Raw genomic sequence first — 57515 nt, forward strand, 5'->3', positions numbered from 1 at the left:
TTATAAACGAAAAAATAGCAGCCGGAATGAACCAACTGCTATTTAAATCGTAATTTTATTTAATTATTAATCCTGTATCAAATTTTCAGGACTAGTCAAAACTTTGTAATCTATTAATGCCTATCAAATATAGTATTTGGTTTTTCGCGCCTGAATAGATCAATACCTTTATTAATACTATTTATTTACTATACTTATTTATATTAAAGCGATTCAAAGCTGATTCTTAGCCAATCCTCATTCCCCTGAAGAATAATCTGTTAACAATTTTTAGAAAAAAATATTTACATATTCTAAACAAAACTATTTCGTGTGTGTTAATACATCAACATTCAATTAAAAAAATTAACACTATGGGAAATTTATTGTATTTAGTAGCAGTCGTATTGGTTATATTATGGGTAATCGGATTTTTATTCCACGGCTTTGGAGATGTTGGTAACATTATCCATGTTTTATTAGTAATCGCAGTAATTGCTATCTTGCTGAAAGTTATTGGCAGAGCAACCTAAGATATAATTAGGAATATTTACTCTTTTAAATAAGTTTATTGATCAGAGTGAATTAGAAAAGGCGTTTCATTATTATGAAACGCCTTTTCTTTGTTTATTTTTTTAATAAAAGTTCTGCTAATTCCAGGTCTATAGGGTAGGTAATCTTAATATTATTTCGCTCACCTTCAATAATATTAATTTCTTCATTTAGTGATTCTACAACGCTGGCATCATCAGTAAAATGGCTGGCGAAATCTTGTTGATAAGCAGCTTTCAATATTTTCAGACTAAATGTTTGCGGGGTTTGTACCAAATAGATTTCATCGCGTCTCAGCGCTGATGATTTTTCATTTCTAAGCATCCGAACACTATCGCTAGACTGGACGGCAGCAATTACATTTCCAATGGCTTCAGCACGTTTAAAGCAGCTATCAATGAGTTGTGTAGAAACCAAAGGTCGAACAGCATCGTGTATGGCTACAAAGCTATCATCATTTATACTGTCGATCGCATTTTTCACCGAATAGAAGCGTTCCGTACCACCATCAATCACTTCATGATGAATGCGGAAGTTAAACTCTTCACAAAGTCTTCGCCAGTTTCCCTGCTGATCTATATTTAAAACCAATAAAATTTTCGGTTGTGTCTCGCTTTGCGCAAAAGCTTTGATGGTGTGCATCAGCACTGGTAGGTTCTTCAGCAGCAGGAATTGTTTCGGGGTTTCTGTCAACATCCGATTGCCAGAACCGCCTGCTACAATTATAGCGTAGTATTTCATTTAAAAGTAGCGGGTAGTGGTAAAGGGGATTAGGTAGCTAAGTATTGAGTATTAAGTATCAGGTATCGAGTATAAAGCATCAGGTATCGAGTGAAAAATCATTCTTGATACCTGATACTTAAATCTAAACAGAAAAGTACTGAGTTAAACCCCAGTCTTAATACCCGATACTATTTTAGATAATCAGCATGGCATCACCATAGCTATAAAACTTATATTTTTCTTTAACTGCTACTTCATAAGCATTCATTACGTTTTCGTAGCCACCAAATGCACTAACCATCATCAGTAAAGTAGATTCTGGTGTATGGAAATTGGTAATCATCGAATTAGCAATGCTGAACTCATATGGAGGGAAGATAAATTTACTGGTCCAGTCGTTAGCTGCTTTTAAAGTTCTGTTGGCAGAAACTGCAGACTCTATAGCACGCATCGAAGTTGTACCTACCGCACAGATTTTTCTTTTTTCTTCTAACGCTTTGTTCACAATAGCTGAATCTTTTGGCTCAATAATGAATTGTTCAGAATCCATTTTGTGTTTGGTTAAGTCTTCTACCTCCACTGTTCTGAAAGTACCAAGACCAACGTGTAACGTAACCTCTGCAAACTCAATACCCTTAAGTTCCAAACGTTTCATTAACTCACGGCTAAAGTGTAAACCAGCAGTTGGAGCAGCTACAGCACCTTCATGTTTTGCAAAAATGGTTTGATAACGCTCTTTATCTTCAGCAGTCGCTTTACGCTTAATGTATTTAGGAAGCGGTGTTTCACCTAAAATCTCAACATTTCTTCTAAACTCTTCGTCTGTACCTTCAAATAAGAAACGAATGGTACGTCCGCGAGAAGTTGTATTATCTACAACTTCAGCAACTAATAAATCGTCATCGCCAAAATAAAGTTTATTACCAACACGAATTTTACGGGCGGGGTCTACTAAAACATCCCATAAACGCAATTCTTTATTTAATTCACGAAGTAAGAAAACCTCGATAGTAGCGCCGGTTTTTTCTTTATTTCCGTATAAACGAGCAGGAAAAACCTTGGTGTTATTTAATATCATAACGTCCTTGTCATCGAAATAACCTAAAACGTCTTTGAAAATTTTATGTTCAATTTTACCACTGTCTTTATGTAAGACCATTAAGCGAGCTTCGTCGCGTTGTTCTGCCGGATTGTTGGCAATTAATGATTCTGGTAAGTTGAATTTGAATTGTGATAATTTCATTCTTGATGAATTTTTTGAGGTGCAAAAATACGAATTTAATTTTTCTTTTCCTTATTTTATCAAACGCAATTAATGTATATAATGTTTTGCAAGCAATTATATAACTTAAAAATGGTTTCGAACCTCTTTTAAACAAAAATTAATTAGTTTTGATAGTTGTTCTGTAACCTTTTTAATCGCATTGCATCTAACAGGTAATTATGATCGTTTTTAGGCTAATAGGCGAGAGCTTCCGTTTTGCGTTTGATGCATTGCGTCAGAATAAGTTACGTACAATGTTATCACTTCTGGCGATAACAATTGGTATTTTTACCATTATAACGGTTTTTTCAGCGGTAGATACTTTTCGCGGAAAACTTCAATCCAGCGTAGACAAGCTTGGTTCAAATACCATCTTCATTCAAAAATGGCCATGGAGCTTTGGCGATAATTATCCCTGGTGGAAATACATGAACCGTCCGCAGCCTTCACTCCGTGATTTCGCGATGTTAAGAGAACGAATGGGAAATGCTCAGGGCATCACATTTGAAATTTCTACGAGCGATAGAACCATAAAATATAGAAGCAGTTCAGTTGAAGGAATAACGGTAACGGCAGCTTCTCAGGATTTTGATAAAACCTGGAACTTTGAATTACAATCTGGTCGCTATTTCACAGAATCTGAGAGTAGCAACGGCGCTCCTGTTTTATTAATGGGTGCAGATATTGCTGAAGGTTTATTTGGATCAGAAGATCCCGTTGGTAAGCAAGTGCAAATTTTAGGCAGAAGGTTAACGGTTATCGGGGTGTTTAAAAAAGAAGGTGAAGATATGTTCGGGAGTACGTTAGATAAAAACGTAAATGTGCCTGTAAATTTTGCTAAAGGAATTTTAGACATTCAAAATGAACGATACGATCCCCAAATTACGGTTCGGGGTAATGATAACGTTTCATTAGAAGAGATTGAAAGTGAGCTTCAGGGATTGATGCGGTCGATCCACAGGATCAGGCCTGGCCAGGAGGATGATTTTGCGCTAAACAAAACCACTATCATTTCAAACCAACTGGATTCTATGTTTACGATGGTTAACCTTGCCGGATGGATTATTGGAGGGTTTTCTATTTTAGTTGGTGGTTTTAGTATCGCCAATATTATGTTTGTATCAGTTAAAGAAAGAACCAATATTATTGGTATTCAGAAATCCTTAGGCGCCAAAAATTATTTTATTCTACTACAATTCATTTTCGAATCCATTTCTCTCTGCATTCTAGGTGGGCTGCTTGGGCTAATACTCGTTTATCTAATGGCCTTGGCCATTGGGGCTATTACAGGTTTCAGTATCATTCTAGGCTTAAACAATATCATTCTTGGAATTGGCATCTCCATTATTATAGGTACCATATCTGGCTTTTGGCCAGCTTATTCAGCTTCAAGATTAGATCCGGTTGAGGCGATTAGGAGTTAACAGTTTCTAATTAACATTTCGTAGTACCTAAATCAAAAATGCACTAAAACACAAAAGCCAGTTAAAATAATTTAACCGGCTTTTGTGTTTATATATGTACCTATTGATATTACTGAAATAATCTTATTAATTAAGCTAATTTGCCGAGCGCTTCCTTAATTCTCCTTAAAGCCTCTACCAAACTTTCATCTGATGCAGCATAAGATAGTCTGATGTAGTTATTGTTACCAAATGAATCGCCACCAACAGTAGCCACATGACCCACGTTTAACAGGTAAAGCGCTAAATCTGAAGAGTCTTTGATTACGTTTCCATCGGTATCTTTTTTTCCGAAAAATGAACTGATTTCCGGGAAGAAATAAAATGCACCATCAGGCAAATTTGTTTTTACACCAGGAATTTCATTCAATAAATTATAAACTAATTCTCTTCTGCGTAAAAAGGCTTCCTTCATTTTTAACACACTTTCCAAACCTTGCTCATAAGCTACAATACCCGCTCTTTGCGCAATGGAACATGTACCTGAAGTAGTTTGGCCTTGCAGTTTATCATTTGCTGCCGCGATTTCTTTGTTAGCTGCAATGTAACCCAATCTCCAGCCAGTCATTGCAAAAGCTTTAGAGAAACCGTTAACTACAATTACACGATCTTTGATGCTATCGAATTGTGCAATTGATTCATGACTATCAACAAAGTTGATATGTTCATAAATCTCATCAGACAAAATATAGATATTTGGATATTTCTCAAACACTTCTACCAATGCTGCCAACTCAGATTTACTGTAAACTGATCCAGTTGGGTTGCATGGTGAAGAAAACATAAACAGCTTAGATTTCGGCGTAATTGCCGCCTCCAATTGTGCTGGAGTAATCTTGAAGTTGCTTTCCAGATCGGTATCAATAAAAACCGACTTACCTTCAGCAAGTGTAACCATTTCCGAATAAGAAACCCAGTATGGTGTAGGAATAATTACCTCATCATCTGGATCGATAAGGGTTAATATTACATTCGATAGAGATTGTTTGGCACCTGTGGAAACGACAATCTGAGAGATATCATAATCAAGATTGTTTTCTTCCTTTAACTTTTTAACAATGGCCTGGCGTAAATCAGGATAGCCCGGAACGGGCGAGTAACGGGTGTAGTTCGCATCTAATGCATCTTTTGCAGCATTTTTGACGTGGTCAGGCGTATTAAAATCGGGTTCACCAACACTTAAACTAATGATATTAATTCCCTTAGAAGCTAATTCGCGACCAAGTTTCGTCATTTTAAGTGTTGCAGATTCTGATAGACTGTTGATTCTTTTAGATAAGGTGCTCATGGTTAATTACTTTGAACGCAAATATATAAACCAAATATTATTCTGCACTAAAAATCACATCTTTTTATCATTTAATTTATTTGATAAGCGTATTTTTGTAAAAAAAAGTGGTGTCTATAAAGAAGAAGGCAATTATATTATCATTAGTAGTCAGCATCGTACTAATGCTAGCCAAATTTACGGCCTATTTCATAACTGGCTCCAACGCAATTTTAACTGATGCAGCCGAGAGTATTGTAAATGTAATTGCGGGTAGTTTTGCCTTTTATAGTATTTATTTAAGTACACAACCACGTGATGAAAACCACCCATACGGACATGGAAAGGTAGAATTCTTTTCGGTTTTTGTGGAAGGGATTTTGATATTTATTGCGGGCGTAATTATTATTTTCAAGTCTTCATATAACCTGGTTTATCCACATGCGGTTGGTCAACTATTGGAGGGGACACTCATTATTGGCGTAACAGGGCTAATTAATATGGTAGTCGGATTATACCTGATCAAGGTTGGGAAAGCCGAACATTCAGTTACGTTACAAGCTGATGGGCGACATTTATTGACAGATACCTATACGAGCGCAGGGATAGTATTGGGATTGATCCTGATTCAGTTAACAAATATTATTTGGCTTGATAGTTTGCTTTCTGTTCTGGTAGGCTTCTACATTATCTATTCAGGTTATAAATTAATACGTGGTTCGGTAGGTGGCCTGATGGATGAAAGCGATTTTACCCTCTTGGAAGAAGTGGTAGAAGTTTTGCAAAATAACAGACATAATCCCTGGATCGATGTTCATAATCTTCGTACACAACAGTATGGTCCCGAATTTCATATCGACTGCCATGTAACCTTACCTTATTATTTTGATTTAAATCAGGTTCACCGGGAGATCTCTCAAATTGATGAACTTATAAATAAAAATGGATTTCGGAAGGCTGAATTATTTATTCATGCCGATCCTTGTTTACCAGCATGTTGCCACTATTGCCACATGAGCGAATGTAAGGTTAGGGCAGAGGCTTTTAAACAGGAAATTATATGGACACCAGAGATCGTGATTAAAAATAAAAAACATTTCGAAAATGAGCTACTTTAACGTAAGGGTATACGGTTTAATCATCAACCACAACAATGAAGTTTTGGTAAGCGATGAAGAAGAGTATGGTGTTCGTTTTAGTAAATTTCCAGGTGGTGGGCTCGAATTTGGTGAAGGTTTGCTAGATGGCCTCAAACGCGAATTTATAGAAGAATGTAATGCTGAAATAGAGATAATCAGCCATTTCTATACGACAGATTTTTTTGAGAAATCGTCATTTAATGATAGTCAGGTGATTAGTGTTTATTATCTTGTCAAAGAAAAAGCACCCTTAGTGTTGGCGTTTAAAAATAAAATATACGATTTTGATACAGAAGGGGAGCTTTTACAGGCATTTCGCTGGGTTAAAATCCAAGATTTGGATTTAAATGAGATCACCTTCAAAACAGATAAGGTAGTTGCACAGCTATTAAAGGATAATTTTTCGCAGAAGTAATAATTATAAAAAACTTGGCGGGTTGGTGATGTTATTCAAACAAACCCGCCAAGCAGGCTAACATATAGGCATTTTGCTCGTATCCATATAAAGTACGCTCCAACGCTGTCCATCTAAATCGATAAAACCGCAGCCGTACATCCAACCATCTTTATAACCAGGTTCACCATAAATGGTACCACCGGCTTCAACTACGTTTTTAGCAATTTCATCAACTTCTTCAGGACTTGCAGCATCTAATGAAAACAGAACCTCTGATCCGGAAAGCTTATCTGCAAGATCTACTCCGGCGAAACCTTCATAAAAAGATTTTTCAAAAAGCATGATTACTAATTTATCATCTCCAACTAAAAAAGATGCAGATTCATTCCGAATACCATAATTGGTATTCAGAGTGAAGCCAATTTTTGTAAAGAATGCTGTTGATCTGCTGATATCTTTAACAGGCAAATTGATCCAGATTGATCTTGTCATGATGAATATTTTTAAATGCTGAAACTTTTGGGGAATTTACCATCCCCTGAAATATTTAGTTTACTGATAAAGGCCAATTACTTTTTGGTGGTTTTTTTCGAATATTTTTTAACGAGATCTTCGGGCGCAACAGTGCAATAGGATTTAGTTAATGCATCCTGAAGAATTTCTGGTTCGATAAAACTTAACTCAAAAATTGTCCAGCCTTGTTTTCCCCAACCCGCCTGGGCCGGATAGATCGCCGAGGGATCTAAATCTGAAAATTTATTTTGATCTTTAGGGGTTAACCTGAAAACGGCTTTCAGATTAGAATTATCAATGGTGATAAAAATTTTATCGTCTACTTTAAATGAATTTTTGTTTGCATTAGGTGCCTCAACTACATTTTCAAATGATAGCGCAAGATCTCTGAAAGAATCTGGAGTCATAATATAAGTTTTAATTTTATTCTTGTAATGGAATGAATACTTGGAAATAATTCAACAAACTTACACCAATTTTGATTTTTTTTAGCAATTAAACGTATCAATTTGCGCTAATAAAATCTCCCAGGCGTTTTAAGATAAGTTTGCAGACTAACTAAAAGGCTTAGCAAAAGTTATAAAATACTAGAATTTATATAGTTTCTGCGGAAACTGCTCTGCGTGGTTTAAGATTAAATTTAGAATGTAACTGTTCGATTGATAAACGGCCAGATCATTTTTAATAGGGGCAAGGCCATCAGATAAAAAGTTTTTGTCTGTAAAATAACCCATACCATAAAACTTACCATTTTCGATTAACAAACAGCTCAATTCGTCTTCCTCTCTGCCTTCATCCACCAATGCAAAGCTTGGTTGCAGGTTTTGGATATCATCTAAAGCAGCATTTAGTTTCTTATTATAAACCGCTACCGTTTCTATACTGCTGCATGGACCGAAACACTGTCCCTTTTCATGCGCCTTACAACGCGTAGCTGTTTTTTGTAAATAACACAACCGATCGCAAAGCTGATGTTTATCAATTAGCAAGTTTAGAAAATTGTATCCTTCCAGCAGGTTATTGAAACTTTGAATGGCTTTACTATTGGGTTTATGTTTATCAATACCAAGCCGCAGGTAACCGTTCTGGTCTTCAAAAACACATAAATCATACTTATGCTCGTAACGTTTCATTGCCCTGTTATTTTCAGGCCAAAGCCGTTTAATTTCATTTGCTTCCAATATCAAAGCCATCAATTCTGTGCCGCAAAGCACATAATCAATATGATGAATATTCTTGAGGAAATCCTGACGCTGCTTATTTGGCTTACTCCCCGAAAAGTGACTGGCGACTCTCTTTTTTAAATCTTTCGCTTTACCAACGTATACAATTTTGCCTTTGGCATCTTTAAAATAATAAACACCTGGCTGATTTGGCAATCTTAAAAATGATTCCTTATTCAAATTTGGGGGTAAAACCTGTTCTTTAGATGTCTTTTTAAGCATTTCTGCTATGGTTCCTTCCAAATCATTATCTAAAAGCAAATTGAAGAGAATGCTCGTCGCATCAGCATCTCCAGCTGCACGGTGACGATTCTGAATCGGGATATTTAAGCTGCTACACAGTTTGCCTAAACTGTAAGATGGTTTGCCTGGAATTAATTTCCGGCTCAATCTTACTGTACACAACCTCCTGCACTGCAGATCGAAGCCTGATTTTGCGAGGTGATGTTTAAGAAATGAATAGTCGAAGTTCACATTGTGTGCGACAAAAACCTTATCCGCTAACAATTGATAGATCTGCAAGGCCACATCATCAAAGGTTGGCGCATCCGCTAACATGTTATCATCTATACCAGTTAACGCGGTAATATAATCCGGGATAGAAATGCCGGGATTAATCAGCGTGCTGAACGATTCCACCACCTGATTACCATCATGAATGTTGATGGCAACTTCGGTAATCCCATTGGCTGATGCGTGACCGCCAGTGGTTTCAATATCTACAACTGCGTATAACATTAGGTTTAATTGAAATACAAATTTATACTAAAATAGTTAGCAATGCAATGTTTTTGATTTTTTCTTTAGCATAAAAAAAGCGACTGCATCAATAATGCAGTCGCTTCCATATAATAGTTGAACTGTTAAAGTTTATTTAACAGCTTACTTAAATTTGGTTTAATCCCGATAGAAATTGGAACGGTATTAAAAGTTCTATCCTGAATCTTTTTAAAGCCATACATATAACTTGCCTCTACAAATAAATTTGCACCACCCAGGTTATATTCAATTCCGCCACCGCCTTCTGCTATTCCCAAGGCATTCGATCTGTTATCCATATTTACTTGCATCGTTGTGGTATTAACTCCGGCTTGCGGTGTTAAAATAAAACCACCCCCGGCACCTGCAAAGCCATAAAAAGCCCATTTATTAACGATTTTACGGTAGCCTAAAGCCACATTTAGTAAATAAGTAGTCGATCTACCTTTTTGTACGGTATAGGCAAAACCCGGATCCGGCGTAATTTGATTAAAGGTAAAAGCATGTAAGCTGGCCTTTGGATAAAGAAAGAGACCACTATTGCCTAATCCAAGATTAATCCCTAAAGAGGTAGAGAATTTAGGTTTAAAATAATCCGAAGTTTCACCCATTGGGAAAGAGAAGCCGATACCACTCATGCTGTAAAGCTTATCTGGGCGGTTGGTTTGTGCATGGGCATTAAAAGATATTGCAGCGCATAACAATATCACCGGAGTTAAAAATTTTAGTTTCATATGTTTAGTTGTTGGTAAGTGCATTTACTTTCTGCAGCATATCAGTCATGTTAAATGGCTTTTCCAGATAATCATCAGGATGATATTGTTGAGAGACAATGTAGTTTTCATTATAACGCGCCGATGCCATGATTACCGGTATATTCTGGGTATCTGCATTTAATCTTAATTCTTTAAAAACAGCCCTGCCGTCCATGCCATTGAGCATTATATCCAAAATGATTAAATCAGGATGGTAATCTTTAATGGTTTTGAAAATATATCTTGGCGATAGTAAGGGGTAGACATCATATTGTTCAGCCTCTAATGCAAGCTGAAAAACCTCCAAAATATCAGGATCATCATCAACAACTAAAATTCTTTTCAAAACGGATAATCAATTAATAATAAAGTGGACTATCCTAATACAAAGTATTTGTTGGAATGTTTTGTTGATGAAAGAAATAATAAGTAAAGCAGCTAATTCTTTAAGCTATTGCTTGCCACAAATTGTTCGAACCTTTCCTTGTATTTATCAGAAACCTGGTATGTTTTTTCACCAGCTAATAAAATATGATTATCCAATATGCTTACAATGTGGCGCTTGGCAATGGTCACCTCTTCACTCACCTCAATGAAGGCAGGGCTCTTTTTTAGTAAGGTAATCATTTTAGCAATGCTAATTTTTGAGACAGGAAAAGCGTGATTTTGGGTTATTAAAGTAACTTCATTGTCTAACTGCTCAATTGATATCAAATCGTTCATGTCTATTCTTATTAAATCATCGCTGTTTTGTGGCGAAGGCATATAAAAGAATTGATCTTCGAACACCGGGAAAATAGAATGCGCTGTTGAACCTGCCGGATATAGGCTGTTAATGGCTTTCGCAAAATGGAGAATAGAATAAGGTTTAAGTAAATAAGCATCTGCATCTACCTTGAAAGCATCCAACGCGTATGTCGGATGCGCAGTGGTGAATACAAGATGTTCTGCCTTTTGCCTCAATAAGCCAGCAAGTTCAATACCGGAAAGTGATGGCATTTCCACATCAATAAAAATAATGTCAACAGGTTCAGCAACTGATATTTCACTCAATGCAAGGAGTGGCTCAGTGAATGTTTTAACAAGCTTCAATTCTGGAAACTTGTCCATGTAAAAGATTAAATTTTCCAGAGAGTGCGAATCATCATCGATTGCGATGCAACTTATAGGCATTTTTGGAGGTTTAGATTAAATGCAAGTTACGATTAAACCTAGTTAATGAGAAAAATCTTTAAAATATAATAGACATGATATTTTATGATTGAAAGAACCTGATCTTGATTTAGAAACCGACCATCAAGACATGTGAAAATCGTTTAAATTCTGTTTTTACCAGACTGATTTGCCGCACTTTATCTTATCTATTACTTGGGTTAATTAAAGATGTTTTCAAAAATGATTAAAATTCTTAACTTTAATTACTTGTATTACAAGATATTAGATTTAGTTAAATCAATGTACATCCTTTTTTTAAATCATAAACCTATGAAAAATAACATCAGCCGATTAAATGTATCCATCACTAACAAAGTGATTGAGCTCCAGGAGCGAGGATATGACTGCGACTTTCTACTGCTGAATAACGGAAGTTTGCTTTGTATGCAAACGAACCGAAAATACCCTTTAAATAGTGTTTCCATTAACATGATGGAACATGGCTACGACTTCTTTGGTCAGTGTTATAAGAATGTGCACACAATTGAGACAGGAAATGGAGAAAGAGGACTTCTGCTTACGGAAACTGTGCTTTAAATTATGCTATCGAACCGGATCATTACAAAGCATTAATTCAGCTAACTCAATCAATCCTAAATTCATTCAATCTTGATTTAAATCAATACCAATGCCCCGGATTAAAGTCCGATCAGTACAAACTATCAAAACTATTACAATTGATGATTTGCAATTTAAATCAGCTACTTCTGGTTGATAACCAGTAACATCCATAGGTATTGCTTCAACAACTTCATATTAAACATTTTAAAACTTTTAAAATTGTTTTCTGTTTAAATCCTAATAAATATATTTAAACAAAAATGAGTTATACGATTTCAGATCTTGAGCGAATTTCGGGAATACAGTCTCACACCATCAGGATCTGGGAGCATCGGTATAACGCTTTGATTCCACATCGATCGCAAGGTAATACTCGTTTATATAATGATGGGCATCTGAAAAAATTACTGAATATCGTAAGTCTTAATGAATCTGGGTTTAAAATTTCGAAGATATGCAGTTTATCCGACCAAGATGTAGAAAAGCTGTTGGATGAGCAATATCCCTGTTTATCAGATGATAAGTTAGCAGAATTTTATATCTCCAGATTAATCAGATATGGTTTATCTTATAATGAAGAGGAGTTTAACCTTATCATTGAAGAAGGCTTTACTAAATTAGGAATTTCGCAGATTTATCGTCGGGTAATCTATCCATTAATGATCCGTTTGGGTATCATGTGGCGAAAAAATAATATCTGTCCTGCTCACGAGCATTTTATGGCAAATATTATCCGTAAAAAATTATTCTCCGCTATTAATGATCTCGCGCTTCCACCAGATGGCAACCCAACCTGGCTGTTGTTTTTGCCTGAAGATGAAGATCACGAAATTGGTTTGCTATTTGCAGATTATATACTTCGGTTAAATAAACAAAAAGTTATTTTTTTAGGCAGCAAAGTTCCGCTTGATTCGATAAAAAATGTTTTTTCTACAATTAATATCGATCATGTTTTGTTCTTTTTCGTGCGTACCAGGCTACCGGCAATCGCGCAAAAATACATTACTGAATTATCAGAAGTCTGCAAGTCTGCTCAGATGCACCTGGCAGGAAACCAGCAGGTAATTTCCAAACTTAAGCATATCGACCATATTAATTGCCTCCAATCTCTTGAAGATTTTGAATTTACCATCCAACCTCCCAACCCTATATGAAAGAAATATTTGACAAACTATCAGAAGATTTCAGCAAGCTTACCACTAAACGTTACAGCACCAGCTTTTCTTTGGGCATTTATTTCTTAGGAAAGGAAATGCGCCAGCCTATTTATTCTATTTATGGTTTTGTTCGCCTAGCGGATGAAATTGTAGACAGCTTCCATGAATTTGATAAAAAATATCTTTTAAATAAATTTAAGGAGGATACATTTGAAGCTATTTCGCTTGGAATTAGCTTAAATCCGATTTTAAATTCATTTCAAAAAGTGGTTAACCAGTACCAGATAGATCATGAATTGATTTCACTGTTTTTAAACAGCATGGAGATGGATCTTCAAGAAAAAACATACACACCAGAATTATATGGAGAATATATTTTAGGTTCTGCAGAAGTAGTTGGCCTGATGTGTTTGAAGGTTTTTACTAATGGTAACGAGCATGAATATCAACACCTAAAGCCTTATGCAATGAAGTTAGGTTCTGCGTTTCAAAAAATTAATTTCTTAAGAGATATTAAGGCAGATTACCAAAGCCTTAACCGCTGCTATTTTCCTAACGTGAACCTGAGTAAATTTTGTGACCTGGATAAACGTGCCATAGAACAGGAAATCGAAGATGAATTTGCAGAGGCACTAATTGGCATCAAGATGTTACCAATCAGTTCGAGAAACGGGGTTTACCTTTCTTATGTTTATTATAAGAAGTTGTTCTGTAAAATAAAGGGTTTAAGTGCGGAAAAAATCATGACCGGACGGATTAGAATTCCAAATCACCTTAAAATTGGTTTGATGTTCGACTCGATGATCAGGCATAAATTAAATGTGATTTAAACCGAATGGAAGAACTGGTAATTTTAGTAGATACAAATGATTCGCCGATAGGACAGATGGAAAAACTGGAGGCACACCAAAAAGGTGAACTGCATCGTGCATTTTCTATATTTATTTTTAATACTAAGGGAGAATTGCTTTTACAACAAAGAGCTTTAGATAAATATCATTCGGGTGGGCTGTGGACTAATACCTGTTGTAGCCATCCGCGTCCTGGCGAAGATAACCTTGCTGCAGCCAATCGCCGCCTAAAGGAGGAGATGGGAATGAAGGCTAATTTAACTCCCGCATTTAGTTTTACATATAGAGCCGAATTTGAGAGTGGGTTGATTGAGCATGAATACGATCATGTTTTCTTTGGTAAATCAGATCTCCTGCCAGTGATCAATAAGGAAGAAGTTGAGCAGTATAAATACATAAATTTGGATACATTGAAACAAGAACTCTTATTGTATCCAGACCATTATACGCCGTGGTTAAATATTTGCCTGGAGAAGGTAATTGAGCAATTCAAATCGTACTAAACAAAAAACGGGCATACAGCCTAAGCCATATACCCGTATCTAAATTAACGCTCTCGGAAGCAAATATAGGGTTTGTTAACTTAAACCTCCAAATCAGTTAACACTTATTTTACTTTAAGATTATATTAAAACGAAGTCAAAACTAGTGTAAACAAGGGTAAGTTCCTGAAATATAAATAGCTATGTGGTGTTTTTTTTAGGTAGATGGGGCAGCAGGTTTGGTTCAAATAATGAAATAAGCCAAATATTTATCATGCATGGGTTCAGATAGAGCAATTGCATTGACAGGTGTTTAATTTTTAAGGGGATTAGAATATTGAATCCATGTCAATCCTCAAGTTTTAGAAATTTAAATTTTTCTTTAATATGGTAGTTGAAATATCTGCCTTTCGATGTAGCAGCTTTGAATAATTTAAAAGTTCGTTCAGGAACATCTACATATTGGTAGACCAATCCGGTTACAAACGTGATCGTTAATAACTTTAACCCCGGTTGGTAGCTGAAATGTTTGATGACAGACGAAGGCATATCTTAAATTAATATTGCTCCATTAATATTCTGGCTTTTAATCCGCATGTAATTCAGATTCTTCTTTAGCTACTCGTATTTTCTCTTTCTTCAAATCAATCCGAATAATATTATAAAGACTCATGTATACGTTGGCAATCCATACAATTGAAAAAAATGCTATAATAAATCCCCTCCAATCAGGATATATCAAGACGTATTTTGTAATCAGCAGAATCAGGATGGTAACATAATGACTGAAGCAATACTCGCAGGTAAAGACATAAAAAAATTTTCTTTTGACCAGGCGTTTGCCATTTTTGGATCGATCGACACAAAATTCTCTCGCCTCTCTGAATATTTCTTCTTTGGTAACCGTCCAGGCAATGCACGCCACAGGAATGGCCAGTATAAAGAGATAATAAATGTGTGATTCCATATAAAAGGTAAATGTTTCTGTAATAACCTTAAAGCACTGCAAATGTTTAGTATGCAAATAAACATTTTGAGGAATGATCTGTTAATTAGGTATTCAAACTTAAATATTATGGAAAGATCAGAAATATTAGACCTCCTGGAAATTGTTAATCAGCAAGTAAGTTCTGCTATTCTGGGTGGGAGAGATGAAGATTATGAAGAGTTAGAAAGCCTGGGTTTAATCATCATTCACAGAGAAGCCGTACAATGGACGGCGTCTATTACCCCAGCGGGAATAGCCTATCTTGGGCACGATTAATCTAATGGCGTATACAAATCTTTAATTCTATTATTGATTTAATCTGTTAAATTTGCCGAAAGTATGGGGAGTGTAAAATAAAATATATACCATCCCGGATGTGCTTATGGATAATTTACAACTTAGAACTGTTAACGTTAACCGATACGTTACGCCTTTACGCGAAGGTGGCTCTATGCCTGCCATTGCTGAAGCGGATGACGGTTTTTTATATGTATTAAAGTTTCGCGGTGCCGGACAAGGCCCGCGAGCCTTAATTGCCGAGTTAATAGGCGGCGAAATTGCCAGGATTTTAGGTCTGCGGGTACCTGAATTGGTTTTTGCTAATCTAGACGAAGCCTTCGGCCGGACAGAACCTGATGAAGAAATTCAGGATTTGCTGAAAGCCAGTGTTGGTTTAAATCTTGCCCTCCATTACCTTTCCGGAGCCATTACTTTCGATGCCACAGTAACCACCATAGACCCTAAACTTGCTTCACAAATTGTATGGTTAGATTGTTTCCTTACCAATATGGATCGTACCTGCCGAAATACCAATATGTTGGTTTGGCATAAAGAATTATGGTTAATTGATCATGGTGCCGCATTATATTTTCATCATTCCTGGCAGAATTGGGAAGAGCAGGCAAGCCGTCCGTTTTTCCTGGTAAAAGATCATGTTTTACTTCCCTGGGCGTCAGAACTGGAAAGAGTAGATGAGGAGTTTCGTTCGATACTCAATACAGAAAAAATCAACGCAGTGATTGATTTAATACCCGACGTTTGGCTAGTGGGTGAAACCAACTTCGCCACAACAGAAGCGCACCGAAAAGCATACGCATATTTCCTGGAAACCAGGTTAAACCATTCTCATATATTTTTAAAAGAAGCACAGCATGCAAGAGAAATACTTATTTGAGTACGCTGTAATTCGGGTAATGCCGAGGGTAGAACGCGAAGAGTTTCTTAATGCTGGAATTATTTTATTTTGCGCAAAGAAAAAGTTCCTGAATAGCATTTTTTTCCTGAATGAAGCTAAAATTAAAACGTTCTGTTCGGAAATAGATCTGGATGCCTTAACTGCAAATTTAAATGCTTTCCACAAAATTAGTGTAGGTGCAAAAGGTTCAGGATCAATCGGTGAATATGATCAGGCATCAAGATTCAGGTGGTTAACCGCTACCAGAAGTACTGTAGTACAATGTTCTAAGGTTCATCCGGGATTTTGTATCGATCCAGAAGAAACGATGATGAGGCTACATCATGAACTCGTTCTGTAATAAAATATGATGCTACAATTTAACGCTTAATTAAAATCCTATTGTCAAAAGAATATTTTAAAAACCTCCAGGAGTTGCTCGATATCGAGCGTGAAGAAGATTTGCAATCCTATCTTAAACTCACCACAAATACCTCTGCAGCTGATAGAAGAACACTGGGTTTAACCTGGTATCCGATAGCAATCCGAAATACGGAAATAGGTAAAGGTGATTACCTGAGTATAGAATTAGAACGAACTACTCATCAGGATTTTTCTCATCAGTTCAGGTTCGGCTCTGCGGTGGTTCTGTTTTCTAATCACGATCCCAAAGTAGATAAATTGGAGGGAATCATCACTCACCAGAGTTTCAGTAAGATGAAAGTGAGCCTTCGGATCGATGAACTGCCGGATTGGGCGAAGGACGGAAAATTAGGGGTGGATTTATTATTTGATAACAATAGCTATGATGAGATGCAACAAGCACTTAAACAGGCTATAAATCTGTTGGATCAGTCTCCACAAAATAAATTAATCAATATCCTTACAGATAAAGAAAAACCTTCATTTCAGCAGGTAGAACAGTTCGTAATTCCAAATCAACTCAATGAATCGCAGCAGCATGCTGTGAGTAAGATTTTAGCTGCAGACCACCTGGCTATTATTCATGGTCCACCGGGAACGGGCAAAACCACAACAATTGTACAAGCTATAAAGTCATTATTAAAACACCACAACCAGAAAATTCTGGTAGTTGCCCCAAGTAATACCGCTGTTGATTTATTGACTGAAAAATTGGTTATAGAAGGTTTAAATGTGATTCGGGTAGGCAACCCGGCACGTGTTTCTGAGAAACTCTTATCCGCGACACTAGACCACCAGATGGCCGACCATCCGGAAATGAAAACAATCAAGGCCCTGAAGAAACAAGCAAATGAGTATAAAAATATGGCTCATAAATATAAGCGAAGTTTCGGCAAAGCAGAACGCGACCAACGAAAGGCGCTATTTGATGAAGCCCACAAGATTGGGCGGGAAGTGGAAAAAACGGAATCCTATATTATGGATAATTTGTTTAATAAGGCACAAATTATTACAGCAACTTTAGTAGGCACCAACCACCACACGGTTCGAAACTTAAAATACCATACCGTTGTAATTGATGAAGCCGGACAAGCTTTAGAGCCAGCCTGCTGGATTCCGATTTTAAAGGCTCAAAAGGTGATTTTAGCAGGAGATCATTTTCAGTTATCGCCCACTATTAAATCAACAAAAGCATCGCAAAATGGCTTAAGTAATACCCTGTTAGAAAAGCTCGTTGCTCTTCATCCAGAGTCTGTTGTGCTGTTAAATGAGCAATACAGGATGAATAAGGATATTATGGGATATTCATCTAAAGTATTTTATGATAATAAATTAATCGCTCATCACTCCGTAGCAGATCGATTGCTTTTCGATGATGATGAACCGATTAATTTCATTGATACCGCAGGTTGTAGTTATGATGAAAAATTAGAAGGCACCAGCACCACTAATCCAGAGGAAGCCGCATTCTTAATCAGGCATTTGGTTAGTCTAGTTACAAAGCTAGAACCTATCTACGTTTTAGCGGATTTCCCAACTGTTGCCATCATCTCCCCGTATAAACAGCAAATCCAGATTTTAAAGTCGCTGGTTCTGCAGGATGAACTTCTGCTAAAATATCAAAATAAGATTACTGTAAATACGATAGATAGTTTTCAGGGACAGGAAAGAGATGTGGTTTTTATTAGTTTAACAAGAAGCAATATGGATGGAAACATTGGCTTTTTGGCAGATACTAGGAGGATGAACGTAGCCATGACCAGGGCAAAAAAGAAATTAGTGGTTATTGGCGACAGTTCAACGCTATCAAAAGCAAAGTTTTATGCAGATTTTATTAATTATGCAGAAACTTTAAATTATTACCATAGTGCATGGGAATATATTGATACTTAGCACAGTTGTGTAGCAAATTGATTTCATTTTGATATATAAAATTATTAATTTTAGGAATATAATCGTAGATTAATGTTTACGGACAAAATAAATTTGTTACTTTAAGTCAAACATTTTGCTTCGATCTTGGTTGGTGTATGTTTAAGAATTAAGAATAATTTTAGATGAATCAAGGTTTGAAAGTTTTAATCGCAGATGATAGCGATCTTATGCGAATTGTAGTTAAAGGGTTTCTTAAAAAATTTCTAGCCAATCATCAAATTTCCGAAACTAAGAATCTATCAGACACCTTCGATCTCCTGAATAGAGAGAATTTTGATTTTCTATTATTAGATATCAATATGCCTGAAGCCAACAGCAATCCAGAAACTGTAAAAGAAATTTTGACTCTGCAGGGTAAACTCAAAATCTGTATGTTTTCTGGTAACGACAAGACAGCTTTAGAACAGGCTTACAAAGACGCTGGGGCAATAGGATTTATTCAAAAAGATGGGAATATCTCAAACTCCTTACAAGAAGTATTAACCAACAACTTCTAATTTATTATCTTCCAGTTTTCCAGAAATTGTGGCTCCCGCGATCAGTAATTCGTTGGTGATCATTTTGGTATATTCTGTGATTTCAGATTTGAAATCTTTTACAGAGGACCCTGATCTGATTTCTTCCAGCCTTTTTTCCCATTGGCCGGTAAGTTCTGCCTGTGCAATCTGTTTGTCTTTAACCACTTCATAAACAGCAAGTCCTTTATTGGTGGGTACTAAGTTTCGTTTTTCCCGGGTAATATAGGTTCGGGTAATGAGCGTTTCTATAATAGATGCACGTGTTGCTGGTGTACCTAATCCACTGTCTTTCATTGCATAACGCAATTCTTCATCTTCAATTTCTTTACCACAAGTTTCCAGTGCTTTAAGAAGAGAAGCTTCATTATACATAGATTTTGGCTTGGTCTGTTTTTCTAGCAAAGATTTTTCTGTTATTGGTAATTGTTCGCCCACAGCAACCTTAGGTAAAGCCGCATTATCCTCATCTTTTTTATCTTCATCTGTTTCATTAAAAACAGAGCGCCATCCAGCAGAACGAATCACCGTTCCGTTAGCTAAAAATGTCAACCCAGATTGAATCGTGATTTTTGTGATTTCCTTTAAACATTCCTGGTGGAAGGCTTCGATCATCCTACCCACAACCATATCATAGATGGCTTGTCTATCACTGCTTAGGCCGTAAGCTTCTTCTCCGGTAGGTAAAACCGCATGGTGATCGGTCACCTTTTTTGCATTTACACTTCGTTTATTTAGCTTAATGGTTTGCAAAAACTGAGCCTGCTTACCAAAATCAGGATGATTGGTAAATTTAGAAATTAAATCCGGAACGCCTGCAAAAACATCATCTCCAATATAGCGTGAGCCGGTACGTGGATAAGACACCAGTTTACTTTCGTATAAATTTTGTAGAATCCCTAATGTCTGATCTGCAGTATACCCCTTCTTTTTGTTGGCTTCTTGTTGTAAACTACTCAAATCATGCAATAGCGGTGGTGGTTCTTTTCGGGGTTTTGCCTCCACTGCAGTAATATTTCCTCCGGTAGGGAAGCCGGAAGGCACGTCTTCAACAAGGGCAAATAATTTCTCAGCTTCTTCTTTATCTTTATAGTTTGTGGTTGATACCGCCTTAAATATTTGTTCATCCTTTACCAGGAGAATACTGATCTGGTAATAAGTTTGAGGAACAAAATTTTTGATTTCCAGAAACCTGGCGCAAATCATTGCCAGGGTAGGTGTTTGTACCCTTCCCAACGATAAAACTGTTCTGTTCCCGGCAGAAATACTGAGTGCCTGTGTGGCATTCATGCCAACCAGCCAATCTGATTCTGAACGACAATGCGCAGAGTTGAAAAGGGTATCGTAATCTGTTCCGGGCTTTAAATTTCTAAATCCATCTTTAATGGCTTCATCCGTTTGCGACGATATCCAAAGCCTCTTAAATGGTTTTTTACACTTTAAAAAATAATAGATATAGCGGAAAATCAATTCACCTTCCCGCCCGGCATCCGTAGCCACTATAATTTCGGTGGCTTCGTCGAAAAGCTTCTTTATGGTATCCAGTTGTTTTCTAACAGCCGGATCTTCTACAAAACCATCTTTCGTTTTAATTTTACGGATAGCGAGTTTAAACTTAGCAGGTAACATCGGTAAATGTTGCCTTCTCCAGCCAATAAAGCCATAATCCTGAGGTGGAGCCAATTGTAATAAATGCCCGAAAGCCCAGGTAAATGAATAACCTTTACCTTCAATGTATCCATCTTTTCGGGTGGTTGCACCAAAAACTTTGGCAAGTTCACGACCAACTGAGGGCTTTTCTGCGATTACAATTTTCATGAATTAGGCTTATCTTTCAAAGTTCAAAGATCGCGAAAATAAGTCATCAAGAACCTAATTTTTTACTCACACCGTAAAAGCTTGTGCGTTAAACATTTTGCGTGATTTGATGTTAGCGCTTAGTAAATTTAGTAACAATTGCGGTTGGTGTTGATCTAAAAATGAATGGAGAAAACCTATAATTTTGAAAACAATAAAATAAAAGTTGTCCTGGAGCCAAAGCTGGTGCGGGTATATAGCGATAAAGCACTCTGGACTTTTCTAAATAATGGCGCAGCACCTGGTTTTGAATTATTAGCTGAAACCATTAAGAATGACTATTCAACTGCATTTGGGAAGGCGCTCGACATTACTAAAGATTCGTTAATCGTAGAGATTTTAGTTCACGTTTATTGTGATTATCTGGGTTTACGCTTCAATCGGATAGTGAAAATTAAATTTATCCAGCACCTGGTGAACAAACTTTTGGAGCGTGCCGAGGTAGTTGACTGTGGAGAGCGAAGCGTAGATGGAAACCGTTGGGTGTGGGATTTATTAGCCAGATACAAAAAGCCTTTTCTTCGGATGCTTCCAAAGAATTTAAACGTAAGAAAACTTAAAGTTTAGTAGCTGATTTCAGCTTGTACAATTACTAAAGGTATTGTGTTACCAAAAAGAGATTATCTATAATTCTTTTGCCAGGTTAACCAAGAAACCCTTTAGTTTTTCTAAAGAATCAATAATTTTTTGATTTTCCTTCACATCAGATTTATTATGTTTCAGGTGTTCTTTAGCACCTTTCAAGGTAAATCCTTTTTCATCAACCAGGTTGAAGATGATTTTTAGATTTTCAATGTCTTCAGGAGTGAAAAGTCGGTTGCCTTTTTTGTTTTTCTTAGGTTGAAGGATGTCGAATTCCTTTTCGTAAAAACGGATTTGGGATGCGTTTACATTAAACATTTCAGTCACTTCGCCCATTGTATAATACATTTTATTAATGTCTCTTTCTTTATAAGGCATAACTTGTGCTTGATTATTAGGGTTTTACATCGATTAATTAAAGTGTTCAAATGTAGCTTGATTTTTCCTGATTAACGCAATAAAATTTTAATTTTGTTCCTCCAAGATTTATGATAATGACAGCTAAAGAAATAAGACAAGCATTCCTTAATTTTTTCGAACAAAAACAACATCACCTGGTTGCTTCGGCACCAATTGTGGTTAAAAACGACCCAACATTAATGTTTACCAATGCTGGGATGAACCAGTTTAAGGATTTGTTTTTAGGAGAAGCAGCCATTAAGTATCCAAGAGTTGCCGATACCCAACGCTGTTTACGCGTATCTGGCAAACACAATGATTTAGAAGAAGTAGGGATTGATACCTATCACCATACCATGTTCGAAATGCTCGGAAACTGGAGCTTTGGCGATTATTTTAAGAAAGATGCCATTGCCTGGAGCTGGGAATTATTAACCGAAGTTTATAAAATTCCGAAGGAAAAATTGTACGTAACTTATTTCGAAGGGGATGAAAAAGAAGGCCTCGAAAAAGACCAGGAAGCTTACGATCTTTGGAAACAATATATTGATGAAAGCCATATCTTGCCAGGAAATAAAAAAGATAATTTCTGGGAAATGGGTGAAACAGGTCCCTGCGGACCGTGTTCTGAAATTCACGTAGATTGCCGTACAGATGAAGAAAAGGCACTAGTGAATGGTGCTACATTGGTTAATGCCGATCATCCACAGGTAATTGAAATCTGGAACAATGTATTTATGCAGTTTAACCGTTTAAAAGATGGTTCATTGCAATCTTTACCAGCCAAACATGTAGATACCGGAATGGGTTTTGAGCGTTTGGTGCGTGTGTTACAAGAGAAAACCTCCAACTACGATACTGATGTTTTCCAGCCGATGATTCAGTTTATTGCTGAAAAATCTGGTATTAAATATGGTGCTGACGAAAAAACGGATATTGCCATGCGCGTAATGGCTGATCATATCCGCGCAATCTCGTTTGTAATTGCAGATGGTCAGTTGCCATCAAATAACAAAGCAGGTTACGTGATTCGCAGGATTTTACGTCGTGCCGTTCGTTATGCTTACACATTCCTAAACTTTAAAGAACCGTTTTTAAATCAACTGGTACCTTTATTGGCTGAACAATTTAAGGGCGTTTTCGAAGAGCTGGTTGCGCAACAGGATTTTGTACAAAAAGTCGTGCTGGAAGAAGAGGTTTCGTTTTTAAGGACCTTATCAACTGGTATACAGCGCTTTGATAAATACCAGGCAAATAATGGACTGGTAGAGGGAAGTTTCGCTTTTGAATTATCAGATACATTTGGTTTTCCAATTGATTTAACAGAATTAATGGCTCGTGAGAAAGGTTGGTCTATAGATTTAGAAGCCTATGAGCAAGCACTTAAAAAGCAAAAAGATGATAGCCGCGCCGCTACTGCCATTGATACAGGCGATTGGGTAATTGTTAATACTGATGACCAAAGCGAATTTGTAGGTTACGATGATTTAGAAATCGAAACGGAAATTCTAAAATACCGCAAAGTAAAAGCGAAAGGGAAGGAGCAATATCAAATCGTTCTCCGCCAAACACCATTTTATGCGGAGAGTGGTGGCCAGGTAGGAGATACTGGTCGTTTAGAAGACCACAGTCGTCAATTTTGGGTAGATATTACTGATACCAAAAAAGAAAACGGACTTACGGTTCACTTTACCGATCTGCTTCCGGATAATCTGGAAGGAAAATTCTGGGCGGTAGTAGATGAAGATAAACGGATTTTGACGGAAGATAATCACTCGGCTACCCACTTGTTACATGCAGCACTTAAACAGGTTTTAGGTCAGCATGTCAATCAAAAAGGGTCACTGGTAAATGCAGATTACTTACGTTTTGATTTTTCGCATTTCGCCAAAGTAACTGATGAAGAATTGGCTCAGGTAGAGGTAATTGTTAACCAGAAGATCAGGGAAAACATTAAGTTAAAGGAACAACGAAATGTGCCTTATCAAGATGCTATCCAGAGTGGTGTAACCGCGTTGTTTGGTGAAAAATATGGTGATTTTGTGCGCATGATTACTTTCGATGACCATTTTTCAAAAGAGCTCTGCGGTGGTACGCATGTAAAAGCAACCGGACAAATCGGTTCATTCAAAATTGTTTCCGAAAGTGCAGTGGCAGCTGGCGTACGTCGAATTGAAGCGATTACAGCCGATAAAGCAGAGCAACACTTTTTAGATCAACGCAGAGAACTAGGACATTTGAAATCACTGTTAAATGGTTCAAAAGATCTGTCTGCATCTGTTCAGGCATTGCTGGATGAAAATGCAAGGCTTAAAAAAGAAATTGAAAAAACGACTTTAGAGCGCGTAGGCAATCTAAAAAATGAAATCGTTCATCATGTAAGAGGAATAAACGGTGTGAATTTAATTGCCAGACATATTGATTTACAAAGTGCTGATGCGATAAAAAACCTGGCCTTTTCCTTAAAAGATATGGTTGATAATTTGTTCCTGGTATTTACTTCAGAAATTGATGCTAAGCCGGGAATTACGGTGATGTTGTCTGATAATCTGGTAAAAAGAGGAATGAATGCATCCAACATTGTTCGCGAGCTAGGTAAGGAAATTCAGGGTGGAGGTGGCGGTCAGCCGTTTTATGCTACTGCTGGTGGTAAAAACCCTTCAGGTTTAGGAAAAGTGCTTGAAAAGGCTGAGGATTTTATTCCAAAAGGGTAATAAGTATATTTAAATATAGTTAGTCGAGATCTCTAATCTCGTCCAACGGTCGGTTAGTCGGGATCTCTAATCCCGACTTATCTATTTGCGGATTTTAAATCCGCAGTTAACGCTAGACGAGATTACAAATCTCGCCCAACGATGGGTTAGTCGGGATCTCCAATCCAGACTTTTCTATTTGCTGATTTTAAATCCGCAGTTAATTATAGTCAAGATTACAAATCTCGCCTAGCAACGTTTAGTTAGTCGGGATCTCTAATCCCGACTTTTTTATTTGCAGATTTTAAATCCGCAGTTAATTATAGACGAGATTACAAATCTCGCCTAGCAACGTTTAGTTAGTCTGGATCTCTAATCCCGACTTTTCTATTTGCGGATTTTAAATCCGCAGTTAATTATAGACGAGATTAAAAATCTCGCCCAACGCTTTAGTTAGTCGGCATCTTTAATCCCAGTTTTTCTATTTGCGGATTTTAAATCCGCTGTTAGTCATAGACGAGATTATTAATCTCGCCCAGCAACGTTTAGTTAGTTGGGATCTCTAATCCCGACTTTTCTATTTGCGGATTTTAAATCCGCAGTTAATTATAGACGAGATTAAAAATCTCGCCTAGCAACGTTTAGTTAGTTAGTCGGGATCTTTAATCCCGACTTATCTATTTGCGGATTTCAAATCCGCAGTTAATAATAGGCAAGATTACAAATCTTATCCAACGGTCGGTTGGTCGGGATCTCTAATCCCGACTTTTCCATTTACGGATTTAAAATCCGCAGTTAATCATAGACGAGATTAAAAATCTCGCCCAACGGTCGGTTGGTCGGAATCTCTAATCCCGACTTTTTTATTTACGGATTTTAAATCCGCGTTAATTATAGACGAGATTATAAATCTCGCCCAACGGTTGGTTAGTCGGGATCTCTAATCCCGGCTTTTCTATTTACGGATTTAAATCCGCGTTAATTATAGACGAGATTATAAATCTCGCCCAACGGTTGGTTAGTCGGGATCTCTAATCCCGGCTTTTCTATTTTCTGATTTTAAATCCGCAGTTAATCATAGACGAGATTACAAATCTCGGCTAGCAATGTTTAGTTAGTCGGGATCTCTAATCCCAGCTTTTCTATTTACGGATTTTAAATCCGCAGTTAATTATAAACAAGATTAAAAAGCTCGCTCAACCCTTGGAAGGAAATATAAATCTCAGCAAGGCAAAACCATAGACTATCCTAATGATATTTCCTAAGCGCCCGTATCGCAATAAATAAACCGATTAATGTTAGGATAGCACTTAAAATAAAAGGCGCGCCCGGAAAGTAGAGCGGTGTTCCATCCTGAATGAAATAAACGAAAATATGGCTCGCCAACCAGGGTCCGATAATGGCTGCCAGACTTTGCAGACTGGTGGTAATCCCCTGAATTTCTCCTTGTGCATTTTCAGGCACCTGATTAGAAATAATACTCTGCATCGCTGGTCCGCCAATACCAGCCAAACAATATGGAATAATAAATAACATCATCATAGTTCCATTTTTGGCAAATGCAAAACACACGAAACCGACTACATAAAGCATTAAGCCAAAATAAATTGCCTTTCTATTTCCAATTTTCGGAATAACAATCCGGATCAATCCACCTTGAACTAAGGCAACCATAATCCCGACTACCGCCAGCGAATAACCGATCATCTTTGGTGTCCATTGGAACTTTTCAATCACATAATATGACCAGTTGGATTGGACGGAATGACTGGCAATATAGAGCAATAACAAAGTGGCAAGCAAACCTAAAATGGCGGGGTATTTTGATGCATTGATAAATGAACCAACAGGATTAGCACGTTTCCATGAAAAATTTCTACGTTTCTCTTTCGCCAGTGATTCTGGTAAAATAAAATAACCATACAACCAGTTAAGTAATGAAAGGCCCGCTGCAACCATAAAGGGTACCCGTAACCCGAAGCTACTTAGCAAGCCTCCGCCAACTGAACCTAAAATAAAACCCAATCCAAATGCAGCACCCACTAATCCAAAGTTTTGAGCCTTTTTCTCAGGTGTCGAAATATCAGCAATATATGCCATGCCCGTTGTAAAGCTCGCACCTGTAATCCCGGCGATGATTCTGCCTATAAAAAACCAGAAAATTGACGGCGCAAAGGAGAGAAGCAGATAATCCATGCCAAGGCCAAACAAAGAGAAAAGTAGAATAGGACGTCGACCATACTGATCACTTAAACCGCCTAGGATTGGCGAAAAAATGAACTGCGGCAAAGCAAATGCAACCATTAGATAGCCTCCATAATCTGCAGCTACGCTGGTGCTTCCACCGGTAAATTCTTTAATAAGATTTGGTAAAACCGGAATGATGATTCCGAAACCAGTACAATCAATCAACAGCGTAATCATAATAAAGATCATCGCCGACTGTTTCTGCTGAGCCATAGGTTTAGATTATATACAAAAATAGAATTTTGAAAATAATCTTTTCAGGGTTATCGTTTTTAATTTAGGAATAAAGTGCTGACTTAATTTCTAAAGATTGGTTGCATGAGTTATTAAATGTTAATTGCAAGAGCGTATTAAGAAACGATGCCATTAAAAAGCAAATCATCATTATAAAAAAAAACTTATTTAAATACGACTGTAAGAACACCAAAAAAATCTTTCATCTAAAAACCTTTAACTACGGCCAAAACTTTTCCACAATGCCTTATTTCGGCATATTTTTGCTAAATTCGCAAGGTTATAACAATACCTTTTTTTAAATATCGTTTTCGATAACGAGAATAATAACTTATGGCAGAAGATTTAGAAAATCAACAAAACGACAAAATCATCCAAATTAATATAGAGGAGCAGATGAAATCGGCCTACATTGACTATTCAATGTCGGTAATCGTATCCAGGGCTTTGCCTGATGTGCGTGATGGATTGAAACCAGTTCACCGCCGTGTTTTATATGGTATGCTTGATTTAGGTGTAACCAGTAATAAGCCCCATAAAAAGTCTGCCCGTATTGTAGGTGAAGTTTTAGGTAAGTACCACCCACACGGTGATGCATCAGTATATTTTACCATGGTACGTATGGCCCAGGATTGGAGTTTACGTTATCCGATGGTAGATGGACAAGGAAACTTTGGTCACATTGATGGTGACTCGCCAGCTGCAATGCGTTATACAGAGGCACGTTTCTCTAAAATTGCAGAGGAAATGCTTGCCGATATTAATAAAGATACGGTAGATTTTCAATTAAACTTTGATGATACATTGCAGGAACCAACCGTGTTGCCTGCAAAAATTCCAAATCTTTTAGTGAATGGTTCATCAGGTATCGCTGTGGGTATGGCTACCAATATGGCGCCACACAACTTAACTGAAGTAATAGATGGCGTAGTAAGCTATATTGATAACCGGGACATTACTATCGAAGAATTGATGAAGTTTGTAAAAGCTCCGGATTTCCCTACAGGTGGTATTATTTATGGTTATACGGGTGTAAAGGAAGCTTTTGAAACTGGCCGCGGACGGATCGTAATGCGTGCAAAGGCAGAAATTGAAAGCATTAAAGACCGTGAAGTAATCATTGTAACCGAAATTCCTTATCAGGTGAATAAAGCCATGATGATTGAGCGTACTGCTGAACTGGTAGGCGAGAAAAAACTGGAAGGTATTTCAAACATTAAAGATGAATCGAACAAAGATGGTATTCGCATCGTTTATGAAATTAAGCGTGATGCCAATGCTTCTATCGTTTTAAATAACCTCTATAAATACACTGCTTTACAAACGTCTTTCAGTGTAAATAATATTGCTTTGGTAAAAGGTAGGCCGCAAATGCTAAATCTTAAGGATTTAATCGTGCATTTTGTTGACCACAGACATGATGTAATTGTTCGCCGTACCAAATATGAATTAGCCGAAGCAGAAAAACGTGCTCACATTTTAGAAGGTTATCTAATTGCTTTAGATCATTTAGATGAAGTAATTAAATTAATTCGTGCATCAGAAACTCCGGAAGAAGCTCGTTTGGGCTTGATGGAAACATTTGGTTTAAGTGATCTTCAGGCACGTGCCATTCTGGATATGACGCTTCGTCGTTTAACAGGACTAGAGCGTGATAAAATTAAAGAAGAGTATGAAGAACTGATGAAAACCATTGAAAGCTTAAAAGCCATTCTCGCTGATGAGGGTTTGCGGATGCAGATCATTAAAGATGAGTTAGCAGAAATTAAGCAAAAATTCGGCGATGAGCGTAGAACAACTATTGTTCACTCTGCTGAAGACATGAGTATGGAAGATTTCATCGATGATGAAGAAGTTGTAATCACCATTTCTCACGAAGGTTATGTGAAACGTACCCCGGCAACTGAATTCAGAGCACAGGGTAGAGGTGGAAAAGGATCTAAAGGAAGCACCTCAAGAAACGAAGATTTTATTGAACACATGTTGGTAGCTACCAACCACAATTATATGCTGTTCTTTACCGAAGCAGGAAGATGTTTCTGGTTGAGGGTTTACGAAATTCCGGAAGGTTCCCGAACCAGTAAAGGAAGGGCAATTCAGAATATCATCAATATTCCAAAAGACGAGAAAATTAAGGCTTACATCAAAGTCAAAAACCTTAAAGATCAGGAATACCTGGAGAACAATTTTATCATCATGTGTACTAAAAAAGGTACCATCAAGAAAACTTCTCTGGAATCTTATTCACGTCCGCGCGTAAACGGTATTAATGCGATAAACATCAATGATGGCGACGTGTTATTAGAAGCTTGTTTAACTAATGGCCAGAGCGAAATTGTAATGGCACTACGTTCGGGAAGGGCTATTCGCTTTAATGAAAGTACTGTTCGCCCAATGGGAAGAACTGCTACCGGAGTGCGTGGTGTAAGGCTTGCGCATGATAAAGATGAAGTAGTTGGCATGATTGCTGTAAACAATCCGGAAGTTACGGTGTTAGTAGTATCAGAAAAAGGATACGGAAAACGGACAGACATTGAAGATTACCGCGTAACCAACCGTGGTGGTAAAGGTGTAAAAACCATTAATGTTACCGAAAAAACCGGGCAATTAGTATCGATTAAAGACGTTACAGATGGTGAAGATCTGATGATCATTAACCGTTCGGGAATTGTAATTAGAATTCCTGTTTCAGCTTTAAGAGTAATGGGACGTGCCACTCAGGGTGTACGCTTAATCTCTTTAAAAGGTGATGACGAAATTGCCTCGGTGACTAAAATTGATCATGAAGAGGATGAAGAAGAAACAGTTGATTTAGATGATGTTTTAGTAGTAGACGGCGAAGAATTAGAAGCCGATCCAACTGCTGAAGCAGAAGAAACTGAAGACGATGAGGAAGAGGGAGAAGCTGATCAGCCAACGGAAGAATAAAATTAACTAAAATAAAAATTAGAATAAAAATTATGAAAAGAGTATTTCTAGGTATAATTTTAGCAGGAGCAGCAAGCTCTGCTTTTGCTCAGAAAGGTGAAGTTAATGAAGCAAAAAAAGCATGGGGAATTTTCCAGTTAACCACACAAGGTGCAACACCGCTAGATAAAAAGTTAGAATCTGTTAAAACTGGCTTAGCCCATACTGATAAAGCCATTGCTGATGAAAAATCTAAAGTAATGCCTGAAGCATGGACTTACCGTGCATTATTTGCTTCTTCTGCTGCTATTTTAGATACAGTGAACGTGGCAAATGCAGATGCAAACCTAAAAATTGCTCAGGATGCGCTGGTTGAAGCTAAAAAATTAGATACCAAGGGTGCAGAGAAGGAAAACATCACTTTAGCTGAAACCAACATTTCTAACGCTGTGCGTAATGCAGGTGTAATGGCTTACAACAAAAAGGATTATAAAACAGCCTATACCAAATTCGTTCAGGCAACTGTAATTAATCCAACTGATACCGCAATGTATTTAAATGCAGGTATTGCAGCCAGAAATGTGGAAGATTATCCAGGGATGATTCAGCAGTTCAAAAAAGTAATTTCTTTAAATTCGCCACAGTCTAAAGATTTGTATAATGAGTTAGTTGATGTTACTTTAAGGAAACAAAAAGATACTACTGCCGCTTTAGCATTAATTTCAGAAGCAGTAGCTAAATATCCTGAAAATGTAGACTTAATTAAAACTGAAACTCAGATTTATATTGATAGAGGTGATGTTGCAAAATCAGAGCAAATGTTAAATGCTTTAGCTACTAAAGAGCCTACAAATCCAAGTTATCAGGTATTATTAGGTAATATTTATTTCTCACAAGCCTTGAAACTTCAGGCAGATAGAAATAAAATTGACCAGAAGAAGGTAAAGGAATTTAATGAGATCACTACAAGAATGAATGGATTACTAGATAAGTCATTACCATTCTATAAAAAAGCGCTGGAAATCGATCCTAAAAACGCTGGTGCTTTAGAAACATTAAAAACCATTTACGCTTTTAGAAACGATACTAAAAACTATAATGATGTAAAAGCAAAATTAGACGCTTTACCTAAGCAATAATTGAATGCTAAATTTCAAAAAAGAGTCCTGATTTTATCAGGACTCTTTTTTTTTACTTATTTTTACCTGATTAGTATTTTTGCCCATCATTACAGATCGATCTATTATGCAAAATGGTTTTAAGCTATTAATAGCACTTTTGGTTTCCACTTCATTAAATGCTTTCGCTCAAAAAAGTCAGATTTTGATTGCCCGTAACTCAGTTGGAAAACTTCAGGCTTCCATTGCAAATAACGAAGACGAAAAGAAACAACTGGACATTATTATAGAAGGTTTAAAGGCAATTGAATCTGCTGAAAAGGATAACAAAACGAAGAATTGGGCAGAAACCTGGTCAATTAAATCTTACCTGACTTCATATGCATCATTAATAGATACAGATGCTGGTAATTCTGATAAATTTTACGAAGCCGCTAATACAGCTATTAAGCAAGCCAGAGGATTGGATAAGTACGAAGACAACTCTGGATTAATCAAGGCTTCCAATCATAATATTTTGATAAAAAAGCAGGAGAGGGGCAACTTGGCCTATTTTAATAACGATTTCAAAGAAGCACATGACGACTTGAAGGAAGTGAGTGACAGTTTCCCAACAGATACTACATTAGCCTTAAATACAGCAATTTGCGCATTAAATATCCAGGATTACGACGAATCAATTTCTTACTTTAACAGAGCAAAAAATAATGGAATCCGTAATGCATCGATGTTTCAAAAGCTTGCACAGCTTTATAGCGCGAAATATGATTACGAAATGGCCATAAAAACGCTTGAAGATGGTTTATTGAAAAATCCATTCAATAAAAACCTTACCAGTGATTATATCAATTTGCTTTTGGATACCGAAAACTTTGCGAAAGCCACAAGTTTAATTGAAGGAAATTTGAAGGTAGAGAAAGGTAATAAATTATTATATTTTCTTTATGGCTACTTACAGCAAGCAAGTGGAAATAATTCAACCGCAATTCTAGCTTATGATAAAGCACTAGCTACAGATCAGAATTATTTTGATGCATTGTATCAATTAAGTTTAGCGTATATCAACACGGCAAACGAAACTTTGCAAAAAAGCGATGCGGAAAAAGTTTCGAAATATAATTCGCTCATTAACCGTGCACAACTTGCATTGCAACGTGCAAATGAAATCAATCCTAACGATAAGAAAACTGTTCAGTTATTATTGGATATCTATTCCCGTAAAAAGGCAACTGATAAGGTTCAGGAATTAAACCGCAAACTTCAGGAATTATAATATTAATGAAAAGAGGAGACACTCTCACAAAGCTCTCGTAATTATCAACTTAACATAATATTAATTATAGGACAAGTTATGGTATTGTTTTTACTGGATTAGTTTTTGAATATCTTCTGACTTTTACCTGATCCCTTCAGAAGTATTGGATCTTCATTTATTGCAAAATAATATTTAATTTATTAATAAATTTGTGCATTAGTATCATCTGTATACGAATATATTGTTGTTTATTTAGAACTAAACATACTTCAATGTATTATAATAACATTATATTAATCGTAAATTAACGGATAACTAAAAATATTTTATGATCTTTATAATACAAAAACCTATATTATGAAAAAGATCATTTCAATTTGCATGCTTGCATTATGTGTTGTTTCATTAACAACTTACGCTACTCCGGAGGTGCCAAAGCCGACTACCACCGCTAAAAAAACTATTACCACTTACAATGTGCGTTTGGGTTACAAAAATATTGACGGTAGTTTAACTACATCAGTATCCACAGAATCACCAGGCTTTACCATTTATAACCAGGAAAGCGGTGATGATTACTATGTAGAAAATGGACCATCTTCGTTCGGAACATTTTTACCTTATCAATTGCCAGGTACGATTAATGGTTTACCCGCAGGAACCTATGAGTTTAGCGCAGAACGAGGTCAGGGAAACTGGACGGGTTACGGTTCAATTACAGTAACCTTATCTCCAGAGATGATAGGCGCTGACGGTTATGTAACTGTTTACGTTCCTATTGCCTGGGTAGAATAAAATTCAATTAATTTAATCAATAAGCAGTCTTAATATACAAGACTGCTTATTGGTGTTTATATCCTTAAGCATATTTATTACAATGGCTTTTCCATCTGCATTGTTAGCCGATTTGATCAACTAAATACCTGATTTTTTGTTTATGAAAGCATGTATGATCATTTCACCTTTCCTGAAGCCGATGCTTTACAAATAGCCTTATCAAAGCAACTTATTTTTAAACCCCTGAAGGCTATTAATACTATTGCCGGTGCTGATATTTCTTTTGATAAAGGCAGTTCAACCATGTATGCTGGAATAGTAATTTTAAGCTTTCCTGAGATGATTGTGCAATCTTATGCACTCGAAACCTATGAAACAACCTTTCCTTATCAGCCTGGATATTTAGGTTTCAAAGAAGTGCCTGCGCTGTTAAAAGTATGGGGATTGATTCCCGAAAAACCTGATGTTGTGGTATTGGATGGGAATGGTATTCTGCACCCCCGGCGAATGGGTGTGGCCTCTCATTTTGGTGTACTTGCCAATCAGGCGACTATTGGTTGCGCCAAGAGTATCTTATATGGTGATAATCACCTTCCTCAAAACGCTAAGTTCAGTACGGCAGAAATTAAAAGTCGTGGCGAAATTTTGGGCTATGCTTTAAGAACTAAAGATAATAATAAACCAGTTTACATTTCAGCAGGGCATTTAATTACAACAGAACAGGCTTTAGCGGTAATTAAAAAATGTATAGGAAATTATAGAATTCCTGAACCCACCCGTTTGATTCATGATATAGTGAATGATTTTAGAACGGCCAAATTAAAGGCTGGTTTTCATATTAAACCCCAGCCTTTAACTCTATTTTAAATCCAATTGATTCCTTTCGTAAGCAACTGTAAAGTTTTATGCTCTTCGGTTCCTGCTTCAGGATGGATATTATATCCCCAGTTTGCTTGTGGAGGTAAGCTCATTAAAATAGATTCGATTCTTCCATTGGTTTCTAAACCAAATTTAGTTCCTGAATCATACACAAGGTTAAACTCTACGTATCGGCTTCTACGTTGATATTGCCACTCTTTTTGAATATCAGTAAATTCCTTTTCGCGGTTTCGCTCCAACAATTCACTATAAATGGGCAGAAATGTTTCGCCAATGTTAGCAGAAAAATCTAGAATTCCCTGCCAGGATAAATTTGTATTTTCAGGTTTCAGCCGATCATAAAAGATACCGCCAATGCCACGCGTTTCTTCTCGATGCTTGATAAAAAAGTAATCATCTGCCTGTGCTTTAAATTTTGGATAAAAATCAGGGTTAAATTCATCACAGGCATTTTTCAACTTATGATGAAAAAAACGGGCATCATTTTCAAATACGTAATGTGGCGTTAAATCTATTCCACCACCAAACCAACGTGTCTCTTCATTCAACTCAAAATACCTGATATTCATATGAATAATTGGAACAAGAGGATGATTGGGATGAATCACGATGGAAACTCCAGTGGCAAAAAAATCATCTTCTGTTACTTTAAAAGCTTTTTTTATTGGTTCGGGTAATTTGCCATAAACGGCTGAAAAGTTTACACCACCTTTTTCAATAATGGAACCATTTTGCATAATTCGGGTACGGCCACCTCCCCCACCATTTCTTTCCCACAGTTCCTCTTCAAATTTTCCTTTGCCATCCGCAATCTCTAATCCTTTGCAAATTTCATCCTGAATTTGCCTATAACGCTCAGCTACCTCTTCTTTAAATATCATGATTTATTTACCTTTAAATACAAACTTAAGGCTAATCAGGCTCTCCTTTTTATTTATCTTTAGATAGTACATTTTATTGACATTGATTGAGAAATAGATTGCCATTTCCTTTCCCTGGACTCATTTTACTCCTCTAAATAGTTCAAATCCTTATTAAAACTTTCTTTTAAATATGCTACAGAAATCATTGCAATAACAGTAAGAATTGCCATCATGATAAAACCTGCGGTAATAATGTTGTATTGATGCACGAAGAATTCGAAGACTAAAGTAATCGGAATTAAAGCACCCCGTACAAAATTTGGTGCGGTGGTGGTTACCGTAGAACGGATATTTGTTCCAAATTGTTCTGCGGCAATGGTTACGAAAGTAGCCCAGTAACCTACGCCAAAGCCCATCACCAAACAAATGAGCATGAAACTATTTTCTGTTAAGTTGTTAGTGGTGAGGTATAAAATAACGGTAATAACGGATAGACTTTGAAAGATGAGAACTGTCTTCTTTCTTGATTTCAGAATTTGCGCCAGAAAGCCACAAACCACATCACCTACTGCAATGCCAAAGTAGGTATACATAATCCCGGTTCCTGCATTCAGTACTTCCTTTGCACCCAATACTTTTCCTATTTCTGGAGATTGCGTAACCAAAATGCCTACAATAAACCAGAGTGGCAAACCCAGACAGATACAAGCCAGGTATTTTAAGAATCTTTTTCGATTGGAAAATAGCATAAAGAAATTACCCTTCGAAACACCTGTAGATTGCTCCGCATGTTTAAACATGCCCGATTCAAATGTTCCAACACGCAGTAATAAGAGTAATAAACCCATTCCACCACCAACAAAATAAGAAGTTTGCCAGGCGAAGTGTTTGCCAATAACAGCAGCAGCTGCCGCACCTAAAAGACCAATTCCTGCTACAACCATTGTTCCGTAGCCTCGTTTTTCTTTGTCCATGGTTTCAGTAACCAAGGTAATTCCTGCACCTAACTCTCCAGCTAAACCAATTCCGGCAACCAACCTAATGATGGCATAGGTATGAACATCTGTTGCAAAGCCATTTGCAATATTAGCAACGGAATACATCAAAATTGAACCAAATAAAACTTTAATGCGGCCAAATTTATCACCTATTATACCCCACAACAATCCACCAAGCAATAAACCAAACATTTGCATATTGATTACATATTCACCTTCCATGCGCATGTGTTCTGGCGAAATGCCAATATCAGAAAAGCTTTTTAACCGGACTACCGAGAAGAGAACGAGATCATAGATATCTACAAAATAACCTAGAGCGGCTACAATGACAAGGAAAATAACGTTGCGATTGTTTGATTGGGTTTGGGAATCCATTTAACTATTTGGTTTATTTGTTGAAAGTACAAAATCCACCAAATAAAAAAAACAGATATAAAAAATAAAAGCCATCCGGTTGGGATGGCTTTCATAACTCCTACATTGGAGGTGTTTTTGTTGTAGTATCTGGCGGCATCGTTTTAGATGTATCAGCCGGTGTAGTTTTTGTAGTATCCATAGGAGCTGTAGTTGTAGAATCCGTCATGGTACTGTCTGAAGAACCAGCCATATTTTTAGACGAATTGCATGCTGAGGTGGCAATCATGATCGTACCAGCAAAAGCAAGACTTAAGATTATTTTTTTCATAGTTTCTATTGTTATCTGTAATTATAACAAAAATGTTATCGCTTGGTTTTATTTTTTAGGCTTAAATAATTAGTGTAGCCTGTAAGATTCAGATTTAGAGCTTATTATATTTTAAATATTCGGTTTTTTAAGGTGTAAAATATACACTATTCCGCCTGCCTTATTACTTTAAAATGGATTTTGAACAGTATTGTTACGTTTATATACCTGGCAGTATACAATAATTATGATTTAGATATTAGCTGTCCCACATTGCTTTAATCGTTGAAAAATATGAGATAAATGATTAAAAAGCGGCAAATCTTTCTGATATTAGTAATATATGACTATTTCTCAAAATGCCCTGAAATGGGTAATGCGCTTATACCCACCTTTGTTATTTCAGCGCATTTGGGTACAGCGGTTTGAGGGCGAATTTAAAAGCTGCACGGTAAAAATTAATAAGAGTTTTTTAAATAAAAATTATAATGGATCAATTTTCGGAGGAACGATTTATGCTGCTACGGATCCGTTTTATGCCTTATTATTTGATCAGTTGATGCAAAGAAAAGGTTTTAAAGTGCGTGTCTGGCTGAAAAGCGCATCTATTCAATATCTAAAGCCGGGACGTTCAAATTTATATTTTACTATTAGCCTTACTGATGAAATGATAGACGAGGCTGAAATTGCCTTGCGAACGGTAGGCAGATTTGTGAAAGCGTATCCCATGGAACTCACTAACAAAAGCGGAGAGATTTGTGCTACAGTGATGAATGAAGTTTATATCCGAAACCTGCATCAGGGCGAAACTGCCACAGTTGCTTATTAGTTTAATATATGCCGAGTATTAAAAGTTTGATTTTGCAGGGTGAGGGTGTTCAGCTCGATTTTAAAAAGACGATAACCAACACTGAAAAAATTGCCAAAAGCCTGGTTGCCTTTGCAAATAACAAAGGTGGCAAGTTACTAATTGGGGTTGCAGATGATGGTACTATTAAAGGTGTAAAGTCTGAAGAGGAAGAGAAGTATATGATTCTTACTGCAGCACATCAGTTTTGCAAACCCGCAATTGAGCCAACTTTTGATGAAACCTATGTAGATGACAAGCTGGTTCTGGTTGCTAACATTCCCGAGAGTGATACCAAACCGCATTATGCTCTGGATGATCAGAAAAAATGGTGGGCCTATATTCGTATAGATGATAAAAGTGTATTGGCGAGTAAAATCATTGTAGATGTGTTAAGAAATGACCACCAGGATGAAGGTGTGCTTATCTCCTATTCTGACAATGAAAAAAAGCTTTTGGAGTATTTAGATGATAAAGAGCGAATTACCCTTAAAGAGTATAGTAAGTTATTGCGTTGCTCTTATCGCAAAGCGCAAAAAATACTGGTTAATTTGATTATCACTAATGTGATCAGGACACATACCAGCGAAAAAGAAGAATATTTCACGGCAGTGAAACACGTTTAAAGCCTTAGCCTAATTTCTTCACAGAAATATTAAGGCTATTCAGATAATTATCGAAAATAAACTTTTAGATCATTACCTTTTTTGAATGTTGAAAACACGACCTTTGCGGACTATGTTTTCCAGAATTTACAGCAAATATAAAAGCTATTATAAAGAAAATCTGCTACTGGCTTTGCCGATAGTAGGTTCTCAGGTTGGGCATACTTTAGTACATATGGCTGACAGTATCATTGTGGGACACTTTACAGATACTACGCAACTGGCATCTGTTTCACTTGTTAATAGTATTTTCATTTTAATTATGGTGATTGGCCTGGGTATCTCCTATGGGTTAACACCCTTAATTGCGCAAGAGAATGGTCGTCAGAACTACGCAGAATGCGGTAAATTGCTATCAAATAGTTTAATTATTAATATTCTAATCGGAATTTTCTTGTACTGCCTCGTACATTTTGGGGTGCTTTTGATTATTGACCACCTGAATCAAACTCCCGCTGTGGTGAGCTATGCAAAACCATATTTAGGATTACTATCGGCTTCGATCATTCCACTTTTGGTTTTCCAAACCTTTAAACAATTTGCCGAAGGCTTAGGCTTTACCAAGCAGGCCATGTTTGTATCTATCTGGGGTAACGCACTAAATATAACATTAGGAATAATCTTTGTAAAAGGAATGTTTGGCATTAAGCCGATGGGTGTAAGCGGTGTCGGTTTAAGTACCTTAATTGATAGAACTTTAATGGCCATTGTAATGGCTGTTTATGTTCTAAGATCTAAACATTTTAAAAAATACCTTACTGATTTTAAAGATACTTGGATAGATAAGGTAAGGGCATTTAAACTAATCAAAATTGGTGCTCCTGTTGCCATGCAATATTCTTTTGAAATCAGTGCTTTCAGCGGTGCAGCAATATTGATTGGTACTATTGGTGCCGTAGAACAGGCGGCGCATCAGATTGCAATTGGCCTGGCGGCAACAACTTATATGATGGCAAGTGGTGTCGCATCTGCTGCAACGATTAAAACAGGAAATAATTTTGGTAAAAATAATTTCGATGATCTTCGCAAATCTGCTATAGCCAGTTATCATGTTATTCTACTATTCATGTCATGCACGGCAATTATGTTTGTGCTGGCTAACAATCTGCTGCCATTCATCTATACCAGCGATCTAAAAGTTGTAGCAATCGCTTCGCAGTTGGTGATCATTGCAGGTTTTTTTCAGCTGTTTGATGGCACCCAGGTTGTGGGCTTAGGCGTGCTGAGGGGAATCGGAGATGTTAATATGCCAACGTTTATTACGTTTTTAGCCTATTGGGTAGTTGGGATTCCAGTAGGTTATATACTCGGTTTCCATTTTGGTTTAGGCGTGAACGGAATTTGGTATGGCTTAACCCTTGGCTTGCTCACAGCTTCTATCCTATTGTTTCTCAGGTTTCAGAATAAAACCCGAGCGTTGAACATAGAAATTGTTAATGAGAGTAAATTAGCAAAATAGCGATCTGATCTAAAAAGAAGGCTATTTATCAATTTACGAAATTACTAAAGCCTCTGCGCTGAAGAATTTCGTGAGTTGATTAATAATGTTCCGTGAATTTTACGAAGCATGTCTCCAAAAATGGTCAGCAAAATTTTGAAATTTGATCTTGTTAAGGAATTTAAACAGTTTTAAAGAACACTGTTTATTTCCCACCCACATTAACGACTACGCCAATGGTAAAGATTGAATTTCCTGCCGACATGTATTTCCTGTTTTTTAAACCAATATTACTGCTGGTTGTATATTGGAGCTGAAGAACCTTACTCAACGCCATCCTGGTAAAGAAAACGGGCTCGAAAAAGATGTTATCCTCTTTTGGCTGAACCACACCATTTAAAAAGAAACGATCCATTTTAACGTGACTTATTCTCAAAGCAGTACCATAATTTATTGGGAAGTCTGTTCCGAACAAACGAAGGTTATTCTTCTTTTTAGAACTATAGTTAACCTGCAGAAATGATTTCCGGTAATCTACTTCCTGAAATTCACTGCTCAGCAACACATCATTCTTGTAATCCCTAAAGGTGATATCGCTCCAACCCTTTCCAACACCGGCGTAAATCTCAATAATTCTGTTGTTATCTGGACCAAAAGTATCGAAGTATCCGCCCCCAATTTCCACAAGCTTATGTCCAAAATCTTTAGTCTTGCGATCGTTATTCATGGTAGAACCACTAAACAATACGCCAATATGATCTGTTGCGGCGTATGCACCATTTATGCTGGTGTTGCCTTTTAAGGATATATGTCCACCACCACTAAACTCACCTTGTTTACTTAACATTGGTGTGTTAGGCACATTTGGCATGTAAACTGAAGAGCAGCTTGCTGTAAAAAGTGCTAAAACTGGGATTGCAAAACGTAGGTATTTGATCATAGGTGTCTTTATAAACAGATTTTTAAATCAAAAATTGTGTTAAATGTTAATATTCATAAATTCCATTACGCGTTTAAACTCTTCATGGAGATTTGCCTTTAAATGAATTTTTTCGGAAGTAATTGGATGTGTGAAGCTTAATTCTGATGCATGCAGCAACATAGTAGACATATTCCATTGCTCCAAAAAGAATTTATTTTGTTTATTGCAACCATGTGTACGATCGCCAATAATAGGATGAAGAATATGGCTAAAGTGTCTTCTTAACTGATGCATTCTTCCAGTTTTTGGCGTAGCTTCTACCAACGAATATCTGGATGTAGCATGTTTACCAAGAGGAACATTAACTTCTGCTTTTTGTAGCGTTCTGAATGAGGTAAATGCATCTTGCATGGTGCCATTTTCCTTTGCAAGTGGATAATCAATATCCATTACATCTGGCGTAAAACCACGAAGAATAGCTAAATATTTTTTATCTGTTTCCGAATTCATAAACTGCTGATGCATAGCAATTTCAGCTGGCTTATCAAAAGCGAACAATAAGATTCCGCTAGTCTTCCGGTCTAAACGATGAACAGGGCTTACGTGTTTACGTACCTGATCACGAAGCATTTGTAAAGCAAACTCGGTGGCATCTCTGGCTATTGAGGATTGATGAACCAGTAAGCCATGTGGCTTGTTAATGGCAATTAAATAATCGTCTTCGTAAATGATCTCCAACATATTGCCGCGAAGATAAGCATATAGGCCATATAACGCCATTCGATAGTCAATTATATTTCTAAATTTACAGGAAAGCAAATTGGTGATTAACTGAAAATATCAAATGCTACTTTATAGGTATTGCAATGGGCATCAACAATATCTCGAATATGCTCAGAATATCCCCCACCCATACTAATTTGCATAGGCAATCCTGCTGTCTTACAAGTTTGAATTACCATTCGGTCGCGTTCTTTACAAGCGGATTTACTTAAGGCGATCTTTCCGAGTTTATCTGTAGAAAGCACATCAACACCAGATAAATAGAACACAAAATCTGGTTTCGCACTATCAAATGCAATTTCCAGCTGCTGATTCAGTAAACTTAAATATTCTTCATCCTGTACACCATCATCTAATGGAATATCCAGACTGGAACGTTCTTTTCGAAAAGGAAAATTTTTTTCGCCGTGCATAGAAAATGTGAAAACCCTTGCTTCGTTTTCAAAAATTTCTGCCGTTCCGTTTCCCTGATGTACATCCAAATCAATGATCAGAATTTTATTACATAGCCTATTATGCAGTAGATAGTTAGCAGCTATTGCCTGATCATTTAATAAACAAAAACCTTCACCCCAGTTACTTCCAGCATGATGAGTTCCACCAGCTACATTAAAAGAAACCTTTCCACCATTCAGGGCATATTTAGCTCCATCAATGGTGCCTTGCGTAATTCTTAATTCTCTTTCCAATAGCTGCGCGTTCAAGGGGAAACCTACTCTTCTCTGTTCCTTTGCCGGAAGCGTTAAATCCCGGAGTTGAGCCCAATATTGCGCATCGTGCGTAAGTAAAATGGTTTGTTCGTTAATTGGTTCAGGACTGAATAGGTGATGTGGTTCGATAATTCCCTCGTGTAATAGTTGTGCCGGGATCAGTTCATATTTGAGCATAGGGAACCGATGTCCTTCAGGCAAAGGATGAGCGTATAAATGATGATAGGCAATCTTAATCATTACTTAAAATTTCCTCTACATGTTTTTCTATATTATTGCAAATAGTATCAACGGGCAAGTCGTTTGCATCCAATCCAAAAGGATCTTCTATTTCTTCAGCTATCAACTCTAAACTCGCTAATACATAGAGGATAAAGGGAACAATCAGTACTAAATAATAACCCAGGCTGAACACCCAGCCGATCGGAATGGTGAGTACATAAATGAAAATAAATTTTTTAATGAAGGCACTGTAGGAATATGGAATTGGTGTATTTTTAATCCGTTCGCAGCCTCCGCAAATATCTGTAAATTGGTTAATGTCATTGGTTAACACGATTAGTTGTTCCTGAGAAATTAAGCCCCGCCGCAGTAGATCGTAAATCCGGGTAATCATGCTGCTGGCAATTTGATTTGGAATGTGTTGGCCATCTTTAACCTCAATAAGAAAGCTGTTCTTTCCGAAGTATTTTTTTTCACGAAGATGTTCCTTCATTGCAAATGCATATTTCGGAATTCCGTATTCAAAAAAACGCAAATCGTCCTCTGGTAATTTTAACGCCTTTATTTTCATAGCGAAGTTTCGGCTTACATTGGTTAATCCGCCTAAGAGTTTTCGGCCATCCCACCAGCGATCGTAAGAGGTATTGGTACGGAAAACCAATAGCATGGAAATCACAAACCCCAAAAGGCTATGCATCATTCCGATATTACTCACATAATCACTTTTAGAAAGCTTAAATACATTTAATTCCAAAAAGGCAACAAATGCAGAAAATATGGATACGCTGATCATCAGCGGCCATAGCTTTAATATGGTATCCCCCTTATGAAAGTGGAAGATATAGGTAAACCATTCTTTTGGATTATAATTGATCATATCGGGAGCGCTATAAAATGGCTTTGCAAACTTTTAATAAGGTCTGCCCTGTTAAATAAATGTCTTCGAAAGAATTGTATAATGGAATTGGGCTTAAACGAATAACGTTAGGTTCACGCCAGTCGCCCAACACGTGATTGGCTACCAGTCCATCGAAAATTTCTTTTCCTTTTTCTGCAGCAATGATGGATAATTGCGCACCCCGGGCCGATTCGCTTTCGGGCGTAATCACCTTGAACTGATTAATATTTAATTCTTTATTAACCTCATTTATAATAAAATAAAGATATCCTGTTAATTTAATACTTTTATTCCGAAGTGGAGATATAAATCCGGCTTTTTCGAAAATCTGTAAGGATGCCAGATATAAAGCCATTGGCATTACCTGCGTACAACTTACCTGCCAGCCATCTGCTCCGGCTTCTGGTATAAAGCCTTTTTCCATTTTAAAGCGTTTATTCTCCTGATATCCCCACCAGCCTGCAAAGCGATTTAGTTTTTGATTATTAAAATGCTTCTCATGAACAAAGATCCCTGCTATGCCACCAGGACCTGAATTTTGATATTTATAAGAACACCAGCAAGCGAAATCAACATCCCAGTCATGAAGTTTAACTGGCACATTGCCTGCTGCATGGGCTAAATCCCACCCAACAATAGCGCCAGCAGCCTGTCCGGCTTTTGTAATGTGCTTCATATCATACCACTGACCAGTGTAATAATTTATTCCGCCAAATAAAACCAAAGCTAATTCTTCACTATTCTCGTTAATTTTTGAAATGATGTCTTCCGTTCTTAAAGTGTCTTCCCCTGCCCGCGGAAAAACTTCTATGATTGCATCATCAGGTTCAAGCCCATGAAATCTGACCTGACTTTCTATTGCATATTGATCTGATGGAAAAGCACCACCTTCCATTATAATTTTGACACGTTTACCTTTAGGCTGGTAAAAGCTCACCATTAATAAATGTAGATTTACGGTGAGGGTATTCATTGGGCAGACTTCGCTCGGCAAAGCACCAACTAATGGCGCCATCAGTTTTTTCAGTTCTTTGTGATAAAACATCCAAGGTTCTTCTCCGTCAAACCAGCCCTCTACCGCAAGATTTGACCAGTTTGATAATTGCTGATCTAACACCTCCTTCGCAGCTTTAGGTTGAAGACCTAAAGAGTTACCACATAGATAGATAAAATCTTTTCCATTATGATTTGGAAATAAAAACTGTTGTCTGAAATCCTTTAAGATATCGGTTTGATCTTGCGCCTGAGCAAACGCTAAGTTGTTTTCAAAATTCATTGTTCAATATTACAAAAAAAGCAGGAATTGTTTCCAATCCTGCTTTTTAAGATAAGTGCTTTTATTTAAAATTTGATGGTATCATGTTTGCCCATATCCGGCGTATCGCCAGTTACCACGGCTTTTAATATGCTGAACAAAACAACAATTTTTGATGAGGAAGAATCCCAATATTCTGCTTCCTCTGGAGTTACCTTAATCAAGATTAACCTTGGATCTTCCACGCCATCAGGAAACCAGGCTTTAACGAAAGGTGAGAAATAAGCTTCTTTTCTTACCTGATCATCCACTAATTCTGCTTTTCCTTTAACGGTTAAGTATGTGTTTTTAGATGGATCACTGTAGGATAATAAAACATTATTTTCCTTAGAAATTTCTTTGGATTTCAGGGAATATTCGTTTGTAAAAAACCAAATGCTTCCATCATCTTCAATTTTAGCAGTGCTCATTGGTCTGCTTCCGAATTCATCCGTAGCAGATACTGTGGTAAACATACATGTTCTAACACCTTCTGCTAGCTCTTTTAGAATCGCTATATTTTTTTCGTTTTTCATCTTTTGGATATTTGATTGAAAAACAGGTTGAGGACAAAAATGTTTTAGTTATTCTGCAACCTTATTAGGTTTGCTTATATACTTATTGCCTTTTACGAAAAATCTCCAGGGCAAGGCTGCATGCTCTTGCGCGTAGGCTATTCCCACCCGTGGCGCAGCTATGATTTCATGATCCTGATATTTGATTCCATGATCTTCCAGCCAAATTTCATTACCGGTTAAATCTTTCGCATTAAATGTACGATCAATCCCAAGTGCTTTGGCCGCAGATCCGGGCCCGGAAGAGATGGCGGCTTTAGTAGCTGGCATATTTCTTCGCGCTTCCATGATCTCAATGCCAATTAATGGCGTTAAAGCCCGAATTAATACAGCATGAGGATCATCTTTAACTGATGTTACCACGTTAAACAGGTGGTGCATCCCATAACACAGGTACACATAAGAAACACCGCCTTCACTATACATGGTTTCGGTGCGATTTGTTCTCCTGCCACCGTAAGCATGAGAGGCTTTATCTTTAATTCCGAAATAAGCTTCGGTTTCTACAATAATGCCTGCCGTGATCTGTCCATCAATACAGGTGTATAATACTTTTCCAAGCATATCTTTAGCCAATGCTACCACATCCTCGTTAAGAAAATATTCAGAAGATAATTTCAAAATATATTCATTTATTAGTTTAGTAAAATAGTGATAATTTGCTCTAAATAAACCTGGTCTATAGTATCAAAGTGGTTTAAAAATTCACTATCAACATCCAGAACACCGATCACTTCTCCACTTTTAATCAACGGTAAAACGATTTCAGATTTAGATGCTGAAGCACAGGCAATATGACCAGGAAAAGCGTCAACATCCGGAACAATTAAAGTGTTGGCCTGTTGCCAGGAGGCTCCACAAACGCCTTTTCCCTTTTTAATCCGGGTACAGGCTACGGGACCTTGAAACGGCCCTAACACCAGCTCATCATTCTTAACGAGGTAAAAGCCTACCCAAAACCAGTTAAATTGCTCCTTCAGCGCGGCAGCTACATTTGCCATATTGGCTACGAAATCCGTTTCACCGAATAATAATCCTTCAATTTGAGGAATTAAAGATTCATACTGCTCTGTTTTTGATGCTGCTCTGTCTATAGTTAAATCTTCTGCCATGCATCAAAGTTAAAAATCATTTATTTAAATTAGTTACATAGGTTGATAATGACAAAAAATTGAATGATATGATGTGTTAAATTACTTAGTTTTGAAGCTTAAAACCATACTTTACATGATTGTAGCCTTAACCATTACCAAGTTTCGTGGGGTCAATATTCCATTCGCATTTTTAGGAATGGCGATACTTAGGATTCCATTGTGGCTTAACAGGGGTTGCAAATTCTGGAAATTAATGGGCAGTGGCAAAGATGCACAGGTAGATCTTGCGCCGGATTTTAAACATTGGTCAATCATCACTACTTGGGATAACAAAGAAGATTGTGATCATTTTTATGCAAAATCCTTCCCTATAAAATGGTTCAGGTTATTTGGTTTTGAGGAATTTACTATTTTCCTTAAGCCTTTAAGTAGTCATGGTTTATGGTCAGGAATACAGCCCTTTACATTAGATAAAAATTATAAACCAATTACCCAAAAAATTGCTGTAATTACCCGGGCGAGGATTAATTTTGGCAAGTTAAAAGAATTCAAAAGCAACATTAAAAGAGCAGCAGACCAGATGAAAAAATCTGAAGGATTTATTTTATCTGCAGGAGTTGGTGAAAATCCATTTCTTGATCAGGCGACCTTTTCTATCTGGGAAAACACGGAAAGCATGAAAAATTACGCTTACAAGTCTTTCGACCATGCAGATATCATTAAACTAACCAGAGAGCGTAAATGGTATTCCGAAGATTTATTTGCACGCTTTGAGATTTTGCAAATGCAGGGAATTTTCAATGGCAAAGCTGTAGATGACTATATTCCATTTCGCGAAACAAACACAAATAATAATTAACATGAGAGTTATAGCAGAGTTACCACATCCCGAATGTAAGATTACCATTTTCTCAATGAACCAAAAGTATATTGTAAAATTTGAGCAGGGAACCTTCGAGCAAAGTTACAAATTAGCAGAACTGGATCTAAGTGGAGGAGGTGTAAATGATGTATTTGAAATCTTAGATGAAGCATTTATTGCCACCGTAATTGAGCGTTTCAAAGTGATGCGAAGCGATTTTACTGCTGCGTACAAAAGACACCAGTTTTAGTTTATAAATTAGTATAACTAACTGATCTTTAAAAAGATATATGTTGATGCAAAATTTAATTCTGCGAAATCATGCCATTTTTCCTTCAACTTAACCGGGTTTATGATGTTTTACTTTATTAAGATTGGGTTAAGTAGCTGATTTACAAATAATATTAACGTACAAAAAAATATTATTCTGAAGTACTTTTCTGCCAAATAAATGATAGTTTTGGCTATTTAAGTAAAAACCTCGTGGGTTTTGAATACCCAAGAGGTTTTAGTAACCATATTTATTTTAAACAAATTTTGACAACTGTAAAGAGCTGTCTAATTTCTTGAATGAAGATTAAGCTGCAAAATTTTGGTAGCCTTTGTTGTGGAAATCACTTTGGAGGTTTTAGCGTACTGTTACCAGAACTCCCGAAATTCTTCCGCATAGGTGCTTAAGAATTTCGGGAGTTAATGATATATATTTCTGATCATGTACTATTGAATATAGGTTGGCAATGTTAAGAGATTACGGTATCATGAACCACTACTCTATACCAATTATCAGAGAATTTTTCAACAGCATCCAAATGTGTCTTGTCTTCCTGATAAGCATTGTGATCAGTAATATTATCGAAGGTAATGGTAAGTGAATAGGTAAAGGAGTTATCCGTAACCGGCCGCGTAGGGGTATTCGCTGCTAAGCCGTAATTTAAAGTTTTAATATATTTAATTGGCTTCAGGTGTTCGAAAAAATTCTTAAAATTTGCCACTTCAGCTTTCGTTAACTGTGGCTTTAACCAGAACATTACAAAATGTTGTATCTGTCCTTCTGTAGGGAGTTGATTTTCTGACATTCTATTTTTTTATTCCAAGTTAAAAAAAATAGACAAAAAAAAAGCGGCTATTAAAAATAACCGCTTTAGAAACTCTTATGCTATTTAGTTTTTAGGTTGCACACGACCTGATTTTCTATCTTCACCTCTACCGATTAAATAACCGCCACCAGCTCCAACTAAACCACCAATAATGGCACCTCTACCTTTTTTCTTATCAATTAATGCACCACCTACTGCACCGGCTGCACCACCAATAACTGAACCTTTAGCTGCATCGCTCCAGCCTTTTTTCTTAGCTGTTGGTTGTGTTCCACCATATGAGCTAGAACTTCCGCCTGAACTGCTACCAGAACTTGCATAAGATCTGGTTGATCTTGATGACCTTGCTCCTGCGGCTCTCGCAGCTGCTAATTCTTCTTGGTGTTTAGCTTCTTTTTCCGCTTCAACTTTTGCCACTTCAGCTCTTTTGAAACTATCTAAACGTAAACTATCTTTTACTGCTTTTACTGCCAACTGTTTCTCGGCTTCTTTTTGTTTTAGTGCTGCTTCTTCTTTTGCTTTATTGTTACAAGCAAACATCACTGAACTTAATGCGATTACTACAAATATCTTTTTCATAACGTTTTTCTTTTAATGAATCTACTTTGGTATCCTAACCATACGAGCAGGTTTCATTTACTTGTGTGTTTTAGTTAATTATCGGTAGTTAAGAAAAAATGATGCCAAAAATTTCATCCGTGTTATTTATGGAACTAAATCGACATACCAGAAGCCATAAACGCTGGCTGCAACCTGGTCTGGATCAGCTTGGTCGTCTGTTAATATTGGTTTAGGATAAGTTCTAAATACTTTCTCTCCAATGGTGAAAGGGATTTTATTTTGAAAGATTGGACCTTCAAAAGCAAATGTATGAAATTCGCCATTTTCTCCACAGGGATCAATATTTGGTGGAAGCGCATTAATTAAAGTGCTGGAAACTACTTCTCCACAGAAAGTCTCCAGGTCATTTTGTGTACAAACAATGATGGTTTTATAGGTCAGACTTAAAAATTCGTTGATTAAATCTCTTGTATTTTTCTTCCATAGCGGAAAGATTGCACTTAATCCAATTTCGTTTAGTTTGTTTTCACGATAGGTACGAAGGTCTTCGAGAAAGATATCTCCGAAGATAGAATGTGTAATCCCTTCCCTTCTAAACTGATTAAGGTGGAAAGCCATTGATTGATCATAGGTTTCCATATCTGGCATTTCTCCTAAGCGAATTTGATACAAAGGAATCCCAATACTTTCCGCCTGGGCAATTAAGAGTGCCTCTCTCACACCATGCATCGAAACACGGTTATATTTTTCAGTAACGGTAGTAACGAGATAGCGAATTTCTATGGAAGGATCCTGAAGGACGTAATGCAGCGCAAGTGTACTGTCTTTACCACCACTCCAGTTAAAAATACAGATCTTTTTATCCATTTAACAACATGGTCTTTAGCACCTTCATTCCATCCACAGCATTTTTTTCTATCGAAATTACATTTTTATAACGCCTTACATCGGGCGTTCTTGGGTCGATAATATATTTGGTAGTGGCAGATGGAACAAAATCTATTAGTCCCGCTGCCGGGTAAACTGCCAATGAAGTTCCGATTAAAATAAATAAATCTGCCTGACTACAAATCTCCGCTGCAACTTCAATCATTGGCACTGCCTCTCCAAACCATACCACATGTGGACGAAGCTGGCTACCTAATTCGCATAATTCGCCGAGTTTAATTTCTGGGCCTGAAATTGGATAGGTTAAATTAGATTTAATATTTGATTGAGATTTGGTAATGATGCCATGCAAATGCGTGATGTGTTTAGAACCTGCCCTTTCATGGAGATCATCAATATTTTGGGTAATGATTTCAACATGATAATCGCTTTCCAATTCTGCCAAAGCAAAATGAGCAGCATTTGGTTGTGATGCCAGAACCTGTCTTCGGCGCTCATTATAAAATTCCTGAACCAATTCGGGATCTCGTTCCCAGGCCTCTGGCGTAGCTACATCTTCAATATTATACCCTTCCCAAAGTCCGTCTGAATCACGAAAAGTTCTTAGGCCGCTTTCTGCACTAATCCCTGCCCCCGTTAATACAACTAATTTCATAACAATTGACTAAACAGATTGATGAACTGATACCTCGTGATGAAAGTTGATGAATTTTTTACTGATATGTCCACTGGCCTCGAATACATCCGGATGAAACATACAAGCCAGTGCTTCTATTCCCTCTACTAATGTGCCAATACTGGGCTGGGTAAACATATCAAAGTCTGCCAGGTAAACCTGGTTTTGTTTTACTGCTTCCAGGTTATCCCACCCTGTTTTGGAAGTAATTAAGTTCATCTCCTCCCGCGTTCGGTTTACATCAAAACCACAAGGTGCAATTACCAGCACTTCAGGGTTATATCTTATAATTTTTTCCCAGGGTGTTACAATAGAATCTCCGCCAGGATTAGAAAGCATATCTACCCCACCTGCAGCAGCAATTTGAAATGGAATCCAATGTCCACAATTGTACACAGGTTCTATCCACTCCATTAGCATTACCCGCTTTAGTGGTGCTCTATTGGCCCTTAATCTATCTAGAATTGTATCAGTTGTATGTTGAAGGTTTGCTAAATAATGAAGTGCAACTTCTTCCTTTCCCAGCGCTCTCGCTATAGTGATCGCACATTCGTAAACATCCTGCAAGTTATTTGGGGATAATGGAACCAAAGTCGGCTGTTTGCTGAGTTTCATTACCGCTGTTTCCGTACATACCGTATCTATATTACAGACTTCGCAAATGTCTTGCGTAAATACAATATCAGGTGCAATACTTTCTAAAAGCGCATCGTCTACCCAGTATAAGCTTTTCCCCTGGGCTTTAGATGCCGAGAAAATTCGGTCAATCTCAATACTGGAATAATTTTTACCTTCTAAGATGCAACGAACTACCTTTGGTTGATCGACAGCTTCTTTCGGACATTCGAAGGTTACACCATGCAGGTATTCTTGCAAGCCCATATCATAAATCATCTTCGTGGCGGCAGGTAAAAAGGAAACAACTTTCATGGGCTGGAATTTTGATTGTCGTCTTGATTATTTCAAGATTTAGTTTTTTGGTGATGGATTTAATTCGCATCACTAAATGTTAAAGATAAAAAAAAATCCTCTTTTGAACTGAATCAAAAGAGGATTTATCACTAATAAAGTATAAATTATATGGCTTGCGTTTGCAGCTTGTTTAGTTTTAAAACCGGAAACTTCGATTTTAAGATTTCAAAAGCACCAAAAAGAATCACGCCGTATAATAAAGTCCCTTCTAAGAACCTTACCTCGAAAGGAATCGCTCTTTCCAGGCATAACCAGAAACCTGCAAAATCTTGTGTGTATGATGGATTTTTAAACCAAACACCAAAATCAGTTACAATCCAATGGATAAAAACAATAGCCAATGTTGATCCCAATAAGGTTACTGCATTTATCTTATTCAATAAGATTCGACCTACCAACACCATTAATGCAAAAGCAATATAAGTCCAATACCAACCTTCGTAAAGGAATCCATTACTGTATTCTTTAAAAATGGTGCTGGCCAAAATAAAATCACTTAAAAATAAGCTTAATAATGGAAAGGCAAATGCTTTCAGATTATCCTTAAAATAAGCGCCACCAAATAATGCAACAGCTCCTATAGAGGAAAAGTTAGCAAATTGAAGCGCATCAGAGTTAAAGGTGATTAACAGACGCAGTGCCGTAATGATTAGTATCATCAATAACAAGATAGCGTTGCGTGGATTAAATTTTAAATTAGACATGCTTTTTCGACAATTATTATATTACAAAGTTATATTTTCTTATCGGATATTAAAAGTTACCCCGGTATTAAAGTTGAAACCTAAGGTATTGTAGCCTATAATTTCACTATATTTTTCATTTAAGATATTTTTTGCATCGAAGAAGATTTTTACTCTTCTTTTTGCTAAAGCATATTCTGCATAAGCGCTCAGCAATTTATATCCTGGTAAGTTTTCAATAACATAGGTATTGAAGTTACCATCAGTACGGGTTCCGAAATAACGATAATTCGCATTTACATATAAGTTGGAAGTTGCCTGAATGCCAGCAGTAACGCCGAAAGCATGCTTAGGTCTTCTGAAAAGAAAATCTTCTACCTTATTATTTACACTATTGTATTCATTTCCTTCTACGTAAGAGTAATAACCATTGAGGTCTAGTTTCCAGATCTTAATTGCTGGCTCAATTTCAAAACCTTTTACCTTCTGACTTTCCTGATTAATATAACCAGCGGCGAAATCATAAATGATGGCATCGGTTAAATCTCTTTTGAAACCTGCAACACGTAAGGAGAATTTGTTCTCAGCGAAGCTGAAGTTTGCGCCTGCTTCATAATTTTGAGATTTTTCTGGCTTCAACCCTAAATTAGCACCAAATTGACCGAACAACATATTAAGTGTTGGAATTTTGAAAGCTGTAGAAACCGTTCCAAACAATTTAACTTCTTTAATGATGTTAATGCTTGGCGTGATTGTGTAAGTATAATTTTCTCCATATTGTTCATGTTTATTGTAACGGCCACCAACTTCCAGGTTGAAGATGCTCAGATCATGAAGGAATAGTGATCCATAAGCAGCAAAAATATTAGTTTCAGGGCGATTAGCGCCAGAAGTTAAATGCATTTCGCGGTTTTCAATTCCGGCCAACAGATTTAATTTCTCACCTAACTTTTGATTATAAAATAAGTCGATCAAACTGATACTTCCTGAGCCCATGCTATTATAAGGTGAACCACTAAAACTACCCAGTGTATTGTTTGAGGTGTTTTGATAACTATAATTCAGGTTTATTTTACCGGAACCAAAGTCGTATTTGGTATTTAATCCTCCGCTAAAATTTTTTAAAGTAGTGTTGTTCGCAGGTAAACCATCAGCAAAAGCACCTTCATCGATTTTATAATTTCCACGATAATAACGTACAAATGGATTAATTGAAAAGCGTTTATCCAACTGAATACCGAATGTTGCATTTACTCCATCCGTTTTATAACCGTCTTTATCGAATTCGGTGTTATTACCTGCCGGACGACCAGCCTCCGAAATCCCATCACTTTTTTGGTGAGTATAATTTACATTGTATGTAAAACCATCTACTGCACCATTTAAGCCAATAGTACCCTTATAAGTTTCATAACTTCCTACGCTGGCTACACCGAAAATGGTATTTCCCTTAGTACCACCTTTTTTAGTAACGATGTTGATTACTCCTGCAATTGCATCAGAACCATAAATTGTAGATTGGCCACCTCTTAATATCTCAATGTGATCGATCTGATCGATTGAAAATAAACGTAAGTCGAATGCGCCGCCGTTTCCTGATGGATCATTTTGAACAATACCATCAATTAAAACTACCGCATAAGCACTGCCTGCACCCCTAAAAAATACCGATTTGTTTAATCCTGGATTACTGGTTGAACCTGCAACGATGATACCAGCCTGTTCGCTGATTAATTCTGGTAAGGATTTACCATTACTGCGATCTAATGTTTCACGACTGATGATGCTCACCACCTTGCCCGTTTGTGATTGTTTCTGATCGTTTTTGGTAGCCGAAATGACTACATCTTTAAGTCGTAATGAGTCTTGCGCATTAGCTTGGCTAATACCGAATTGCACCAAGCCAATGCCTGCCGCAATAATTAGTTTTTTTTTGTTCATTTGATTGTGAGTTTTGCCCACAGCCAACAGATAGAAAAGGAAATGAAAATACGAAACCGTTAAGTACTCCAATCCTAGCTTCAATCCCCGAAAGCTATGAAATTATATGCTGGTGGCAGGTCTTCTGACTTACTCCCGATTTTTAAGCCTTCCCATCAAATATTATTAACAGTGGCACAGATTAAAAAATCGTTATAGAGCTTACAGCTGCGGGACAGTTGCAGAATTACACTGCATTCCCTTTTAATTCCGGTACGAAATGCACCGGAAACCAAAAGCGCTGCAAAAGTAGTAAAATAAAGCTATTGGTAAAATATTTAACCGTATAGTTTGGTTCCTTCGACTTACGAAGTTTAAACGGCTTTTGCACGTTGGGAACTTCGTAAGTCTCTTAAGGTTTTGTTCATTTTTAAAACTGTCGAAGTCTCTCCGCACGCAAGGTCTTTGAGAATCGAAAGTTAGTAGCTCTGCTTGCGAAGTTTAGCTGGATGATGGGTAGACAAACTTCTTAGGTCTACAGTTAATATCGGGTTGCATATTTACCCTATTCTGCCAATAATATAGTTTTTGTTTCTTCCAGTTTTGATTTCTCCTCATCTGCCACTGTTGGGAAATCAAGATGGAGCTTTTTGAGTCGTTCTAAAATTATTTCACTGATGGCTAACCGGGCATACCATTTTTTATCTGCAGGGATCACGTGCCAGGGAGAAGCCTCAGTGCTGGTTTCATTGATGGCATCCTGATAAGCGCTCATATATTTATCCCAATGCGCCCTCTCTTTAATGTCGCCGGATGAAAATTTCCAATTTTTAGTAGGATCTTCGATCCGCTCAAGAAAGCGCTTTTTTTGCTCATCAAGGCCAACATTTAGAAAGAATTTTAAAATTACGGTTCCATTTGCGCATAAATGTGATTCAAAATTACGAATGCTTTCATAACGTTGTTTCCAAAAATCCTTATTTACTTTTTTTACGTCATTAATATGAGGAATGTTTTCATTTAGAATATATTCTGGGTGAACTTTGCAGGCCAATACATTTTCATAATGCGAACGGTTATGAATTCCAATTCTTCCCCGTTCCGGTAGCGCCAGGTAATGACGCCAAAGAAAATCATGTTCGTACTCTTTCACTGTAGGCACTTTAAAACTAAATACCTGGCAACCCTGGGGATTTAACCCATTCATAATATGTGCAATAGCACTATCCTTACCTGCTGCATCCATCGCCTGAAAAATAATCAAAACGGAGTGTTTGCCAGCTGCATATAACTTTTCCTGCAGGTGACTGATCTCAATTTTTGTCTTAATTAATTCATCTTTGGCCTTTTCTTTATTATAGGTTCCGGTAAAGTCAGTTTCAAAATTTTTCAAAGAAAATTTTTTATCTCCCTGTACAATTAGCCCTTTAAATTCGTTCTTCATACTTATGCATCGTTTTAGATAATTCTGTGAATCAATATTTTAAATATATAACTAAAAAATAAGTAAATTAAAAACGTTAATTTGCATATAGAGTTTTTTATATTTAACGCTTCAGCATTTACCAAAAGTTCATTTTAGCCAATATGTTTAAAGAGATAAAAAACAAGTACTTACGTTATTCAATAATATTTTTATTCTTCATAATAATTTTCTTTTCCGCACTTCAACTTAATTTTCTATGGCTCTTTGGTTATTCGCCAAGTACGCACGACATCAAAATGCCAACATTAAGGGTTGGCTCCGAGCTCTACACCTCGGATGGTAAGCTAATTGGACGATACTTTAAGGAGAATAGAACGCCTGTAAATTTTGAAGAAATTTCTCCGAGTGTTATAAATGCATTAGTAGCTACGGAAGATGTTCGTTTTTACAAACATTGGGGAGTAGATGCTCAAGCTGTTGGTCGTGCAATTATTGGAATGGGTGAAAAAGGTGGAGCAAGTACCATTACCCAGCAATTGGCAAAAAACTTATATCGAACCAGGTATAATAAATCTCAGGGACTTTTGGCAAAAATTCCGCTGATCAGAACAGTAATATTCAAGTTAAAGGAGTGGTTAACAGCGGCTAAGCTTGAGTCACATTATTCAAAGAATGATATCATTACCATGTATTTGAATACTGTTTCTTTCGGAAATAACGCTTATGGTATTAAAACGGCCAGCAGAGTGTATTTTGATAAAGATGCAAATGCATTAAGTATTACAGATGCCGCAATGCTTGTTGGTATGCTAAAAGGTACTACCATGTATAATCCTACTAAAAATCCGGAACGGGCACTCGAACGGAGAAATGTAGTGTTAAGGCAGATGAACAAATACAAATATTTAAGTAATGATAGTTTAGCTGCCCTTTCTAAAGAACCAATTAAGCTTAAAGAAGGTGAGTTGGAAGATGGAAGCGACGGTGATTCGTACCTAAGGGCAGCTGTAGCGAAGTATTTGGAAAAGTGGTGCCTTGATAATGGCTACGATCTTTATGAAGATGGATTGAAAATTTATACTACCATAGATTCAAAACTTCAAAAATATGCCGAAGAAGCCGTAGCTGAACAAATGAAGACCTTACAACGTAGATTTTATAGTGTTTGGGGAAATGAAGATCCATGGTATGATTCAGAAAAAAATAAGGTAAACTATCCGGAAAGGGCGATGAAAAATTTATCAGTCTATGCAATGCTGATGAAGAAATTTCCGAATCAGCCTGATTCTGTCGAAGCTTATTTCAACAAGAAGAAAAGGATGAAAATTTTCACCTATAAAGGCGCTCGCGACACTTCCTTTTCAACACTTGATTCCATTCGTTATTATGGTAAGATCATGAACACTGGAATGATGACCATGGAGCCGGCAAGTGGAAAAATAAAGGTTTGGGTAGGTGGCATTGACCATAAGTTTTTTAAATATGACCACGTTAATCAGTCAAAACGCCAGGCTGGATCAACTTTCAAACCATTTGCTTATTTAACTGCTTTGGAACAGGGAATGAGTCCTTGTGATAAATTTACAGACAAACCCGTAAGAATTAAATATCAGGATAAAGGCGAAACTAAATACTGGGAGCCTAAAAATGCTGATTATAATATTACCTATCAGGAAATGAGTTTGCGTTGGGCAATGGCAAGATCCGTGAATACCATCACTGCGCAGGTTACTGAAAAGGTGGGCTGGGATAATGTAGTTAAATATGCACATGAATGCGGGATTGATAGCCATTTGGAGTCTGTGCCATCGGTAAGCTTAGGTTCAAATGATGTAACCGTCTACGAAATGGTTAAGGCATACAGCACCTTTATGAACAAGGGCATTAAAACAGATCCGATTTTAGTTGAGAAAATTACCGATCAGGATAATAATATCATTGATGAGTTTAAGCCGAAAACAAAGCGTGTACTAACTGAAGAAATTGCCTGGTTAATGACTTACATGTTCCGTGGAGGTATGGAAGAGCCAAGAGGAACGTCGCAAGCTTTATGGGAATGGCCAAATTTATTTAAAAAGAATAACCAGATTGGTGGCAAAACCGGAACCTCTTCCGATTATGTTGATGCCTGGTATATGGGATTAACCAAAGACCTGGTAACCGGGGTTTGG

59 protein-coding genes and 1 riboswitch (1 of these 60 running past the window's edge) are annotated in these 57515 nt (G+C 37.0%); of the genes, 26 read left to right on the top strand and 33 right to left on the bottom strand.

Annotation, left to right across the window (positions count from 1 at the left end):
• Positions 1 to 353: 353 nt before the first annotated feature.
• The gene (locus SOM16_RS20335; protein WP_010603502.1) at positions 354 to 512 is read left to right on the top strand and encodes a lmo0937 family membrane protein; all 159 of its coding nucleotides are present in this window, start codon (positions 354 to 356) and stop codon (positions 510 to 512) included.
• Between the two features lie 94 nt (positions 513 to 606).
• On the opposite strand, the gene SOM16_RS20340 is transcribed toward SOM16_RS20335, so the two are convergent.
• Both SOM16_RS20340 and queA read right to left on the bottom strand, forming a co-directional pair.
• Positions 607 to 1272 carry a 2-C-methyl-D-erythritol 4-phosphate cytidylyltransferase gene (locus SOM16_RS20340; RefSeq protein ID WP_320465827.1) on the bottom strand — a complete coding sequence of 222 codons (666 nt, stop codon included), beginning with the start codon at positions 1270 to 1272 and terminating at the stop codon, positions 607 to 609.
• Positions 1273 to 1447: 175 nt separating this feature from the next.
• Positions 1448 to 2497: a tRNA preQ1(34) S-adenosylmethionine ribosyltransferase-isomerase QueA gene (gene queA, locus SOM16_RS20345; RefSeq protein ID WP_320465828.1), complete on the bottom strand. Its 1050-nt coding sequence runs from the start codon at positions 2495 to 2497 to the stop codon at positions 1448 to 1450.
• Positions 2498 to 2697: 200 nt separating this feature from the next.
• Between queA and SOM16_RS20350 the strand changes: the two genes are divergently transcribed.
• Complete coding sequence (locus tag SOM16_RS20350; protein WP_320465829.1) at positions 2698 to 3942, top strand: ABC transporter permease; 1245 nt, start codon at positions 2698 to 2700, stop codon at positions 3940 to 3942.
• A gap of 130 nt (positions 3943 to 4072) precedes the next feature.
• Here the strand turns inward: SOM16_RS20350 and SOM16_RS20355 are convergent, their stop codons facing one another.
• The gene (locus tag SOM16_RS20355; RefSeq protein ID WP_320465830.1) at positions 4073 to 5269 is read right to left on the bottom strand and encodes a pyridoxal phosphate-dependent aminotransferase; all 1197 of its coding nucleotides are present in this window, start codon (positions 5267 to 5269) and stop codon (positions 4073 to 4075) included.
• 110 nt (positions 5270 to 5379) lie between these two features.
• On the opposite strand from SOM16_RS20355, the gene SOM16_RS20360 reads away from it, so the two are divergent.
• Both SOM16_RS20360 and SOM16_RS20365 read left to right on the top strand, forming a co-directional pair.
• Positions 5380 to 6366 (top strand): cation diffusion facilitator family transporter, encoded by a 987-nt coding sequence (locus SOM16_RS20360; RefSeq protein WP_320465831.1) that lies wholly within the window; start codon positions 5380 to 5382, stop codon positions 6364 to 6366.
• Entirely contained in the window at positions 6353 to 6802 is a 450-nt protein-coding gene (locus tag SOM16_RS20365) for an NUDIX domain-containing protein (protein WP_320465832.1), read from the top strand. The genes SOM16_RS20360 and SOM16_RS20365 overlap by 14 nt, the downstream gene beginning before the upstream one ends.
• A gap of 57 nt (positions 6803 to 6859) precedes the next feature.
• Here SOM16_RS20365 and SOM16_RS20370 read toward each other — a convergent pair whose 3' ends face one another.
• The 6 genes from SOM16_RS20370 to SOM16_RS20395 all read right to left on the bottom strand — a co-directional run bounded on the left by SOM16_RS20370 (position 6860) and on the right by SOM16_RS20395 (position 11207).
• The gene (locus SOM16_RS20370; protein ID WP_320465833.1) at positions 6860 to 7276 is read right to left on the bottom strand and encodes a VOC family protein; all 417 of its coding nucleotides are present in this window, start codon (positions 7274 to 7276) and stop codon (positions 6860 to 6862) included.
• A 77-nt stretch (positions 7277 to 7353) separates the two neighbouring features.
• The gene (locus tag SOM16_RS20375) at positions 7354 to 7704 is read right to left on the bottom strand and encodes an MmcQ/YjbR family DNA-binding protein (protein ID WP_320465834.1); all 351 of its coding nucleotides are present in this window, start codon (positions 7702 to 7704) and stop codon (positions 7354 to 7356) included.
• Between the two features lie 180 nt (positions 7705 to 7884).
• A complete protein-coding gene (locus tag SOM16_RS20380; protein ID WP_320465835.1) occupies positions 7885 to 9258 on the bottom strand; it encodes an exonuclease domain-containing protein in 1374 nt (457 codons plus the stop codon).
• Between the two features lie 125 nt (positions 9259 to 9383).
• Entirely contained in the window at positions 9384 to 10013 is a 630-nt protein-coding gene (locus tag SOM16_RS20385) for a hypothetical protein (protein ID WP_320465836.1), read from the bottom strand.
• A 4-nt stretch (positions 10014 to 10017) separates the two neighbouring features.
• Positions 10018 to 10380, bottom strand: coding sequence for a response regulator transcription factor (locus tag SOM16_RS20390; protein ID WP_320465837.1), 363 nt, complete (start codon positions 10378 to 10380; stop codon positions 10018 to 10020).
• A 92-nt stretch (positions 10381 to 10472) separates the two neighbouring features.
• A complete protein-coding gene (locus SOM16_RS20395) occupies positions 10473 to 11207 on the bottom strand; it encodes a response regulator transcription factor (protein WP_320465838.1) in 735 nt (244 codons plus the stop codon).
• A 312-nt stretch (positions 11208 to 11519) separates the two neighbouring features.
• Here SOM16_RS20395 and SOM16_RS20400 point away from each other — a divergent pair, with 312 nt between their 5' ends.
• From SOM16_RS20400 to idi, 4 genes are all read left to right on the top strand, one after another.
• On the top strand, positions 11520 to 11786 hold the full coding sequence (locus SOM16_RS20400) for a hypothetical protein (RefSeq protein WP_320465839.1): 267 nt from the start codon (positions 11520 to 11522) through the stop codon (positions 11784 to 11786).
• A gap of 284 nt (positions 11787 to 12070) precedes the next feature.
• Positions 12071 to 12964 carry a MerR family transcriptional regulator gene (locus tag SOM16_RS20405; RefSeq protein ID WP_320465840.1) on the top strand — a complete coding sequence of 298 codons (894 nt, stop codon included), beginning with the start codon at positions 12071 to 12073 and terminating at the stop codon, positions 12962 to 12964.
• Positions 12961 to 13797: a phytoene/squalene synthase family protein gene (locus tag SOM16_RS20410; protein WP_320465841.1), complete on the top strand. Its 837-nt coding sequence runs from the start codon at positions 12961 to 12963 to the stop codon at positions 13795 to 13797. The genes SOM16_RS20405 and SOM16_RS20410 overlap by 4 nt, the downstream gene beginning before the upstream one ends.
• Before the next feature lie 5 nt (positions 13798 to 13802).
• A complete protein-coding gene (gene idi / locus SOM16_RS20415; protein WP_320465842.1) occupies positions 13803 to 14321 on the top strand; it encodes an isopentenyl-diphosphate Delta-isomerase in 519 nt (172 codons plus the stop codon).
• 327 nt (positions 14322 to 14648) lie between these two features.
• Here idi and SOM16_RS20420 read toward each other — a convergent pair whose 3' ends face one another.
• Positions 14649 to 14849, bottom strand: coding sequence for a KTSC domain-containing protein (locus tag SOM16_RS20420; RefSeq protein WP_320465843.1), 201 nt, complete (start codon positions 14847 to 14849; stop codon positions 14649 to 14651).
• A 37-nt stretch (positions 14850 to 14886) separates the two neighbouring features.
• Complete coding sequence (locus tag SOM16_RS20425; RefSeq protein ID WP_320465844.1) at positions 14887 to 15267, bottom strand: hypothetical protein; 381 nt, start codon at positions 15265 to 15267, stop codon at positions 14887 to 14889.
• A 108-nt stretch (positions 15268 to 15375) separates the two neighbouring features.
• Here SOM16_RS20425 and SOM16_RS20430 point away from each other — a divergent pair, with 108 nt between their 5' ends.
• The 5 genes from SOM16_RS20430 to SOM16_RS20450 all read left to right on the top strand — a co-directional run bounded on the left by SOM16_RS20430 (position 15376) and on the right by SOM16_RS20450 (position 19317).
• Positions 15376 to 15564: a hypothetical protein gene (locus SOM16_RS20430; RefSeq protein WP_320465845.1), complete on the top strand. Its 189-nt coding sequence runs from the start codon at positions 15376 to 15378 to the stop codon at positions 15562 to 15564.
• Positions 15565 to 15670: 106 nt separating this feature from the next.
• On the top strand, positions 15671 to 16462 hold the full coding sequence (locus SOM16_RS20435; RefSeq protein WP_320465846.1) for a HipA family kinase: 792 nt from the start codon (positions 15671 to 15673) through the stop codon (positions 16460 to 16462).
• Positions 16440 to 16823 carry a DUF3037 domain-containing protein gene (locus tag SOM16_RS20440; protein ID WP_320465847.1) on the top strand — a complete coding sequence of 128 codons (384 nt, stop codon included), beginning with the start codon at positions 16440 to 16442 and terminating at the stop codon, positions 16821 to 16823. Before SOM16_RS20435 ends, SOM16_RS20440 begins: the two co-directional genes overlap by 23 nt.
• Positions 16824 to 16864: 41 nt before the next feature.
• Positions 16865 to 18778, top strand: coding sequence for an AAA domain-containing protein (locus SOM16_RS20445; RefSeq protein WP_320465848.1), 1914 nt, complete (start codon positions 16865 to 16867; stop codon positions 18776 to 18778).
• 164 nt (positions 18779 to 18942) lie between these two features.
• On the top strand, positions 18943 to 19317 hold the full coding sequence (locus SOM16_RS20450; protein WP_320465849.1) for a response regulator: 375 nt from the start codon (positions 18943 to 18945) through the stop codon (positions 19315 to 19317).
• Here SOM16_RS20450 and topB read toward each other — a convergent pair.
• Positions 19300 to 21153: a DNA topoisomerase III gene (gene topB / locus SOM16_RS20455; RefSeq protein ID WP_320465850.1), complete on the bottom strand. Its 1854-nt coding sequence runs from the start codon at positions 21151 to 21153 to the stop codon at positions 19300 to 19302. The two genes, SOM16_RS20450 and topB, sit on opposite strands and share 18 nt — an antisense overlap.
• 165 nt (positions 21154 to 21318) lie before the next feature.
• Between topB and SOM16_RS20460 the strand changes: the two genes are divergently transcribed.
• Entirely contained in the window at positions 21319 to 21759 is a 441-nt protein-coding gene (locus SOM16_RS20460) for a hypothetical protein (RefSeq protein ID WP_320465851.1), read from the top strand.
• A 57-nt stretch (positions 21760 to 21816) separates the two neighbouring features.
• Here SOM16_RS20460 and SOM16_RS20465 read toward each other — a convergent pair whose 3' ends face one another.
• Complete coding sequence (locus SOM16_RS20465; RefSeq protein WP_088301709.1) at positions 21817 to 22152, bottom strand: MerR family transcriptional regulator; 336 nt, start codon at positions 22150 to 22152, stop codon at positions 21817 to 21819.
• 116 nt (positions 22153 to 22268) lie between these two features.
• Between SOM16_RS20465 and alaS the strand changes: the two genes are divergently transcribed.
• A complete protein-coding gene (alaS, locus tag SOM16_RS20470; RefSeq protein ID WP_320465852.1) occupies positions 22269 to 24887 on the top strand; it encodes an alanine--tRNA ligase in 2619 nt (872 codons plus the stop codon).
• Between the two features lie 1227 nt (positions 24888 to 26114).
• On the opposite strand, the gene SOM16_RS20475 is transcribed toward alaS, so the two are convergent.
• Positions 26115 to 27326, bottom strand: a complete 1212-nt coding sequence (locus SOM16_RS20475) for a TCR/Tet family MFS transporter (protein WP_320465853.1) — start codon at positions 27324 to 27326, stop codon at positions 26115 to 26117.
• Positions 27327 to 27680: 354 nt separating this feature from the next.
• Here SOM16_RS20475 and gyrA point away from each other — a divergent pair, with 354 nt between their 5' ends.
• From gyrA to SOM16_RS20500, 5 genes are all read left to right on the top strand, one after another.
• A complete protein-coding gene (gene gyrA / locus SOM16_RS20480; protein WP_320465854.1) occupies positions 27681 to 30275 on the top strand; it encodes a DNA gyrase subunit A in 2595 nt (864 codons plus the stop codon).
• Positions 30276 to 30307: 32 nt separating this feature from the next.
• Positions 30308 to 31393 (top strand): tetratricopeptide repeat protein, encoded by a 1086-nt coding sequence (locus tag SOM16_RS20485; protein WP_320465855.1) that lies wholly within the window; start codon positions 30308 to 30310, stop codon positions 31391 to 31393.
• 106 nt (positions 31394 to 31499) lie between these two features.
• On the top strand, positions 31500 to 32645 hold the full coding sequence (locus tag SOM16_RS20490) for a tetratricopeptide repeat protein (RefSeq protein ID WP_320465856.1): 1146 nt from the start codon (positions 31500 to 31502) through the stop codon (positions 32643 to 32645).
• A gap of 339 nt (positions 32646 to 32984) precedes the next feature.
• Positions 32985 to 33422 (top strand): hypothetical protein, encoded by a 438-nt coding sequence (locus SOM16_RS20495; RefSeq protein ID WP_320465857.1) that lies wholly within the window; start codon positions 32985 to 32987, stop codon positions 33420 to 33422.
• 150 nt (positions 33423 to 33572) lie between these two features.
• Positions 33573 to 34271 (top strand): endonuclease V, encoded by a 699-nt coding sequence (locus SOM16_RS20500; protein ID WP_320465858.1) that lies wholly within the window; start codon positions 33573 to 33575, stop codon positions 34269 to 34271.
• On the opposite strand, the gene hemF is transcribed toward SOM16_RS20500, so the two are convergent.
• The 3 genes from hemF to SOM16_RS20515 all read right to left on the bottom strand — a co-directional run bounded on the left by hemF (position 34268) and on the right by SOM16_RS20515 (position 36832).
• Positions 34268 to 35164, bottom strand: coding sequence for an oxygen-dependent coproporphyrinogen oxidase (gene hemF, locus SOM16_RS20505; protein WP_320465859.1), 897 nt, complete (start codon positions 35162 to 35164; stop codon positions 34268 to 34270). The two genes, SOM16_RS20500 and hemF, sit on opposite strands and share 4 nt — an antisense overlap.
• A gap of 125 nt (positions 35165 to 35289) precedes the next feature.
• Entirely contained in the window at positions 35290 to 36522 is a 1233-nt protein-coding gene (locus tag SOM16_RS20510; RefSeq protein ID WP_320465860.1) for an MFS transporter, read from the bottom strand.
• A gap of 100 nt (positions 36523 to 36622) precedes the next feature.
• The gene (locus tag SOM16_RS20515; RefSeq protein WP_320465861.1) at positions 36623 to 36832 is read right to left on the bottom strand and encodes a coproporphyrinogen III oxidase; all 210 of its coding nucleotides are present in this window, start codon (positions 36830 to 36832) and stop codon (positions 36623 to 36625) included.
• A 322-nt stretch (positions 36833 to 37154) separates the two neighbouring features.
• Here SOM16_RS20515 and SOM16_RS20520 point away from each other — a divergent pair, with 322 nt between their 5' ends.
• From SOM16_RS20520 to SOM16_RS20530, 3 genes are all read left to right on the top strand, one after another.
• Positions 37155 to 37640 (top strand): DUF4442 domain-containing protein, encoded by a 486-nt coding sequence (locus SOM16_RS20520; RefSeq protein ID WP_320465862.1) that lies wholly within the window; start codon positions 37155 to 37157, stop codon positions 37638 to 37640.
• Between the two features lie 8 nt (positions 37641 to 37648).
• Positions 37649 to 38284 carry a helix-turn-helix domain-containing protein gene (locus tag SOM16_RS20525; RefSeq protein ID WP_320465863.1) on the top strand — a complete coding sequence of 212 codons (636 nt, stop codon included), beginning with the start codon at positions 37649 to 37651 and terminating at the stop codon, positions 38282 to 38284.
• 85 nt (positions 38285 to 38369) lie between these two features.
• A complete protein-coding gene (locus tag SOM16_RS20530) occupies positions 38370 to 39782 on the top strand; it encodes an MATE family efflux transporter (protein WP_414692283.1) in 1413 nt (470 codons plus the stop codon).
• 184 nt (positions 39783 to 39966) lie between these two features.
• Here SOM16_RS20530 and SOM16_RS20535 read toward each other — a convergent pair whose 3' ends face one another.
• The 8 genes from SOM16_RS20535 to SOM16_RS20570 form a co-directional block, all read right to left on the bottom strand.
• Positions 39967 to 40701, bottom strand: coding sequence for a hypothetical protein (locus tag SOM16_RS20535; protein ID WP_320465864.1), 735 nt, complete (start codon positions 40699 to 40701; stop codon positions 39967 to 39969).
• A gap of 39 nt (positions 40702 to 40740) precedes the next feature.
• Positions 40741 to 41424 (bottom strand): pseudouridine synthase, encoded by a 684-nt coding sequence (locus tag SOM16_RS20540; protein WP_320465926.1) that lies wholly within the window; start codon positions 41422 to 41424, stop codon positions 40741 to 40743.
• An 86-nt stretch (positions 41425 to 41510) separates the two neighbouring features.
• Positions 41511 to 42416 (bottom strand): histone deacetylase family protein, encoded by a 906-nt coding sequence (locus tag SOM16_RS20545; protein WP_320465865.1) that lies wholly within the window; start codon positions 42414 to 42416, stop codon positions 41511 to 41513.
• Positions 42409 to 43275, bottom strand: coding sequence for a bestrophin family protein (locus SOM16_RS20550; RefSeq protein ID WP_320465866.1), 867 nt, complete (start codon positions 43273 to 43275; stop codon positions 42409 to 42411). The genes SOM16_RS20545 and SOM16_RS20550 overlap by 8 nt, the downstream gene beginning before the upstream one ends.
• Before the next feature lie 10 nt (positions 43276 to 43285).
• Positions 43286 to 44572, bottom strand: a complete 1287-nt coding sequence (gene kynU, locus SOM16_RS20555; protein ID WP_320465867.1) for a kynureninase — start codon at positions 44570 to 44572, stop codon at positions 43286 to 43288.
• Positions 44573 to 44637: 65 nt separating this feature from the next.
• Entirely contained in the window at positions 44638 to 45126 is a 489-nt protein-coding gene (locus tag SOM16_RS20560) for a pyridoxamine 5'-phosphate oxidase family protein (protein WP_320465868.1), read from the bottom strand.
• A 48-nt stretch (positions 45127 to 45174) separates the two neighbouring features.
• On the bottom strand, positions 45175 to 45786 hold the full coding sequence (locus tag SOM16_RS20565; protein ID WP_320465869.1) for a DNA-3-methyladenine glycosylase: 612 nt from the start codon (positions 45784 to 45786) through the stop codon (positions 45175 to 45177).
• A 14-nt stretch (positions 45787 to 45800) separates the two neighbouring features.
• Positions 45801 to 46277: a GAF domain-containing protein gene (locus SOM16_RS20570; protein WP_320465870.1), complete on the bottom strand. Its 477-nt coding sequence runs from the start codon at positions 46275 to 46277 to the stop codon at positions 45801 to 45803.
• A gap of 115 nt (positions 46278 to 46392) precedes the next feature.
• Here SOM16_RS20570 and SOM16_RS20575 point away from each other — a divergent pair, with 115 nt between their 5' ends.
• Together SOM16_RS20575 and SOM16_RS20580 are read left to right on the top strand one after the other, a co-directional pair.
• Positions 46393 to 47118: a DUF3291 domain-containing protein gene (locus SOM16_RS20575; RefSeq protein ID WP_320465871.1), complete on the top strand. Its 726-nt coding sequence runs from the start codon at positions 46393 to 46395 to the stop codon at positions 47116 to 47118.
• 1 nt (position 47119) lies between these two features.
• Complete coding sequence (locus SOM16_RS20580; RefSeq protein ID WP_320465872.1) at positions 47120 to 47371, top strand: hypothetical protein; 252 nt, start codon at positions 47120 to 47122, stop codon at positions 47369 to 47371.
• A gap of 490 nt (positions 47372 to 47861) precedes the next feature.
• Here the strand turns inward: SOM16_RS20580 and SOM16_RS20585 are convergent, their stop codons facing one another.
• The 8 genes from SOM16_RS20585 to SOM16_RS20620 all read right to left on the bottom strand — a co-directional run bounded on the left by SOM16_RS20585 (position 47862) and on the right by SOM16_RS20620 (position 55362).
• Positions 47862 to 48197, bottom strand: coding sequence for a Dabb family protein (locus SOM16_RS20585; RefSeq protein WP_320465873.1), 336 nt, complete (start codon positions 48195 to 48197; stop codon positions 47862 to 47864).
• A gap of 84 nt (positions 48198 to 48281) precedes the next feature.
• Positions 48282 to 48797, bottom strand: coding sequence for a YMGG-like glycine zipper-containing protein (locus SOM16_RS20590; RefSeq protein ID WP_320465874.1), 516 nt, complete (start codon positions 48795 to 48797; stop codon positions 48282 to 48284).
• 126 nt (positions 48798 to 48923) lie between these two features.
• A complete protein-coding gene (locus SOM16_RS20595) occupies positions 48924 to 49646 on the bottom strand; it encodes a diphthine--ammonia ligase (RefSeq protein ID WP_320465875.1) in 723 nt (240 codons plus the stop codon).
• The gene (locus SOM16_RS20600) at positions 49639 to 50322 is read right to left on the bottom strand and encodes an SIR2 family NAD-dependent protein deacylase (protein WP_320465876.1); all 684 of its coding nucleotides are present in this window, start codon (positions 50320 to 50322) and stop codon (positions 49639 to 49641) included. The genes SOM16_RS20595 and SOM16_RS20600 overlap by 8 nt, the downstream gene beginning before the upstream one ends.
• 9 nt (positions 50323 to 50331) lie before the next feature.
• Positions 50332 to 51273 (bottom strand): ABC transporter substrate-binding protein, encoded by a 942-nt coding sequence (locus SOM16_RS20605; RefSeq protein ID WP_320465877.1) that lies wholly within the window; start codon positions 51271 to 51273, stop codon positions 50332 to 50334.
• A 146-nt stretch (positions 51274 to 51419) separates the two neighbouring features.
• Entirely contained in the window at positions 51420 to 52019 is a 600-nt protein-coding gene (locus SOM16_RS20610) for a DUF6580 family putative transport protein (protein WP_320465878.1), read from the bottom strand.
• Between the two features lie 39 nt (positions 52020 to 52058).
• Positions 52059 to 53939 (bottom strand): TonB-dependent receptor plug domain-containing protein, encoded by a 1881-nt coding sequence (locus SOM16_RS20615; protein WP_320465879.1) that lies wholly within the window; start codon positions 53937 to 53939, stop codon positions 52059 to 52061.
• A gap of 97 nt (positions 53940 to 54036) precedes the next feature.
• Positions 54037 to 54230: riboswitch (cobalamin riboswitch) on the bottom strand.
• Positions 54231 to 54483: 253 nt separating this feature from the next.
• The gene (locus SOM16_RS20620) at positions 54484 to 55362 is read right to left on the bottom strand and encodes a polyphosphate kinase 2 family protein (protein WP_320465880.1); all 879 of its coding nucleotides are present in this window, start codon (positions 55360 to 55362) and stop codon (positions 54484 to 54486) included.
• Between the two features lie 143 nt (positions 55363 to 55505).
• Here SOM16_RS20620 and SOM16_RS20625 point away from each other — a divergent pair, with 143 nt between their 5' ends.
• Positions 55506 to 57515 carry the 5' portion of a transglycosylase domain-containing protein gene (locus SOM16_RS20625; RefSeq protein WP_320465881.1) on the top strand. 438 nt of this gene lie beyond the right edge of the window, so only the first 2010 of its 2448 coding nucleotides appear in the window; its start codon is at positions 55506 to 55508; the stop codon falls past the right edge of the window.

The organism is Pedobacter sp. CFBP9032 (assembly GCF_034045265.1).
Classification (GTDB): domain Bacteria; phylum Bacteroidota; class Bacteroidia; order Sphingobacteriales; family Sphingobacteriaceae; genus Pedobacter.

What these genes read in the sequence shown, in the direction of transcription:
- SOM16_RS20425 (WP_320465844.1), bottom strand. Translation starts at nt 15,267, where the DNA reads ATGGAATCACACATTTATTATCTCTTTATACTGGCCATTCCTGTGGCG.
- SOM16_RS20400 (WP_320465839.1), top strand. Translation starts at nt 11,520, where the DNA reads ATGAAAAATAACATCAGCCGATTAAATGTATCCATCACTAACAAAGTG.
- SOM16_RS20465 (WP_088301709.1), bottom strand. Translation starts at nt 22,152, where the DNA reads ATGCCTTATAAAGAAAGAGACATTAATAAAATGTATTATACAATGGGC.
- SOM16_RS20615 (WP_320465879.1), bottom strand. Translation starts at nt 53,939, where the DNA reads ATGAACAAAAAAAAACTAATTATTGCGGCAGGCATTGGCTTGGTGCAA.
- SOM16_RS20380 (WP_320465835.1), bottom strand. Translation starts at nt 9,258, where the DNA reads ATGTTATACGCAGTTGTAGATATTGAAACCACTGGCGGTCACGCATCA.
- gyrA (WP_320465854.1), top strand. Translation starts at nt 27,681, where the DNA reads ATGGCAGAAGATTTAGAAAATCAACAAAACGACAAAATCATCCAAATT.
- SOM16_RS20550 (WP_320465866.1), bottom strand. Translation starts at nt 43,275, where the DNA reads ATGATCAATTATAATCCAAAAGAATGGTTTACCTATATCTTCCACTTT.
- SOM16_RS20460 (WP_320465851.1), top strand. Translation starts at nt 21,319, where the DNA reads ATGGAGAAAACCTATAATTTTGAAAACAATAAAATAAAAGTTGTCCTG.
- SOM16_RS20475 (WP_320465853.1), bottom strand. Translation starts at nt 27,326, where the DNA reads ATGGCTCAGCAGAAACAGTCGGCGATGATCTTTATTATGATTACGCTG.
- SOM16_RS20560 (WP_320465868.1), bottom strand. Translation starts at nt 45,126, where the DNA reads ATGAAAAACGAAAAAAATATAGCGATTCTAAAAGAGCTAGCAGAAGGT.
- SOM16_RS20420 (WP_320465843.1), bottom strand. Translation starts at nt 14,849, where the DNA reads ATGCCTTCGTCTGTCATCAAACATTTCAGCTACCAACCGGGGTTAAAG.
- SOM16_RS20620 (WP_320465880.1), bottom strand. Translation starts at nt 55,362, where the DNA reads ATGAAGAACGAATTTAAAGGGCTAATTGTACAGGGAGATAAAAAATTT.
- queA (WP_320465828.1), bottom strand. Translation starts at nt 2,497, where the DNA reads ATGAAATTATCACAATTCAAATTCAACTTACCAGAATCATTAATTGCC.
- SOM16_RS20495 (WP_320465857.1), top strand. Translation starts at nt 32,985, where the DNA reads ATGAAAAAGATCATTTCAATTTGCATGCTTGCATTATGTGTTGTTTCA.
- SOM16_RS20375 (WP_320465834.1), bottom strand. Translation starts at nt 7,704, where the DNA reads ATGACTCCAGATTCTTTCAGAGATCTTGCGCTATCATTTGAAAATGTA.
- SOM16_RS20530 (WP_414692283.1), top strand. Translation starts at nt 38,370, where the DNA reads ATGTTGAAAACACGACCTTTGCGGACTATGTTTTCCAGAATTTACAGC.
- SOM16_RS20490 (WP_320465856.1), top strand. Translation starts at nt 31,500, where the DNA reads ATGCAAAATGGTTTTAAGCTATTAATAGCACTTTTGGTTTCCACTTCA.
- SOM16_RS20435 (WP_320465846.1), top strand. Translation starts at nt 15,671, where the DNA reads ATGGATAATTTACAACTTAGAACTGTTAACGTTAACCGATACGTTACG.
- SOM16_RS20430 (WP_320465845.1), top strand. Translation starts at nt 15,376, where the DNA reads ATGGAAAGATCAGAAATATTAGACCTCCTGGAAATTGTTAATCAGCAA.
- SOM16_RS20590 (WP_320465874.1), bottom strand. Translation starts at nt 48,797, where the DNA reads ATGAAAAAGATATTTGTAGTAATCGCATTAAGTTCAGTGATGTTTGCT.
- SOM16_RS20575 (WP_320465871.1), top strand. Translation starts at nt 46,393, where the DNA reads ATGATTGTAGCCTTAACCATTACCAAGTTTCGTGGGGTCAATATTCCA.
- SOM16_RS20535 (WP_320465864.1), bottom strand. Translation starts at nt 40,701, where the DNA reads ATGATCAAATACCTACGTTTTGCAATCCCAGTTTTAGCACTTTTTACA.
- SOM16_RS20500 (WP_320465858.1), top strand. Translation starts at nt 33,573, where the DNA reads ATGTATGATCATTTCACCTTTCCTGAAGCCGATGCTTTACAAATAGCC.
- SOM16_RS20585 (WP_320465873.1), bottom strand. Translation starts at nt 48,197, where the DNA reads ATGTCAGAAAATCAACTCCCTACAGAAGGACAGATACAACATTTTGTA.
- kynU (WP_320465867.1), bottom strand. Translation starts at nt 44,572, where the DNA reads ATGAATTTTGAAAACAACTTAGCGTTTGCTCAGGCGCAAGATCAAACC.
- SOM16_RS20395 (WP_320465838.1), bottom strand. Translation starts at nt 11,207, where the DNA reads ATGCCTATAAGTTGCATCGCAATCGATGATGATTCGCACTCTCTGGAA.
- SOM16_RS20370 (WP_320465833.1), bottom strand. Translation starts at nt 7,276, where the DNA reads ATGACAAGATCAATCTGGATCAATTTGCCTGTTAAAGATATCAGCAGA.
- hemF (WP_320465859.1), bottom strand. Translation starts at nt 35,164, where the DNA reads ATGATATTTAAAGAAGAGGTAGCTGAGCGTTATAGGCAAATTCAGGAT.
- SOM16_RS20600 (WP_320465876.1), bottom strand. Translation starts at nt 50,322, where the DNA reads ATGAAATTAGTTGTATTAACGGGGGCAGGGATTAGTGCAGAAAGCGGC.
- SOM16_RS20520 (WP_320465862.1), top strand. Translation starts at nt 37,155, where the DNA reads ATGACTATTTCTCAAAATGCCCTGAAATGGGTAATGCGCTTATACCCA.
- SOM16_RS20410 (WP_320465841.1), top strand. Translation starts at nt 12,961, where the DNA reads ATGAAAGAAATATTTGACAAACTATCAGAAGATTTCAGCAAGCTTACC.
- SOM16_RS20610 (WP_320465878.1), bottom strand. Translation starts at nt 52,019, where the DNA reads ATGTCTAATTTAAAATTTAATCCACGCAACGCTATCTTGTTATTGATG.
- SOM16_RS20405 (WP_320465840.1), top strand. Translation starts at nt 12,071, where the DNA reads ATGAGTTATACGATTTCAGATCTTGAGCGAATTTCGGGAATACAGTCT.
- SOM16_RS20605 (WP_320465877.1), bottom strand. Translation starts at nt 51,273, where the DNA reads ATGAAAGTTGTTTCCTTTTTACCTGCCGCCACGAAGATGATTTATGAT.
- SOM16_RS20540 (WP_320465926.1), bottom strand. Translation starts at nt 41,424, where the DNA reads ATGTTGGAGATCATTTACGAAGACGATTATTTAATTGCCATTAACAAG.
- SOM16_RS20335 (WP_010603502.1), top strand. Translation starts at nt 354, where the DNA reads ATGGGAAATTTATTGTATTTAGTAGCAGTCGTATTGGTTATATTATGG.
- SOM16_RS20450 (WP_320465849.1), top strand. Translation starts at nt 18,943, where the DNA reads ATGAATCAAGGTTTGAAAGTTTTAATCGCAGATGATAGCGATCTTATG.
- topB (WP_320465850.1), bottom strand. Translation starts at nt 21,153, where the DNA reads ATGAAAATTGTAATCGCAGAAAAGCCCTCAGTTGGTCGTGAACTTGCC.
- SOM16_RS20365 (WP_320465832.1), top strand. Translation starts at nt 6,353, where the DNA reads ATGAGCTACTTTAACGTAAGGGTATACGGTTTAATCATCAACCACAAC.
- SOM16_RS20440 (WP_320465847.1), top strand. Translation starts at nt 16,440, where the DNA reads ATGCAAGAGAAATACTTATTTGAGTACGCTGTAATTCGGGTAATGCCG.
- SOM16_RS20515 (WP_320465861.1), bottom strand. Translation starts at nt 36,832, where the DNA reads ATGAAAAAAATAATCTTAAGTCTTGCTTTTGCTGGTACGATCATGATT.
- SOM16_RS20510 (WP_320465860.1), bottom strand. Translation starts at nt 36,522, where the DNA reads ATGGATTCCCAAACCCAATCAAACAATCGCAACGTTATTTTCCTTGTC.
- SOM16_RS20485 (WP_320465855.1), top strand. Translation starts at nt 30,308, where the DNA reads ATGAAAAGAGTATTTCTAGGTATAATTTTAGCAGGAGCAGCAAGCTCT.
- SOM16_RS20570 (WP_320465870.1), bottom strand. Translation starts at nt 46,277, where the DNA reads ATGGCAGAAGATTTAACTATAGACAGAGCAGCATCAAAAACAGAGCAG.
- alaS (WP_320465852.1), top strand. Translation starts at nt 22,269, where the DNA reads ATGACAGCTAAAGAAATAAGACAAGCATTCCTTAATTTTTTCGAACAA.
- SOM16_RS20580 (WP_320465872.1), top strand. Translation starts at nt 47,120, where the DNA reads ATGAGAGTTATAGCAGAGTTACCACATCCCGAATGTAAGATTACCATT.
- SOM16_RS20595 (WP_320465875.1), bottom strand. Translation starts at nt 49,646, where the DNA reads ATGGATAAAAAGATCTGTATTTTTAACTGGAGTGGTGGTAAAGACAGT.
- SOM16_RS20525 (WP_320465863.1), top strand. Translation starts at nt 37,649, where the DNA reads ATGCCGAGTATTAAAAGTTTGATTTTGCAGGGTGAGGGTGTTCAGCTC.
- SOM16_RS20545 (WP_320465865.1), bottom strand. Translation starts at nt 42,416, where the DNA reads ATGATTAAGATTGCCTATCATCATTTATACGCTCATCCTTTGCCTGAA.
- idi (WP_320465842.1), top strand. Translation starts at nt 13,803, where the DNA reads ATGGAAGAACTGGTAATTTTAGTAGATACAAATGATTCGCCGATAGGA.
- SOM16_RS20340 (WP_320465827.1), bottom strand. Translation starts at nt 1,272, where the DNA reads ATGAAATACTACGCTATAATTGTAGCAGGCGGTTCTGGCAATCGGATG.
- SOM16_RS20385 (WP_320465836.1), bottom strand. Translation starts at nt 10,013, where the DNA reads ATGAAACTAAAATTTTTAACTCCGGTGATATTGTTATGCGCTGCAATA.
- SOM16_RS20350 (WP_320465829.1), top strand. Translation starts at nt 2,698, where the DNA reads ATGATCGTTTTTAGGCTAATAGGCGAGAGCTTCCGTTTTGCGTTTGAT.
- SOM16_RS20355 (WP_320465830.1), bottom strand. Translation starts at nt 5,269, where the DNA reads ATGAGCACCTTATCTAAAAGAATCAACAGTCTATCAGAATCTGCAACA.